The organism is Pannonibacter indicus (assembly GCF_001418225.1).
GTDB lineage: Bacteria > Pseudomonadota > Alphaproteobacteria > Rhizobiales > Stappiaceae > Pannonibacter > Pannonibacter indicus.
In genome coordinates this window covers 57672-113979 of record NZ_LIPT01000004.1, presented here as the reverse complement: position 1 = coordinate 113979, position 56308 = coordinate 57672, and the positions used below count along the sequence as shown (strand labels likewise).

Annotated in this window: 53 protein-coding genes and 2 pseudogenes (2 of these 55 only partly in view); 20 read left to right on the top strand and 35 right to left on the bottom strand. The window is 63.3% G+C overall.

Annotated elements, in window-relative coordinates; all coding sequences use genetic code 11:
- The 3 genes from uvrA to ASC48_RS19295 all read left to right on the top strand — a co-directional run.
- Nucleotides 1-1495, top strand: the 3' portion of a protein-coding gene (uvrA, locus tag ASC48_RS08825; RefSeq protein WP_055455513.1) for an excinuclease ABC subunit UvrA. It extends 1415 nt beyond the left edge of the window; the window shows 1495 of its 2910 coding nt (coding positions 1416-2910); its start codon lies beyond the left edge, outside the window; it ends in the stop codon at nucleotides 1493-1495.
- Between the two features lie 693 nt (nucleotides 1496-2188).
- The gene (locus ASC48_RS19300) at nucleotides 2189-2338 is read left to right on the top strand and encodes a DUF1127 domain-containing protein (RefSeq protein WP_019966089.1); all 150 of its coding nucleotides are present in this window, start codon (nucleotides 2189-2191) and stop codon (nucleotides 2336-2338) included.
- Between the two features lie 504 nt (nucleotides 2339-2842).
- Nucleotides 2843-2992: a DUF1127 domain-containing protein gene (locus tag ASC48_RS19295; RefSeq protein WP_019966090.1), complete on the top strand. Its 150-nt coding sequence runs from the start codon at nucleotides 2843-2845 to the stop codon at nucleotides 2990-2992.
- Nucleotides 2993-3273: 281 nt separating this feature from the next.
- Here the strand turns inward: ASC48_RS19295 and ASC48_RS08820 are convergent, their stop codons facing one another.
- Nucleotides 3274-3924, bottom strand: coding sequence for a hypothetical protein (locus ASC48_RS08820; RefSeq protein WP_055455391.1), 651 nt, complete (start codon nucleotides 3922-3924; stop codon nucleotides 3274-3276).
- 224 nt (nucleotides 3925-4148) lie between these two features.
- Here ASC48_RS08820 and trmFO point away from each other — a divergent pair, with 224 nt between their 5' ends.
- Nucleotides 4149-5609, top strand: a complete 1461-nt coding sequence (trmFO, locus tag ASC48_RS08815; RefSeq protein ID WP_055455390.1) for a methylenetetrahydrofolate--tRNA-(uracil(54)-C(5))-methyltransferase (FADH(2)-oxidizing) TrmFO — start codon at nucleotides 4149-4151, stop codon at nucleotides 5607-5609.
- Nucleotides 5610-5768: 159 nt separating this feature from the next.
- Here the strand turns inward: trmFO and gmk are convergent, their stop codons facing one another.
- The 7 genes from gmk to fabD form a co-directional block, all read right to left on the bottom strand.
- Nucleotides 5769-6494, bottom strand: a complete 726-nt coding sequence (gene gmk / locus ASC48_RS08810) for a guanylate kinase (RefSeq protein WP_082440050.1) — start codon at nucleotides 6492-6494, stop codon at nucleotides 5769-5771.
- A 3-nt stretch (nucleotides 6495-6497) separates the two neighbouring features.
- Complete coding sequence (locus tag ASC48_RS08805) at nucleotides 6498-7388, bottom strand: YicC/YloC family endoribonuclease (RefSeq protein ID WP_055455389.1); 891 nt, start codon at nucleotides 7386-7388, stop codon at nucleotides 6498-6500.
- An 86-nt stretch (nucleotides 7389-7474) separates the two neighbouring features.
- Nucleotides 7475-8641, bottom strand: a complete 1167-nt coding sequence (mltG, locus tag ASC48_RS08800) for an endolytic transglycosylase MltG (RefSeq protein ID WP_055455388.1) — start codon at nucleotides 8639-8641, stop codon at nucleotides 7475-7477.
- A gap of 242 nt (nucleotides 8642-8883) precedes the next feature.
- Nucleotides 8884-10146, bottom strand: a complete 1263-nt coding sequence (gene fabF / locus ASC48_RS08795; RefSeq protein ID WP_055455387.1) for a beta-ketoacyl-ACP synthase II — start codon at nucleotides 10144-10146, stop codon at nucleotides 8884-8886.
- 64 nt (nucleotides 10147-10210) lie between these two features.
- Nucleotides 10211-10447 carry an acyl carrier protein gene (locus ASC48_RS08790; protein ID WP_050473278.1) on the bottom strand — a complete coding sequence of 79 codons (237 nt, stop codon included), beginning with the start codon at nucleotides 10445-10447 and terminating at the stop codon, nucleotides 10211-10213.
- A 249-nt stretch (nucleotides 10448-10696) separates the two neighbouring features.
- Nucleotides 10697-11434 carry a 3-oxoacyl-[acyl-carrier-protein] reductase gene (gene fabG, locus ASC48_RS08785; protein ID WP_055455386.1) on the bottom strand — a complete coding sequence of 246 codons (738 nt, stop codon included), beginning with the start codon at nucleotides 11432-11434 and terminating at the stop codon, nucleotides 10697-10699.
- 77 nt (nucleotides 11435-11511) lie between these two features.
- Entirely contained in the window at nucleotides 11512-12459 is a 948-nt protein-coding gene (gene fabD, locus ASC48_RS08780; RefSeq protein ID WP_055455385.1) for an ACP S-malonyltransferase, read from the bottom strand.
- Between the two features lie 525 nt (nucleotides 12460-12984).
- Here fabD and rpsF point away from each other — a divergent pair.
- The 9 genes from rpsF to ASC48_RS08735 all read left to right on the top strand — a co-directional run bounded on the left by rpsF (nucleotide 12985) and on the right by ASC48_RS08735 (nucleotide 21874).
- A complete protein-coding gene (gene rpsF / locus ASC48_RS08775) occupies nucleotides 12985-13416 on the top strand; it encodes a 30S ribosomal protein S6 (RefSeq protein ID WP_055455384.1) in 432 nt (143 codons plus the stop codon).
- Nucleotides 13417-13421: 5 nt separating this feature from the next.
- A complete protein-coding gene (rpsR, locus tag ASC48_RS08770; RefSeq protein WP_019966101.1) occupies nucleotides 13422-13670 on the top strand; it encodes a 30S ribosomal protein S18 in 249 nt (82 codons plus the stop codon).
- 162 nt (nucleotides 13671-13832) lie between these two features.
- Nucleotides 13833-14396: a 50S ribosomal protein L9 gene (rplI, locus tag ASC48_RS08765; RefSeq protein WP_055455383.1), complete on the top strand. Its 564-nt coding sequence runs from the start codon at nucleotides 13833-13835 to the stop codon at nucleotides 14394-14396.
- 286 nt (nucleotides 14397-14682) lie between these two features.
- Entirely contained in the window at nucleotides 14683-16167 is a 1485-nt protein-coding gene (locus ASC48_RS08760) for a replicative DNA helicase (protein ID WP_055455382.1), read from the top strand.
- A 123-nt stretch (nucleotides 16168-16290) separates the two neighbouring features.
- The gene (gene alr / locus ASC48_RS08755; protein WP_208975625.1) at nucleotides 16291-17448 is read left to right on the top strand and encodes an alanine racemase; all 1158 of its coding nucleotides are present in this window, start codon (nucleotides 16291-16293) and stop codon (nucleotides 17446-17448) included.
- 1 nt (nucleotide 17449) lies between these two features.
- Complete coding sequence (radA, locus tag ASC48_RS08750) at nucleotides 17450-18868, top strand: DNA repair protein RadA (RefSeq protein ID WP_055455380.1); 1419 nt, start codon at nucleotides 17450-17452, stop codon at nucleotides 18866-18868.
- Nucleotides 18869-18928: 60 nt separating this feature from the next.
- A complete protein-coding gene (locus tag ASC48_RS08745) occupies nucleotides 18929-19570 on the top strand; it encodes a CvpA family protein (protein WP_050473270.1) in 642 nt (213 codons plus the stop codon).
- Nucleotides 19571-19618: 48 nt separating this feature from the next.
- Complete coding sequence (gene purF / locus ASC48_RS08740; RefSeq protein WP_055455379.1) at nucleotides 19619-21121, top strand: amidophosphoribosyltransferase; 1503 nt, start codon at nucleotides 19619-19621, stop codon at nucleotides 21119-21121.
- A 6-nt stretch (nucleotides 21122-21127) separates the two neighbouring features.
- Nucleotides 21128-21874, top strand: coding sequence for an SDR family NAD(P)-dependent oxidoreductase (locus ASC48_RS08735; protein WP_055455378.1), 747 nt, complete (start codon nucleotides 21128-21130; stop codon nucleotides 21872-21874).
- Between the two features lie 118 nt (nucleotides 21875-21992).
- Here ASC48_RS08735 and ASC48_RS08730 read toward each other — a convergent pair whose 3' ends face one another.
- From ASC48_RS08730 to ASC48_RS08715, 4 genes are all read right to left on the bottom strand, one after another.
- Entirely contained in the window at nucleotides 21993-22793 is an 801-nt protein-coding gene (locus ASC48_RS08730; RefSeq protein ID WP_055455377.1) for an inositol monophosphatase family protein, read from the bottom strand.
- Between the two features lie 122 nt (nucleotides 22794-22915).
- A complete protein-coding gene (der, locus tag ASC48_RS08725) occupies nucleotides 22916-24343 on the bottom strand; it encodes a ribosome biogenesis GTPase Der (protein ID WP_055455376.1) in 1428 nt (475 codons plus the stop codon).
- Between the two features lie 40 nt (nucleotides 24344-24383).
- Complete coding sequence (locus ASC48_RS08720; RefSeq protein ID WP_244270030.1) at nucleotides 24384-25733, bottom strand: outer membrane protein assembly factor BamB family protein; 1350 nt, start codon at nucleotides 25731-25733, stop codon at nucleotides 24384-24386.
- The gene (locus tag ASC48_RS08715; RefSeq protein ID WP_055455374.1) at nucleotides 25733-26410 is read right to left on the bottom strand and encodes a tetratricopeptide repeat protein; all 678 of its coding nucleotides are present in this window, start codon (nucleotides 26408-26410) and stop codon (nucleotides 25733-25735) included. Before ASC48_RS08715 ends, ASC48_RS08720 begins: the two co-directional genes overlap by 1 nt.
- A gap of 403 nt (nucleotides 26411-26813) precedes the next feature.
- Here ASC48_RS08715 and ASC48_RS08710 point away from each other — a divergent pair, with 403 nt between their 5' ends.
- Nucleotides 26814-27089 carry a PilZ domain-containing protein gene (locus tag ASC48_RS08710; RefSeq protein WP_055455373.1) on the top strand — a complete coding sequence of 92 codons (276 nt, stop codon included), beginning with the start codon at nucleotides 26814-26816 and terminating at the stop codon, nucleotides 27087-27089.
- Between the two features lie 135 nt (nucleotides 27090-27224).
- On the top strand, nucleotides 27225-27857 hold the full coding sequence (locus ASC48_RS08705; protein WP_055455372.1) for an NAD(P)H-dependent oxidoreductase: 633 nt from the start codon (nucleotides 27225-27227) through the stop codon (nucleotides 27855-27857).
- Between the two features lie 116 nt (nucleotides 27858-27973).
- Here ASC48_RS08705 and ASC48_RS08700 read toward each other — a convergent pair whose 3' ends face one another.
- Nucleotides 27974-28537: an isochorismatase family protein gene (locus ASC48_RS08700; protein WP_141658908.1), complete on the bottom strand. Its 564-nt coding sequence runs from the start codon at nucleotides 28535-28537 to the stop codon at nucleotides 27974-27976.
- A 134-nt stretch (nucleotides 28538-28671) separates the two neighbouring features.
- On the opposite strand from ASC48_RS08700, the gene ASC48_RS08695 reads away from it, so the two are divergent.
- The gene (locus ASC48_RS08695) at nucleotides 28672-29094 is read left to right on the top strand and encodes an Lrp/AsnC family transcriptional regulator (RefSeq protein ID WP_055455510.1); all 423 of its coding nucleotides are present in this window, start codon (nucleotides 28672-28674) and stop codon (nucleotides 29092-29094) included.
- Between the two features lie 23 nt (nucleotides 29095-29117).
- On the opposite strand, the gene ASC48_RS08690 is transcribed toward ASC48_RS08695, so the two are convergent.
- From ASC48_RS08690 to ASC48_RS08665, 6 genes are all read right to left on the bottom strand, one after another.
- Nucleotides 29118-30965, bottom strand: a complete 1848-nt coding sequence (locus tag ASC48_RS08690; RefSeq protein ID WP_244270029.1) for an alpha/beta hydrolase domain-containing protein — start codon at nucleotides 30963-30965, stop codon at nucleotides 29118-29120.
- 181 nt (nucleotides 30966-31146) lie between these two features.
- The gene (locus ASC48_RS08685) at nucleotides 31147-32658 is read right to left on the bottom strand and encodes a malonate--CoA ligase (RefSeq protein WP_055455370.1); all 1512 of its coding nucleotides are present in this window, start codon (nucleotides 32656-32658) and stop codon (nucleotides 31147-31149) included.
- Nucleotides 32655-34076 (bottom strand): malonyl-CoA decarboxylase, encoded by a 1422-nt coding sequence (locus ASC48_RS08680; protein WP_055455369.1) that lies wholly within the window; start codon nucleotides 34074-34076, stop codon nucleotides 32655-32657. Before ASC48_RS08680 ends, ASC48_RS08685 begins: the two co-directional genes overlap by 4 nt.
- The gene (locus ASC48_RS08675) at nucleotides 34076-35389 is read right to left on the bottom strand and encodes a TRAP transporter large permease (protein ID WP_055455368.1); all 1314 of its coding nucleotides are present in this window, start codon (nucleotides 35387-35389) and stop codon (nucleotides 34076-34078) included. Before ASC48_RS08675 ends, ASC48_RS08680 begins: the two co-directional genes overlap by 1 nt.
- Nucleotides 35386-35919 (bottom strand): TRAP transporter small permease subunit, encoded by a 534-nt coding sequence (locus tag ASC48_RS08670; protein WP_055455367.1) that lies wholly within the window; start codon nucleotides 35917-35919, stop codon nucleotides 35386-35388. Before ASC48_RS08670 ends, ASC48_RS08675 begins: the two co-directional genes overlap by 4 nt.
- A 79-nt stretch (nucleotides 35920-35998) precedes the next feature.
- Nucleotides 35999-36985 carry a TRAP transporter substrate-binding protein gene (locus ASC48_RS08665; RefSeq protein ID WP_141658916.1) on the bottom strand — a complete coding sequence of 329 codons (987 nt, stop codon included), beginning with the start codon at nucleotides 36983-36985 and terminating at the stop codon, nucleotides 35999-36001.
- A gap of 139 nt (nucleotides 36986-37124) precedes the next feature.
- Here ASC48_RS08665 and ASC48_RS08660 point away from each other — a divergent pair, with 139 nt between their 5' ends.
- A complete protein-coding gene (locus tag ASC48_RS08660; RefSeq protein ID WP_055455365.1) occupies nucleotides 37125-37799 on the top strand; it encodes a GntR family transcriptional regulator in 675 nt (224 codons plus the stop codon).
- A gap of 18 nt (nucleotides 37800-37817) precedes the next feature.
- Here ASC48_RS08660 and ASC48_RS20095 read toward each other — a convergent pair whose 3' ends face one another.
- From ASC48_RS20095 to ASC48_RS08650, 4 genes and pseudogenes are all read right to left on the bottom strand, one after another.
- Nucleotides 37818-38072 carry a LysR substrate-binding domain-containing protein gene (locus tag ASC48_RS20095; RefSeq protein WP_279626039.1) on the bottom strand — a complete coding sequence of 85 codons (255 nt, stop codon included), beginning with the start codon at nucleotides 38070-38072 and terminating at the stop codon, nucleotides 37818-37820.
- Nucleotides 38073-38188: 116 nt separating this feature from the next.
- Nucleotides 38189-38404 (bottom strand): annotated as a pseudogene (locus tag ASC48_RS20090) (LysR substrate-binding domain-containing protein); the annotation flags it as partial.
- 88 nt (nucleotides 38405-38492) lie between these two features.
- Nucleotides 38493-38723: a helix-turn-helix domain-containing protein gene (locus ASC48_RS19765; protein ID WP_208975623.1), complete on the bottom strand. Its 231-nt coding sequence runs from the start codon at nucleotides 38721-38723 to the stop codon at nucleotides 38493-38495.
- A 570-nt stretch (nucleotides 38724-39293) separates the two neighbouring features.
- The gene (locus ASC48_RS08650) at nucleotides 39294-39734 is read right to left on the bottom strand and encodes a YybH family protein (RefSeq protein ID WP_482809926.1); all 441 of its coding nucleotides are present in this window, start codon (nucleotides 39732-39734) and stop codon (nucleotides 39294-39296) included.
- 369 nt (nucleotides 39735-40103) lie between these two features.
- Between ASC48_RS08650 and ASC48_RS19930 the strand changes: the two genes are divergently transcribed.
- Nucleotides 40104-40892 carry a flavin reductase gene (locus ASC48_RS19930; RefSeq protein ID WP_244270027.1) on the top strand — a complete coding sequence of 263 codons (789 nt, stop codon included), beginning with the start codon at nucleotides 40104-40106 and terminating at the stop codon, nucleotides 40890-40892.
- 147 nt (nucleotides 40893-41039) lie between these two features.
- Here the strand turns inward: ASC48_RS19930 and ASC48_RS08635 are convergent, their stop codons facing one another.
- The 12 genes and pseudogenes from ASC48_RS08635 to ASC48_RS08585 form a co-directional block, all read right to left on the bottom strand.
- Nucleotides 41040-41540: a MarR family winged helix-turn-helix transcriptional regulator gene (locus ASC48_RS08635; RefSeq protein WP_082440048.1), complete on the bottom strand. Its 501-nt coding sequence runs from the start codon at nucleotides 41538-41540 to the stop codon at nucleotides 41040-41042.
- A gap of 312 nt (nucleotides 41541-41852) precedes the next feature.
- Nucleotides 41853-41990: pseudogene (locus ASC48_RS19530) on the bottom strand (IS5/IS1182 family transposase); the annotation flags it as partial.
- 446 nt (nucleotides 41991-42436) lie between these two features.
- Nucleotides 42437-42655 carry a hypothetical protein gene (locus ASC48_RS08630; protein ID WP_208975622.1) on the bottom strand — a complete coding sequence of 73 codons (219 nt, stop codon included), beginning with the start codon at nucleotides 42653-42655 and terminating at the stop codon, nucleotides 42437-42439.
- A 54-nt stretch (nucleotides 42656-42709) separates the two neighbouring features.
- Nucleotides 42710-44413: an ABC transporter ATP-binding protein gene (locus ASC48_RS08625; protein ID WP_055455364.1), complete on the bottom strand. Its 1704-nt coding sequence runs from the start codon at nucleotides 44411-44413 to the stop codon at nucleotides 42710-42712.
- 13 nt (nucleotides 44414-44426) lie between these two features.
- The gene (locus tag ASC48_RS08620; RefSeq protein WP_055455363.1) at nucleotides 44427-45359 is read right to left on the bottom strand and encodes an ABC transporter permease; all 933 of its coding nucleotides are present in this window, start codon (nucleotides 45357-45359) and stop codon (nucleotides 44427-44429) included.
- Nucleotides 45360-45369: 10 nt separating this feature from the next.
- Complete coding sequence (locus tag ASC48_RS08615; protein WP_055455362.1) at nucleotides 45370-46341, bottom strand: ABC transporter permease; 972 nt, start codon at nucleotides 46339-46341, stop codon at nucleotides 45370-45372.
- Between the two features lie 169 nt (nucleotides 46342-46510).
- A complete protein-coding gene (locus ASC48_RS08610; protein ID WP_055455361.1) occupies nucleotides 46511-48142 on the bottom strand; it encodes an ABC transporter substrate-binding protein in 1632 nt (543 codons plus the stop codon).
- A gap of 133 nt (nucleotides 48143-48275) precedes the next feature.
- Entirely contained in the window at nucleotides 48276-49268 is a 993-nt protein-coding gene (locus tag ASC48_RS08605) for a sugar-binding transcriptional regulator (RefSeq protein ID WP_208975621.1), read from the bottom strand.
- Between the two features lie 40 nt (nucleotides 49269-49308).
- On the bottom strand, nucleotides 49309-50628 hold the full coding sequence (locus ASC48_RS08600; RefSeq protein WP_055455359.1) for an acetoin dehydrogenase dihydrolipoyllysine-residue acetyltransferase subunit: 1320 nt from the start codon (nucleotides 50626-50628) through the stop codon (nucleotides 49309-49311).
- Nucleotides 50628-51638: an alpha-ketoacid dehydrogenase subunit beta gene (locus ASC48_RS08595; protein WP_055455358.1), complete on the bottom strand. Its 1011-nt coding sequence runs from the start codon at nucleotides 51636-51638 to the stop codon at nucleotides 50628-50630. The genes ASC48_RS08600 and ASC48_RS08595 overlap by 1 nt, the downstream gene beginning before the upstream one ends.
- Nucleotides 51635-52678, bottom strand: coding sequence for a thiamine pyrophosphate-dependent dehydrogenase E1 component subunit alpha (locus ASC48_RS08590; RefSeq protein ID WP_055455507.1), 1044 nt, complete (start codon nucleotides 52676-52678; stop codon nucleotides 51635-51637). The genes ASC48_RS08595 and ASC48_RS08590 overlap by 4 nt, the downstream gene beginning before the upstream one ends.
- A 10-nt stretch (nucleotides 52679-52688) precedes the next feature.
- Complete coding sequence (locus ASC48_RS08585; RefSeq protein ID WP_055455506.1) at nucleotides 52689-54023, bottom strand: NAD(P)H-dependent oxidoreductase; 1335 nt, start codon at nucleotides 54021-54023, stop codon at nucleotides 52689-52691.
- 312 nt (nucleotides 54024-54335) lie between these two features.
- Here ASC48_RS08585 and ASC48_RS08580 point away from each other — a divergent pair, with 312 nt between their 5' ends.
- Both ASC48_RS08580 and ASC48_RS08575 read left to right on the top strand, forming a co-directional pair.
- Nucleotides 54336-55892: an ABC transporter substrate-binding protein gene (locus tag ASC48_RS08580; RefSeq protein ID WP_055455357.1), complete on the top strand. Its 1557-nt coding sequence runs from the start codon at nucleotides 54336-54338 to the stop codon at nucleotides 55890-55892.
- Between the two features lie 9 nt (nucleotides 55893-55901).
- Nucleotides 55902-56308: the start of a carbohydrate ABC transporter permease gene (locus ASC48_RS08575; RefSeq protein ID WP_055455356.1), read on the top strand. It continues 535 nt past the right edge of the window; 407 of the gene's 942 nt are visible here — the first part of the coding sequence; its start codon is at nucleotides 55902-55904; its stop codon lies off the right edge, out of view.

Here is a 56308-nt window from a genome sequence, read left to right as displayed (position 1 = left end):
AATTGCCGCAAGGATTCTCAAGGAGATCCGCGAGCGGCTGAAATTCCTCAATGATGTGGGGCTGGATTATCTGTCGCTGTCGCGCAATTCCGGCACACTGTCGGGCGGCGAAAGCCAGCGGATCCGTCTCGCCTCGCAGATCGGCTCCGGCCTGACGGGCGTTCTTTATGTGCTGGACGAGCCGTCGATCGGCCTGCATCAGCGCGACAATGCAAGGCTTCTCGACACGCTGCGCCACCTGCGCGATCTCGGCAACACCGTGATCGTCGTGGAGCATGACGAGGATGCGGTGCTGACGGCCGATTATGTGGTGGATGTGGGGCCGGGCGCGGGCGTCCACGGCGGCCAGATCGTTGCGAAGGGCACACCGGCGCAGATCATGGCAGACCCGAATTCGCTCACAGGGCAATATCTGAGCGGAACGCGCGGCATCGCCTTGCCCGCAGAGCGGCGCAAGATCAACAAGAAGCGGCAGATCAAGGTCATCGGCGCGCGCGGCAACAATCTGAAGAATGTCACGGCGGAAATTCCGCTTGGCACCTTCACCTGCATCACCGGCGTCTCGGGGAGCGGCAAGTCCACCTTCCTCATCGACACCCTGTACCGGTCGGCCGCGCGGCGGCTCAACGGCGCGCGCGAGAACCCTGCTCCGCATGACCGGATCGAGGGGCTGGAGCATCTCGACAAGGTGATCGACATCGACCAGTCGCCCATCGGCCGGACCCCGCGCTCCAATCCTGCGACCTACACGGGGGCCTTCACACCGATTCGGGAATGGTTCGCCAGCATGCCGGAATCAAAGGCGCGCGGCTATCAGCCCGGACGCTTCTCCTTCAACGTCAAGGGCGGCCGCTGCGAAGCCTGTCAGGGCGATGGCGTCATCAAGATCGAGATGCACTTCCTGCCCGACATCTATGTCACCTGTGATGTCTGCAAGGGCAAGCGCTACAACCGCGAGACGCTTGAAGTGCAGTTCAAGGGCAAGTCGATCGCCGATGTGCTCGACATGACCGTTGAAGAGGCGGCGGGCTTCTTCTCGGCCGTTCCGGCGGTGCGCGAAAAGATGGAAACCCTGGCACAGGTGGGCCTTGGCTACATCAAGGTGGGCCAGCAGGCGACGACCCTCTCCGGCGGTGAGGCACAGCGTGTGAAGCTGGCCAAGGAACTGTCACGCCGGTCCACCGGCCGCACACTCTATATCCTCGACGAGCCGACGACTGGCCTGCATTTCCATGATGTGGCCAAGCTGCTGGAGGTGCTGCACGAGCTGGTCGAGCAAGGCAATTCGGTGCTGGTGATCGAGCACAATCTCGAGGTCATCAAGACGGCGGACTGGCTGATCGACTTCGGTCCTGAGGGCGGCGATGGCGGCGGCACGGTGGTGGCTGAAGGCCGTCCGGAGGATGTGGCAGCGAATCCCGCAAGCCATACCGGGCAGTTCCTCAAGGAATTGCTGGAGCGCCGCCCGCAGAAACGGACAGCCGCAGCCGAGTGACACGGAAGCGGCACTTCTGATCGGGTGCCCCGCCCTCTCCGGGAGCGGACGCCGGAGGCTGAGAACGCTCAGACGCGCCGCATATCGGCCTCCGGCCGCCTTGAGCGAAGCGGAGATCCGGGGCCAGCTCGCAGCGGGAGGTCTCCGGTGGAACAGCATGACGGGCGGTATAGGCGCGAGGCCTGCCGGGTGCCGTTTCGGGCTGTTTTCAGCAGTTTCCGGCATCTCTTCTGGCGAGCAAGCAGGTTGCCCGCGGGCCGCAGCGGCGGCCCGGGAGGACTTCAAGGCTGCAGATTCTGGCTATGAACCCCTTGTGGCAGCTTCTGAAATGTGGCTAGCGCCATGCACCCGGCGCATGGGGCAAGCGCGAATCCGGCCATTGCTGCATTGCAACACAAGCCTTGCGGAGCCACGCAATCGGGACACAACCGGAGGCATCCTGCATATTTCCTGCTGCAGCGCGAATTTCTGCGTTTTTATCGGTTTAAATGTCCTTCATCTCGCCTGACAATCGCTCATCATCGTTTATTTTTCCGCCTTGCATAATTCGCATGACTGACATGCCAAACTTCCACTTCTCGCAAATGCGAAAACGGACTATCTCTTGGACATCGGAACGGCGCTGCACCGCACAATAGCCTAACCGGCCGCGGGCCGACAGCTGACGCTCCAGACGGTTCAAGGAACACGAAAATGATCGACACTGTTGTTCGCAAGTACAATTCCTGGGTCAACTACCGCCGCACGGTGGACGAGCTGTCCCGTCTGTCCAATCGCGAACTCAGCGACTTGGGCATTGGCCGCGGCGATATCCGCTTCATTGCACGCCGCGCCAGCATGTAATCGAGATCGCGGTCACAGGCCCTCCTCCTCCCAAGCCTTGTGACTGTGTGCCGGCAGGGTTCTTCTCCTCCCAAACCCTGCCTGCTGAAACAGCGCCCGCCAGTACCTCCTCCCACTGGCGGGCGTTCGTTTGTCTGGCGTTCGATACGTCTTTAAAATCAAATCGCTAGACCTCATGCCAGGCTGCCGCAGATTTGCCGGCGGCCTTTTTTTCTGTCCACTCAGCCCTCGCCTTCGCTCACCACTATCCCTCCGGCAAAGCAACTCTACGGCAGGTGCGCAGCCGTGATTCCGCTGCGTCGCGGAGCGCTTCGCCACAATCCGGCCACATGCCCTTCATCTGTGCAAATGCACATTAATCATGCATTGCATTGCCTGCAGAGCAGGCATGTGGAAGCCCCCATAGCTGAAACCGGCGAACAGGCCTAGATAAGGGTCACAAGACGCAACGCCAACAAGAGCGCTGCTAAAGCTTCAAGAGCAAGTAAAAGAACGGATAAAATCATGCTGCACGACATCGTCTCCAAGTATCGCTCGTGGAAGAAGTACCGCGCCACCTATGAAGAGCTGGCCCGCATGTCCTCGCGTGAGCTGAGCGACATCGGCATCTCCCGCGCGGACATCGCCTCCGTCGCCCGCGGGGCCATGCGCTGAGACGCAGCCCCAGCCCTGTTTTTCGCTGCTTTGCAGCATAAGCAGGCCAGCCATGCAGAATTGTGCATGGCGGTATCGCCCGGCCCGCGGTACAACATAACCAACAACGGGGCACCAAACGGCGCCTCAGTTCTCCCGGACCGAAGGACTCCTCCTCCCACCTGCGGTCCGGAACAAGCCGGTTCTCCTCCTCCCGAACCGGCTCTGGAAAGAGCGCTCGCCGAACTCCTCCTCCCATCGGCGGGCGCTTTTCCCGTTTTAAGCATCCCTGCAAATTTTCATCACCAGACACCTGATGCGGCAAACCAGCTTTCGAGCGGCTGCACCACAGGTGGCTCCGCATTGGCGCGCAACCAGCTGTCGATGGCATAAGCCTGGCCGCCCGCGCTTTCCCGCAGAACCGCCGTGGCATGCGGATAGCGCCCGTCCAGCAGGAAGCCGCGCGCCACCGGCGATGCAACGCGGTGGTGGCGCAGCAGCCCCGCGCGTTCTGCATAAAGAAGCAGGCTGGTGGTGTTGCTGGCCTCGTCGATACAATCCATCTGACCCGGCACTCCGGCATTGCGCATGTCGAGGCCGCCAATATCCGGCGCGGTTCCAAGCGCTGCCGTCACACGAGCCTCCTGCCACTGGACGGCCCTGGACAAGGCCCTGCGCTCTGCCGCAGGCGATTCCTTGCCTGTGGCGAGAATTGATGCAAGCTTCCGCCTGTCCGCAATGGAAAAATCCACTGGCGCCGTGTAGGTGCAGCCGAATCCGTGACAGATGTAGAGCCTGTTCTCCCGGGGAAGCAGCGCTTTGTGGTCGCGATACCATGTCTCCGGCCCCAGCTCCGCCTGCGCCGCGCAGCCCGCCAGCGTTGCGGCTGCCGGCAGCATCTGAAGCGCGCGTCCTGCCTTGCTGAGGCGCAGGTGCCTTGCCTTGGTCTGCATGTGCCGCCTTCCCTTTAAGCCGGAGCCCTGCCCGTCTGCGCCTGTCTCCAAACCTCTCTCTGCCCAGCCTACGGCAAATGCCCCCGTCCCGCCAAACGCCAGACCGCCCCGGGTCAGGTTCAACGGCGGCTTTCCGTTGCATCGCCCCGGTCATGCGGGTATCAGGGGCTTGAGATGCAGGACCGCAGCGCGGACTGGCGCCGCAGGACCGGCCGCCGGGACATATGTCCGGTCCAGCCCCTTTTCAGCACAAGCACAGGCAGAGCCACGTGACGAAACCCATTCATGTGATCGGAGGCGGTCTCGCCGGTTCGGAAGCAAGCTGGCAGATCGCCCGCGCCGGCGTTCCGGTTGTTCTTCATGAAATGCGCCCGGTGCGGGCAACGGATGCCCACAAGACAGACGGGCTGGCCGAGCTGGTCTGTTCCAACTCGTTCCGCTCCGACGATGCGGATTACAATGCCGTCGGCCTGCTGCACTGGGAGCTGCGTCAGGCAGGCTCGCTGATCATGCAGGCGGCAGATGCCCATCAGGTGCCTGCCGGCAGCGCGCTGGCGGTGGACCGGGACGGTTTTTCGGAAGCGGTGACTCAGATGCTCACCTCGCACCCGCTCATCACCATCGAGCGCGGCGAGCTGACCAGCCTGCCGCCGCAGGACTGGGGCAATGTCATCATTGCCACCGGCCCCCTCACCTCTCCGGCCCTGTCGGAAGCGATCCTGGCGCGCACGGGTGAAGATTCGCTCGCCTTCTTCGACGCCATTGCCCCGATCGTGCATTTTGATTCGATCAACATGGATGTGGCCTGGTTCCAGTCCCGCTATGACAAGGTGGGTCCCGGCGGCACGGGCAGGGATTACATCAACTGCCCTTTGGACAAGGCCCAGTACGAGGCCTTCATCGATGCGCTGATCGCAGGTGAGAAGACCGAGTTCAAGGAATGGGAGGCCAACACCCCCTATTTCGACGGCTGCCTGCCCATCGAGGTGATGGCGGAGCGCGGCCGCGAAACCCTGCGCCATGGGCCGATGAAGCCGATGGGCCTCACCAACGCCCATAACCCCACCGTCAAGGCCTATGGCGTGGTGCAGCTGCGCCAGGATAATGCGCTCGGCACGCTCTACAACATGGTCGGCTTCCAGACGAAGCTGAAATATGGCGCACAGGCCGAGATCTTCCGCATGATCCCGGGGCTGGAGAATGCCGTCTTTGCCCGTCTGGGCGGCTTGCACCGCAACACCTTCCTCAATTCGCCGAAACTGCTGGATGGCACGCTGCGGCTGAAAGCTGATCCGCGCCTGCGCTTTGCCGGCCAGATCACCGGCTGCGAAGGCTATGTGGAATCGGCCTCCGTCGGCTGCATGGCCGGGCTGTTCGCCGCAGCAGCTGCCCAAGGACGCGAGCTTACGCCGCCGCCCGCCACCACGGCCATGGGCGCGCTGCTGGCGCATATCACCGGCGGCCACCTGGTGCATGAGGAAGAAGGCGCGCCGCGTTCGTTCCAGCCGATGAATGTCAATTTCGGCCTGTTCCCGCCGGTGGATGCCCCGAACAAGGGCGAAGACGGCAAGCGCCTGCGCGGGGCGGAAAAGGCCAAGGCCCGCAAGCTCGCCATGACCCAGCGGGCCCGCAGCGATTTTTGCAGCTGGATGCAGGAAATCAGCCTGCCGCAGATGGCGGGCTGAGTGTGGCAGGTTGAAGACGCCTTTGACAGGGCGCCCCCCTGCGCCGCTGTCAGATCCCGGCACAAGGCCTGGCCAGCGCGGAGGAAAGTCACTTCATTTCTTTCAAAACAAACAGGTCTCCGGATACGGAGCCCTGTTTCGTTTCAAATGAAGAAAAAATCAGCCTTCGGCATCGCTCACGCCGGCCTCGCCCAACTCGCGGCGCAGGTCATCCACCATGCCGTCGATGAAGGGCCCGATGGCGGCAGAACGGGAGCGGCGGTGGCGCTCGGCGCGCAGGATGGACTGCACCGCCAGGAAGGCGCGGCTGAGATCGTCATTGACAACCACATAGTCATATTCGCTCCAGTGGCGCATCTCGCCGACAGCGGTCTTTAGCCGCCTCAGAATCACGTCATCGGCATCTTCCGCCCGCCGGTGCAGGCGGGATTTCATCTCGGCGATGGATGGCGGCAGGATGAAGATGGACACCACATCCTCACGCATCCGCTCATAAAGCTGGAAGGTGCCCTGGATATCGATGTCGAACAGCACGTCCCGGCCGCTGCGCAGCGCCTGCTCCACCGGATCGCGCGGCGTGCCATAGTAGTTGCCATGCACCTCGGCCCATTCCAGCAGCTCTTCCCGGTCGCGCATCAGCTCGAATTTTTCACGGGAAATGAAATGATAGTGCACGCCATCAATCTCGCTGGTGCGGCGCGGGCGCGTCGTCACGGAAATCGACAGGGACAGGCTTGTCTCCTGCCCCAGCAGATTGCGGGCAATCGTCGACTTGCCCGCGCCCGAAGGCGAGGACAGAACGAGCATGAGGCCGCGGCGGTGTGCCTCGGCCTCATCAGCGGTAACGGATGTCCCGGCGGGACGGGCGGACTTGCTGCCGGCCATTGATCACTCCAGATTCTGGATCTGCTCACGCATCTGGTCGATGACGGATTTCAGCTCAAGGCCAATGGCCGTCAGCCCCACGTCATTGGATTTCGAGCAGAGCGTATTCGCTTCCCGGTTAAATTCCTGTGCGAGGAAATCGAGCTTGCGGCCCACAGGCCCACCATCGGCCAGAAGCTTGCGGGCGGCAGTCACATGGGCGGCCAGCCGGTCCAGCTCCTCGCGGATGTCGGCGCGGGTCGCCAGCAGCACCGCCTCCTGATGCAGCCGCTGCGGCTCCAGCGCGGGTGCTGCCTCCAGCAAGGCCGAAACCTGGGCGGCAAGCCTGTCGCGGATCGCCTCCGCCGTGCGTGCAGGATGCTTTTCGGCTGCATCCGTTGCAGCGGCAATGGCGGCCAGCTGGCCGTCCAGCACGGCGCCGATGGCCGCGCCTTCCGCCTTGCGCATGGCAGCAAGCGCCTTCAGCGCCTCATCGAAGGATGCGGCGAGCGCTGCAATCAAAGCCGCCCGTGCCTCTTCGTCTTCCACTGGCTCGCGCAGCTCCAGCACGCCCTTGTGGGCAAGAATGCCATCAAGGCTCGGCGGCACGGCTTCGGGCAGGCGCCGCTTCAGCAGCTGCACCGCATGCAGAACAGCCTCGAGCGCCGCCTCGTTGATGGTAAGCACGGCATCGCCCTGCTCACGCTGGACAGACAGGGAAATGGACACATTGCCTCTGGCCAGAACCTTGCCGCAGCGCTCGCGCAGCTGCGCTTCCAGATCTTCCATGCCAGGCGGCAGACGGAAGCGCAGATCAAGGCTCTTGCCATTGACGGAGCGCAGCTCCCAGTGCCAGCGCACCGCGCCATGAGATCCTTCAACCCGGGCAAAGCCGGTCATGCTGGACAAAGCCATGTCCTGATCCTTCCCCCCGGAACCGGATCAGGAGACATTCGCCGGGCCTGAACATGATGCAGGCCTGACGTCTGCCTCCTGCCGGTTCAGTTCTGTGTTGCCGGAGCAGCCTCTTCCGCGGCGGGCGCCTCGGGAGCGGCCTCGCTGGCGGCGGCACCGTCGCCACCGGCCTGCTGTGCCCGGCGTGTGCGTTCGATCTCGCGCCACTTGCGCACATTGGCCTGATGCTGCTCGTAGGTTTCAGCAAAGACATGGCCACCCGTGCCGTCGGCAACGAAATAGAGATCCTTCGTCCGGGACGGGTTGGACACCGCTTCCATGGCCGCACGGCCCGGATTGCCGATCGGGCCCGGCGGCAGCGCGCGGATCTGATAGGTGTTGTATTCGGTCTTCTTGTCGAGATCGGCGCGGGTGATGGCACTGCGGTCCGTGGTCCAAGCCTCTCCACCATAAAGCCCGTAGAGAATGGTCGGGTCAGACTGCAGCGGCATCGACTTGTTCAGCCGGTTGACGAAGACGCCGGCAACGCGCGGACGCTCATCGGCACGGGCCGTCTCCTTCTCGACGATCGACGCCAGAATGACCAGCTCATCGGGCGTCTGCACCGGCAGGCCTTCGACCCTGCGCGCCCAGATTTCCGCCAGAAGCTTGGTCTGAGCCGCCCGCATCTGGTTGAGGATCTGCTGACGCGAGGCACCGCGGGTGAATGTGTAGGTCTCAGGCAGCAGCGCGCCTTCCGGCGGGATGTCGGTGATCTCGCCGGTGAGAATCTCGTTCTCGCGCAGACGCCGGATCACCTGCGCCGTGGACCAGCCCTCGGGGATGGTGATGGAGTAGACCACCGCCTTGCCCTCCACCAGGTCCGTCATCACGTCGCGCATGCTGGAGCCGGCCTTGAACTCGTATTCACCGGCCTTCAACCGGGCCGCATTCTTGTAGGCCCGCACACCAAGATTGAACACCAGACCATCGGTGATCACGCCATTGCGCTCAAGGATATCAGCAATGCCGCCGAGACCCTGACCGGAGGGAATGATGACGGTCTTGTCTTCTGTCAGAGGACCAGCCGCATCGAATTCCTGCTTGCCCCAGTAGATGCCTGCACCAATGGCAAGAATCAGGATGACGGCGCTGGAAAGCACAAGATTGATCAGGATGACAATGGGATTGCGCGCATGGCGCGACCGCTGGGGCGGTTCTGGCGCCCGGTCGGGCTGGATGGCCTCGCGTGGGCTCTTTGGCTTGACACGCATGGTCGCTCGCTCCTTCGGATCCTGCCGCCCCCGGCGCCCCGCAAAGAGGGCCCGCAGCAGATTGTCAAGGGTGTGAGGGAGACCCGCACGGCACGGCCGTCAGCCCCTCCCCTCTCGTTCAACTGCGGCCAGATGGCCGGAAGCACTCCGGCCCGGTTCTGTGACACCGCCCGGCTCCGCCGCAGATCAAGGGATTAACCTTGTCAATGCGGCGAAACGAGGAAATCGTGACAGGAGGGCTGTCAGCCCTCAACGCGCCGCAGGATCAGCGAAGCATTGGTGCCGCCAAAGCCGAAGGAATTCGACAGGGCAACATCAATCTGCTTCTTGCGCGGCTGATGCGGCACCAGATCGATCCGGCTCTCGACAGACGGATTGTCGAGATTGATCGTCGGCGGCGCAATGTTGTCGCGGATGGCGAGGACAGAGAAGATCGCCTCGACCGCACCGGCTGCCCCCAGAAGGTGGCCGATGGAGGATTTCGTGGAAGACATGGAGATCTTGTCCGCCGCATCACCCACCAGACGCTCGACAGCGCCCAGCTCGATGGTGTCAGCCATCGTCGAGGTGCCGTGGGCGTTGATGTAGTCGATATCGGCTGCCGTAATGCCGGCACGCTTCATCGCTGCGCTCATGCAGCGGTAAGCCCCGTCACCATCTTCGGACGGAGCCGTGATGTGATAGGCATCGCCCGACAGGCCATAGCCGATGACTTCGGCATAGATGGTCGCGCCGCGGCGCTTGGCGTGCTCGTATTCTTCAAGCACGACCACACCTGCACCCTCGCCCATGACGAAGCCGTCACGGTCCTTGTCGTAGGGGCGCGAAGCCTTTTCCGGTGTGTCGTTGTAGATGGTCGACAGCGCGCGGCAGGCGGCAAAGCCTGCCAGAGCAAGGCGGCATACCGGAGATTCGGTGCCACCGGCCACCATGACATCGGCGTCATCAAGCGCGATGAGGCGGGCTGCGTCGCCGATCGCATGCGCGCCGGTGGAGCAGGCCGTCACGACGGCATGGTTCGGCCCCTTGAGGCCGTGGCGGATGGAAACCTGACCGCCGGCCAGGTTGATCAGACGTCCGGGAATGAAGAACGGGCTGAGGCGGCGCGGCCCCTTGTCCCGCAGCACATGGGCTGCCTCCTCGATGCCCTGCAGGCCGCCGATGCCGGAGCCGATCAGCACGCCGGAGCGGATCTGCTCCTCGTATGTCACGGGCTTCCAGTTTGCATCGGCGAGCGCCTGGTCGGCAGCAGCCATGGCATAGACGATGAAATCGTCGACCTTGCGCTGCTCCTTGGGGTCCATCCAGTCGTCGGGATTGAAGGCCCCTTCGACTGACGGATCGCGCGGGATCTGACAGGCAATTTTACAGGCGAGGTCCTCGACTTCGAAGCTGCTGACGCGCTGCGCAGCACTCTTGCCCTCAAGGATCTTCTTCCACGTCACGTCAACGCCGCTACCATGCGGCGTCACCATGCCCATACCGGTAATAACTACTCGTCTCATCAGCCCGCACATGTTCCGGGTGGAAGCGTCGCCGCTTCCCCCACAGGTCACGAATAACCGGAGATTAACCGGCGTTCTTTTCGAGGAACTTGACCGCGTCGCCGACGGTCAGGATCGTCTCGGCTGCATCGTCGGGGATCTCGACGCCGAATTCTTCTTCGAAGGCCATCACCAGCTCGACGGTGTCAAGGCTGTCCGCGCCGAGGTCGTCGATGAAGCTTGCAGCTTCGACGACCTTGTCGGCGTCGACGCCCAGGTGCTCGATAACGATCTTCTTAACTCGTTCCGCGATATCGCTCATTTTATTTACCTCGGTGGTTTTTACGAACCGGACACACGCTGCAGGATGAACCGGACCTCGGTCTTCGCACAGCCTGCTTACGGGCGCTACCCGGACAAGAGCAACGGAAGGCCCATGAAATCAAGCCATTCCGTCAATCTTTCCAGAATAATCGGCGGCTAGGTATCACACTTTATCAGGCTTGACCAGCCGCCGCCCCTGGAGTGGACCCGTGTTTTCCGCCAATGGCGTAAGACACGGATTCCAAAGTCAAATCATGGCCATGCCGCCATTCACATGCAGCGTCTGGCCGGTCATGTAGGCTGCCTCGTCGCTGGCAAGATACACAGCTGCACCGGCAATTTCCGCAGCCGTGCCCAGACGGCCTGCCGGAACCGATCCGAGAATCGTTTCCTTCTGCTTGTCGTTCAGCACGTCCGTCATCGCGGTTTCGATGAAACCGGGCGCGATCGTGTTGACCGTGACATTGCGGCTGGCGATCTCGCGGGCGATGGACTTGTACATGCCGATCATGCCGGCCTTGGCCGCTGCGTAGTTGGCCTGGCCCGGGTTGCCGGTGACGCCGACCACGGAGGCAATGCCGATGATGCGGCCATGGCGGCGCTTCATCATGCCCTTGATCGCCGAACGGCAGATGTGGAAGTTGGAGGTGAGGTTCACTTCCAGCACCTGATCCCACTCTTCATCCTTCATGCGCATGAAGATGTTGTCGCGGGTGATGCCGGCGTTGTTCACCAGAATGTCGATCCGCCCCATGGCCGCTTCCGCTGCCGGAACCAGCGCTTCCACGGCGGCGCGGTCGGACAGGTTTGCGGGGACGACATGCACCCGCTCCTTCAGATCGGCGGCCAGCGCCTCCAGCTTTTCAGCGCGCGTGCCGGACAGGGTGACGGTGGCGCCCTGTGCGTGCAGCGCGCGGGCAATGGCCTCGCCGATGCCGCCGGTGGCACCGGTGACGAGAGCCGTCCTGTTGGTCAAGCTGAACATCGTGATGTTTCCTTCCAGTTTCCTGTCAGCGGTGCGGCCCGGCCAAAGGCCACGGCAGCACCGCATATGATCCGCTGTCAGCCGTTCAGGCGCTCCAGCACGGCATCCACATCGCCCGGCATGTTGACGGCAAGGCCGCCCGCATCCTTGGCAATGCGCTTGATCATGCCGGTCAGCACCTTGCCGGCACCGATCTCGACAAAGGTATCGATCCCCTCGCCTGCCAGCCACTCGATGGATTCGCGCCAGCGTACGGTGCCCGTCACCTGCTCGACCAGACGGTGGCGGATTTCGGCCGGATCCGTCACCGGGCGCGCCAGCACATTGGCAACCAGCGGCACCTTCGGCGCATGAATTGTCACGCCCGCCAGCGCTTCAGCCATGGCGTCAGCTGCCGGCTGCATCAAGGAACAATGGAAGGGCGCGGACACCGGCAGAAGCACGGCGCGGCGGCCGCCCTTGGTCTTGGCAATCTCAAGCGCACGCTCGACGGCCGCCTTGTGACCGGAGACCACAACCTGGCCCGGCGCATTGTCGTTGGCCGCTTCACAGACCTCGCCCGGAGCGCTGGCTTCCGCCGCAACTTCACGGGCAACGTCGAAATCAAGGCCGAGCAGCGCCGCCATGGCGCCAACGCCCACCGGCACGGCAGCCTGCATGGACTGGCCGCGCAGGCGCAGCAGACGGGCCGCATCACCGATGGACAGGCTCCCGGCAGCCGCAAGGGCGGAATATTCGCCGAGCGAATGACCGGCGACATAAGACGCAGAGGCCTTGAGGCCGATGCCGCGCGCTTCCATCACGCGCAGCGCCGCAAGGCTGACGGCCATCAGCGCGGGCTGGGCATTGGCCGTGAGGGTCAGCTGGTCCTCGGGGCCATTCCACATGAGTTCGGAGAGCTTCTCGCCGAGCGCCTCATCCACTTCTGCAAAGACGGCACGTGCCTCGGCGGAACCTTCCGCCAGTTCCTTGCCCATGCCCACGGCCTGGCTGCCCTGACCGGGGAAAATGAATGCAACGCCCATGATGCGCGGCCTCCGTCGCTTGGCACCGGCTCTGGAGCGGCCGGCTGTTCTCAACTCATGATGCAAGGGGCTGGCCGGGCATTAAGGGCGGTCAATCCCGCCATTCGATATGTCCCCGCCGCCCTCTTGCGGCAAAATGATCCGCCGCTATGGTCTGGCAGACAGGTCCATGTCAAGAGCATATGCCCCCCGCACCGCAGCGAAAGCGGCCAAAGTCCGTGGGAAACTGCCCGCCGCATGGGGCTGAAACGCTGAAGACAGACCGGCCGGCGCCCTGCGCCGCTCCGTTCGCCGGCTGCGGTTTGATGCAGTCTGCGCTTGCATTTGCGGGCGCCTTCTATATACAGCGCCACTATCCGGAACCTTGGCTGGTGGCTGAACGGAAGGATGCACAAGCATCAGGGGCGTCAAACTCCCGTCTTCCCGTGTCTCCGCTCTCGTAGGACTTTACGTACCTTTCCGTAGGCACGTTGAGGCTTTGCGCCAGGTTTTCCCGGATAGACGCTAGAGAAAGGCAAGACACACATGCCGCTTTATGAGCACGTGTTCCTGGCGCGCCAGGACATCTCGACCCAGCAGGTCGAGCAACTCGTTGAACAGTACAAGGGTCTGATCGAAGCCAACGGTGGCAAGGTCGGCAAGATCGAGAACTGGGGCCTGCGCGCGCTGGCTTACCGGGTCAAGAAGAACCGCAAGGCCCACTACACCCTGATGAACATCGAAGCTCCGCATGCTGCGGTTGCCGAAATGGAGCGTCAGATGGGCATCAACGAAGACATCCTTCGTTTCATGACCCTGAAGGTCGAATCCCACGATGACGAGCCGTCTGCCATGATGCAGAAGCGCGACCGTGATGACCGCCGCCGCCGCGACGACAAGTTCGGCAGCGACCGCCCGGCCCGTGAGCCCCGTAGTGAGCGGAGCGAACGCGCTCCCCGCCGTGCAGAAGCGGAGTAATTGACATGCCTGAAATCGCACAGATCCCGGCCCGCCGCCCCTTCTTCCGCCGCCGCAAGACCTGCCCGTTCTCGGGCGAGGGTGCTCCGGTCATCGACTACAAGGACATCCGTCTGCTGCAGCGCTACATTTCCGAGCGTGGCAAGATCGTTCCGAGCCGCATCACTGCGGTCTCCGCGAAGAAGCAGCGTGAGCTGGCCCGTGCCATCAAGCGCGCCCGCATCCTCTCGCTGCTGCCCTTCGTCATCAGCTGAGATCACGGCTCACGCCTGATCTGATCAAGACGCGGCCCGCCGGCTTCATGCTACGGGCCGCACCGGACTCTTGAGGGTCCGGCATCCCGGATTGGGGCCGGCGGGTTTGTGGACCGGCTTCTAACCGCCCGAGAGGCGGGACAGACCGACTGGAGAAATCCCATGGAAGTCATTCTTCTGGAACGCGTGGCCAAGCTTGGCCAGATGGGCGACAAGGTGCGTGTGCGCGATGGTTACGCCCGTAACTTCCTGCTGCCGCAGGGCAAGGCGCTGCGCGCCAACAAGGCAAACCTTGCCAAGTTCGAAGCCGAGCGCGCTCAGCTGGAAGCCCGCAACCTGGAGCGCCGCAAGGAGGCCGAGGTCGTTGGTGAAAAGCTGGCAGGCCAGAGCTTCATCGTGATCCGTTCGGCTGCCGAAACCGGCCAGCTCTACGGTTCCGTTTCCACCCGCGACATCGCCTCCGTGGCGACCGCTGGCGGCTTCAGCGTTTCCCGCGGCCAGGTTCACCTGTCCGAGCCGATCAAGACGATCGGCCTGCACACGGTCGCCATCGCCCTGCACCCGGAAGTCGAAGTCTCCATCACCATCAACGTTGCCCGTTCCGCTGACGAAGCCGAGCGTCAGGCAGCCGGTGAGAACCTGACCCTGCGCGAGCAGGACAGCTTTGAGTTCGAGGAAGACGAAGAAGCCGAAGAAGGTGAAGTCGAGGCCGAAGACGAGGAATAATCCTCGTCCGGCCCGGTTTGCCCGGCGCAAGATCAGGCGGTGCCCTCCGGGGTGCCGCCTTTTTCTTTGCCTGTTTTATGGGCGCACTGACGCCGCTTCCGGCCAATATGTCGCAGGATATCCACAGCCAGCCCCCAGCCCTTGTCCACATGCACCAGTCAAGGCGCGAGATGACTTGTCCCCGTTGATCTTGCGCAGGCTGAGGATAATTGCCTCCCCTGAACTGCGGCCTTTTCCTGCGCCCTTAACACCGGTAAACGAAATATTTCCGCGACCGGGGGACCACATGAAGGGCACTATCCAGAAGATCGAAACGGCAAGCGAGACCGTGCGCGTCGCTCCGCATAACGCGGAGGCTGAGCGCCAGCTGCTGGGAGCGATTCTGGTCAACAACGAGACCTATTACCGCGTCTCCGACTTTCTGGAGCCGCACCATTTTTTCCTGCCGCCGCACAAGGACATTTACGAGAAGACCGGCCAGCTGATCCGCGCAGGCAAGACCGCCTCGCCCATCACGCTCAAGACCTTCTATCCCGCCGACATCAAGATCGCGGATCTGAGCGCGACGCAGTACCTGCTGCGCCTTGCCGCCGACGCCGCCTCGATCATCAACGCGGAAGATTATGGCCGCATCATCTATGACCTTGCCGTCCGGCGGAACCTGATCCGCATCGGCGAGGACATGGTCAACATCGCCTATGACGCGCCCATCGACATGCCGCCGAGCCAGCAGATCGATGACGCCGAGCGGCGCCTGTTTGAGCTGGCGGAAACCGGCCGCAGCGAAGGCGGTTTCATCAGCTTTGGCGATGCGCTGACCGAAACGATCCACATGGCCCACGCTGCCTATAACCGCGAAGGCGCCCTGTCGGGCATTTCCTCAGGGCTTACCGACCTTGACCGGCTGATGGGCGGCTTGCAGCACTCGGACCTGATCGTGCTCGCCGGCCGTCCCGCCATGGGCAAGACCTCGCTCGCCACCAACATCGCCTATAACGTCGCGCAGGCCTATCAAGCTGAAGAACAGCCAGATGGCTCGCTGAAGACGGTAAATGGCGGTGTCGTCGGCTTCTTCTCGCTGGAAATGTCGGCCGAACAGCTGGCCACCCGTATCATTTCCGAGCAGACCGAGATTTCCTCCTCGAAGATCCGCCGCGGCGACATTTCCGAGGCCGATTTCGAGAAACTGGCCGCCGCTGCCCAGCACATGCAGACCGTGCCGCTTTATGTGGACCAGACCGGTGGCATCTCGATCGCCTCACTGGTGGCCCGTGCCCGCCGCCTCAAGCGCCAGCGCGGCCTCGACCTGCTCATCGTCGACTATATCCAGCTGCTGTCCGGCTCGTCCAAGAACAGCGGCAACCGCGTGCAGGAAATCACCGAAATCACCACGGGCCTCAAGGCGCTGGCGAAGGAGCTGAACGTTCCCATCATCGCCCTGTCCCAGCTGTCCCGTCAGGTGGAATCGCGTGAAGACAAGCGCCCGCAGCTGTCGGATCTGCGCGAATCGGGCTCCATCGAGCAGGACGCCGACGTGGTGCTCTTCGTGTTCCGCGAAGAATATTACCTGTCCAAGACCATGCCCGAGGAAGGCACGCCCGAATACGAGGCCTGGGTGGACAAGTTCGAGCGCGTCAAGGGCAAGGCCGAAGTCATCATCGCCAAGCAGCGTCACGGCCCCACCGGCACGGCACAGCTGCACTTCCAGGGCGAATTCACCCGCTTCTCGGATCTGGCGCAGGAAGACTATATGCCCGAGCGGATGGAGTAACCCGTCCGGACCGGTCTATGATGGCCGCAGATATGGGCAAGGTGCCGATTCGCCGCTCCGCGTGGAAACCGCTGCGGAGGGCCTTGCTTTGCTTTTGGCTTCATGACACAGGACCCGCAGAGCATGACAAGCTCCAGCCACGGGCAAACCGTCATCCCGGCCGGCAGCCGTCTGACGATCGATCCGCTCGCCATCGCGCGCAACTGGCGCCGCGTGAAGGACCAGCTCACGCCCGGCACCCAGTGCGCCGCCGCCGTGAAAGCCGATGCCTATGGCTGCGGCCTTGCCGTCACGGTGAAGCATCTGGCGGAAGCCGGCTGCTCCATCTTCTTCGTGGCTGCGCCGCAGGAAGGCGTCATTGCCCGTCAGGCAGCGCCCAATGCCATCATCTACATCCTCAACGGCCTGTTCCCGGGCGCGGCTCCCCTGCTGGCTGAGGCAAGGCTGCGGCCGGTGCTGGGATCCCTGCCGGAAATCGAGGAATGGGCGCTGTTCTGCCGCGAGCGCAAGGTGAAGCTGGAAGCAGCCATCCACATCAACACCGGCATGAACCGGCTCGGCCTCAACGCTCCAGAATGCGAGCGGCTGGCGGTGGATGGCACGCTGCTGGAAGCTTTCACCGCGTCGCTGCTGATGAGCCATCTGGCCTGCGCAGCCGAGCCCGCCCATCCGATGAACAAGGCGCAGCTTGCCGCTTTCAAGGCGATGAGCGCGCATTTCCCAGGCGTGCCGCGCTCGCTTGCCAATTCTGCGGGCGTGTTTCTGGGGCCGGAGTTCCATTTCGATCTGGTGCGCCCCGGCATTGCGCTCTACGGCGGCCAGATCATCGACCATCCGCCCCTGAGGCTTGAACCGGTGATCCGGCTGGAGGCCCGTGTGCTGCAAGTGCGCAAGGTCCCGGCCGGCGAAGGCGTCGGCTACGGCCTTGCGCGAACGGCAGAGCGCGACAGCCGCATTGCCATGCTATCCTGCGGCTATGGCGACGGTTTCCTCAGGGGCGCAGGCAGCGCGGACGGCAAGCCGGGCGCATCGGCCTGGATTGACGGTCACCACTTGCCTCTCTTTGGCCGGATCTCCATGGACATGCTGGCTGTGGATGCTACCGATGTTCCGGCAGACAAGCTGCGCCGGGGCACCTATGTGGAGCTTCTGGGCCCCAACGCCAGCCTTCAGGCGGCGGCATCGGCGGCCGGAACGATTGATTATGAACTGCTGACGGGCCTTGGAAGCCGCCACGCGCGCATCTACGGGCCGCTGGACGGCGGGACGACCGGAGACTGACATGGCCCGCCGCAGCTCTTCCTTTGTATGCCAGGCCTGTGGCGCGATCACGGGCAAATGGACTGGCCGCTGCGAATCCTGCGGCGAATGGAACACCATTGTCGAGGAGGCCGAAGGCAGCGGCGTCGGCGGCGGTCCATCCAAGGGCAAGGTCACCCGTGGCCGCGTCGTGCCGCTGGTCGGCCTTTCGGGCGAGGCGAAGGAAGCCCCGCGCTTCCAGAGCGGCATCAAGGAACTGGACCGGGTGACCGGCGGCGGCTTCGTCAAGGGCTCGGCCCTGCTGGTGGGCGGAGATCCGGGCATCGGAAAGTCCACCCTGCTGATCCAGGCCTCGGCAGCACTCGCCAACAAGGGCCTGCGCTCGATCTATATCTCGGGCGAAGAGGCGATCGATCAGGTCCGGCTGCGCGCCGAACGCCTCGGCCTTGCCAATGCGCCCGTAGCGCTCGCCTCCGAAACCAGTGTCGAAGACATTCTGGCGACGCTGGAGGCCAGTCCTCCCCCTGCCCTGCTGATCCTCGATTCCGTGCAGACCCTGTGGACGGAGCTGGCGGATTCGCCTCCCGGCACGGTGACGCAGGTGCGCGCCTCGGCGCAGGCCATGGTCCGCTATGCCAAGAAATCCGGCACCGCCATGGTGCTCGTCGGCCATGTCACCAAGGACGGCCAGATCGCAGGCCCCCGTGTGGTGGAGCACATGGTCGACGCGGTGCTCTATTTCGAAGGCGACGGCGCGCATCAATACCGCATCCTGCGTTCGGTAAAGAACCGCTTCGGCGCGACGGACGAAATCGGTGTCTTCGAAATGACCGGGGCCGGCTTGCAGGAAGTGGCCAATCCTTCAGCGCTTTTCCTCGGCGAACGCTCGTCGAATGCTCCGGGTTCGGTGGTTTTTGCCGGGCTTGAGGGCTCACGCCCGCTGCTGATTGAAATTCAGGCGCTCGTCGCCCCCTCGCCGCTCGGAACACCCCGCCGTGCCGTGATCGGCTGGGACAGCGCCCGCCTGTCGATGATCCTTGCGGTGCTGGAAGCGCGCTGCGGGGTTCGCTTTTCGCAGCACGATGTCTATCTGAATGTAGCCGGCGGCCTCAGGATCAACGAGCCGGGTGCAGACCTTGCCGTGGCCGCAGCACTGGTCTCTTCACTCAGCGGGCTTGCCCTGCCGGTCAATTGCGTCTATTTCGGCGAGGTCAGCCTCTCGGGCGCGGTCAGACCGGTGGCCCAGGGACAGGCAAGACTGAAGGAAGCGCAGAAACTCGGCTTTGACCGCGCCATCTGCCCGGCCGGAAACATCAAGGATGGGACCGGGCCGGAGCTGAGCGCGGAAGGAATACAGGACCTGAGCGCCTTCATCGCCAAGATTGCTGCCAAGGGCAGCGGGCGGGCCGGCGGCGGGCCCCGGGATGTGCGGAACGACTGACAGCAGCATGGCGCCGCAAGCGGCAGCCGGGACTGCGGGCTACAAGGGTAAAACCGGACGATGCCAATCACGCTCCTCGACGGAATTCTTCTCGTCATCATGCTGATTTCCGCCGTTCTGGCGATGGTGCGCGGCTTTGTCCGTGAAGTTCTCTCCATTGGCTCATGGGTAGCGGCAGCCGTCGCGGCCTATATGCTCTATGGATATGTGCTTCCCTACGCAAAGCAGTACATCAGCAATGACTATGTCGCCCTCGGCGCTGCCATTGCGGGCGTATTCCTGCTGACGCTGATCATCGTCAGCTACATCACCATGCGCATTTCCGATTTCGTGCTCGACAGCCGCATCGGCGCGCTGGACCGCACACTCGGCTTCGTTTTCGGCGCCGCACGCGGTATGCTGCTCGTTGTCGTCGGCCTTGCCTTCTTCAACTGGTTCGTGCCAGCGGAGCGCCAGCCCCAGTGGGTGGTTCAGGCCAAGTCCCGTGACCTGCTGACCTCCATCGGCCAGCAGCTGCAGGCCGCCCTTCCGGAGGATCCGGAAAAGACGATCCAGGAGTTCAACCGCTCCAGCCGCCGCAATGCCGATGAGCCCCAAGGCCAAGCTCAGGGCCAACCTCAGGGCGGCAACGAGAATACCGGCTACAGCGCCGCAGAACGTCAGGGCATCGACCAACTGACGACCAGCGGCACCGGAAACTGATCTTTTTGCCAGCAAGGCTGGCCGCACAACCTCTCAAGGAGCTTCGCCATGTCCGGTCTGACCGACTTCCAGGGCGCAGGGAAACAGTTCCGTTCCGATGATACGGACGACATCTACGGGGACACGCTGCGTGAAGAATGCGGCGTGTTCGGCGTTTTGGGGCATGAAGATGCCGCCGCGCTGACCGCCCTTGGCCTGCACGCCCTGCAGCATCGCGGACAGGAAGCGGCCGGCATCGTCACCTATGACGATAACGAGCAGTTCCGCTCCGAGCGCCATCTTGGCCTCGTCGCCGATCACTTCTCCAGCGCCGAGACGATCAAGCGCCTCGCAGGCTCTGCCGCTGTCGGCCATGTGCGCTATTCAACCACCGGCGAACCGGCCCTGCGCAACGTGCAGCCGCTGTTTGCGGAGCTGGATGGCGGTGGCTTTGCCATCTGCCACAACGGCAACTTCACCAATGGCCTGACGCTGCGCCGCCAGCTGATCCGCGACGGGGCCATCTGCCAGTCCACGTCGGATTCCGAAGTGGTGCTGCAGCTCGTCGCCCGAAGCCGCCAGCCGAAGATCGTCGACCGCTTCATCGAGGCGATCAAGCAGATGGAAGGCGCCTATTCGCTGGTCGCCCTCACCCGCAAGAAGCTGATCGGCGCCCGCGACCCGCTGGGCATCCGCCCGCTGGTGCTGGGCGACCTCAACGGTGCCCCGATCCTTGCCTCCGAAACCTGCGCGCTCGACATCATCGGCGCAAAGTTCATCCGCGAGGTCGAGAACGGCGAGGTGATCGTCTGTACCTCCGGCGGCATCGAGAGCTACTTCCCCTTCGGCCGCCGCCCGGCGCGCCCCTGCATCTTCGAATATGTCTATTTCGCCCGGCCCGACTCCATCGTTGGCGGCCGTTCGGTCTATGACGTGCGCCGCCAGATGGGAGCACAGCTGGCCCGCGAGAGCCACGTGGACGCTGATGTGGTGGTTCCGGTGCCGGACAGCGGCGTTCCGGCCGCCATCGGCTACAGCCAGGAATCGGGCGTTCCCTTCGAGCTTGGCATCATCCGCAACCACTATGTCGGCCGCACCTTCATCGAACCCACCCAGTCGATTCGCACCCTCGGCGTCAAGCTGAAGCATTCGGCCAACCGGGCGCAGATCGAGGGCAAGCGCGTCATACTCATCGATGACAGCCTGGTGCGTGGCACCACCTCACTGAAGATCGTCCAGATGATCCGCGATGCCGGCGCGCGCGAAGTGCATTTCCGCCTCGCCAGCCCGCCGATCCGCTACTCCGACTATTACGGCATCGACACGCCGGTGCGCGAAAAGCTGCTCGCCGCCCGTTACAATCTGGAAGAGATGCGCGCCTTCATCGGCGCCGACAGCCTCGCCTTCCTCTCGATCGAAGGCATCTACAAGGCCATGGGGCTTGAAGGCCGCGACAACGAGAACCCGCAGTTCACCGACCATTGCTTCACCGGCGACTATCCGACGCCGCTGACCGACCTGTCGGAAGACGTGGAGTTCCGCAAGCCGCCGCGTCTGGTGGAAGTTGGATAAGGCACAATGACCGACAAGATCCTCGACGGCCGCATTGCGGTCGTGACCGGTGCCTCACGCGGCATCGGCTATTTCATCGCCCGGGAGCTTGGCCGCCTCGGCGCCCATGTCATCGCTGTCGCCCGCACCGTGGGCGGCCTCGAAGAGCTGGACGACGAGATCAAGGCCGCAGGCGGCCAGACCACGCTCGTGCCCCTCGACGTCACAGACTATGACGCGCTGGACCGTTTGGGCGCCGCCATTTTCGAGCGCTGGAAGAAGCTGGACATTCTGGTGGGCAATGCAGGCGTGCTCGGCACCCTGTCGCCGCTCGGCCATGTGGATATCAAGACCTGGGACAAGGTGATGGCGGCCAATGTCACCGCCAACTGGCGCCTGATCCGTTCGCTCGACCCGCTGCTGCGCCAGTCCGACGCCGGGCGCGCCGTGTTCCTGTCCTCGGGCGCGGCCCACAAGTGCAAGGCTTATTGGGGCCCGTATTCGGTCTCCAAGGCTGCACTGGAAGCTCTGGTGCGCACCTATACCGCCGAGACACGCCTGACACCGCTGCAGATCAGCCTCGTCAATCCAGGCCCGGTTCGCACCTCTATGCGCGCACAGGCCATGCCCGGCGAAGATCCGGCGACCCTGCCGCATCCCGAAGACGTGGCCAAGGCGATCATCCCGCTGACGCTGCCCACCTTCACGGACGGCGGCCGCCTCTACGACCACCCCTCGCGCAGCTTCAAGGATTTTGTGCAGGTCGCATCGTAAGGGATTGGAACGGAGGGTCTTCTGCTTCTTGCCTTACCCCTTCCTCCGTCCTGCATGACGAATGCGGATGGGTCTTTCAGGCCGGAGCATCGCTCCGGCCTTTTTGCATTCAGGCGCTTCAGTGGGCTGCCAGCGGCGGAAAGACCGCTTCGCACATGCCGGACCATTCGTCATAGACACCCGGGCAAGCGGTGATGACGCGCACGCCTGTGGCGATGGACGCGTCCACGTCAAAGCCGGTGACCTTGCCGCCGCCTTCCTCGATCATCAGGAGACCGGCAAGGCAGTCCCAGACGTTCATCTTGGATTCGCCATAGGCGATGAGCCGGCCGGCGGCCACATAGGCCAGCATCAGCCCGCCGGAGGCATTGCGGAAGAAGACGCCGCCCCGGTCCACCAGCGCATCGATCAGCTGCACGGCGCCGCAGACCTTGTTGCGGCCGCTGAAGCCGACACCGGCAGAGCCGGTCTTGAGGCTGGTGCTGGCGGAGACCCGCGCCGGGCGGCCATTGACCGTCAGCCCCTTGCCGCGTTCAGCGGCGAACATTTCGCCCGACACCGGATCATGGATGACCCCGATGACGGTTTCCCCATTGTGAACGCAGGCAATGATGAAGCACCACTGCGGGATACCGGCAACGAAATTCGCCGTGCCGTCTATCGGATCGATCACCCAGGTGTAGCCGGACGAGCCTTCCACGCGGCCATGCTCCTCGCCGACGATGCCATCGCCCGGGAAGACGGCTGCGATCTCGTCGCGCACCAGCGTTTCCACGTTGCGGTCGGCTTCCGTCACAAGGTCCTGATGGCCCTTGTTGATGATGGTCAGCGTTTCCAGCTTGCGGAAATAGTCAAGGCCAAGCGCGCCTGCGCGGCGGGCGAGGCCAACGGCAAACTCCATGCGTTGCGTCGTCGTCATCGCGGTCCCCTTGTCATTCGGTTGCAGATGGTGTGCGGGGCCGAGGCGCCCCGATGGGAGAGGAAAGGTCACAGAAAAGGCCGGAGCGGATGCCCCGGCCTCGCAAGGGCCCTTGCCGGGGCCTAACGGGTTTTCTTTTTCTTGCCCGCATAGGGATTTTCGCCCTTGCGGTAGCTGAGACGGATCGGCGTGCCCGGCATGTCGAAGGTCTGGCGCAGGCCGTTGACGAGATACCGGGTGTAGCTTTCCGGCAGCTCTTCGGGGCGCGAGCAGAACACGACGAAATGCGGCGGACGGGTTTTCGCCTGGGTCATGTAGCGCAGCTTGACGCGGCGTCCCTGCACCGCCGGGGGCGGATGGTGGGTGAGGATCTTCAGGAGCCAGCGGTTGAGGCGCGAGGTCGAAACGCGGGTGTTCCAGACCTCGTAGGCGTTGAACACCGCTTCCATCAGCCGGTCGATGCCCTGCCCCTGCAGGCCGGACATGGTGACGATCTGGACGTTGCGGATCTGGTTGAGATAGCGGTCCTGAGCGTCCTTGATGGCGGCCCAGGCCGCCTCCCGGTCCTCGATCAGATCCCACTTGTTGATGGCGATCACCAGCGCGCGGCCTTCACGGGCCACCAGATCGATGATCTGCAGATCCTGCTTCTCGAAGGAATTGGTCGCGTCCAGCGCCACGACAACCACTTCGGCAAATTTGATGGCGCGCAGAGCGTCGGCAACGGAGAGCTTTTCCAGCTTTTCCTGCACACGCGCCTTGCGGCGGATACCGGCGGTGTCGAACAGCTTCAGATGGCGCTCGCGCCACAGCCAGTCGACGGAGATGGAATCGCGCGTGATGCCAGCTTCAGGCCCGGTCAGCATGCGCTCTTCGCCCAGCATGCGGTTGATCAGCGTCGACTTGCCCGCATTCGGACGCCCGACGATGGCTACCCGCAGCGGGCGCTCGCTGGTGCCCGCGGGAGCTGCTTCCGGCAAAAGCGGATTGCCGTCCTCGTCCAGCTCAACGGAAAAGTCTGCCTCGTCCTTGGCCGCCTGCTCTTCTTCCTCGACCCGCTCCACGTAAGGCAACAGCGCCTCGTAGAGACCGGCCAGACCCTCGCCATGCTCGGCGGAGATGGCCACCGGCTCACCCAGACCCAGCGAGAATGCCTCATAGAGACCACCCTCGCCTGCCCGGCCTTCTGCCTTGTTGGCCAGCAGGATCACCGGTTTTTCGCTCTTGCGGGCAACGGCAGCAAAATGCGCATCAAGCGGCGTTACGCCCGCACGGGCGTCGATGACGAACAGAACGGCATCGGCTTCCGCGATGGCCTCTTCGGTCTGGGCGCGCATGCGGCCTTCAAGGCTCGTTGCATCCGCATCCTCCAGGCCTGCGGTGTCGATGATGGTGAAGCGCAGGTCGCCCAGGCGCGCCTCGCCCGGCCGCCGGTCGCGGGTGACGCCCGGCGTGTCATCGACAAGCGCCAGGCGCTTGCCGACCAGCCGGTTGAACAGCGTCGATTTGCCCACATTCGGACGGCCAATAATGGCTACGGTAGCGCCCAAGCCCCTTACTCCTCAGGCCGCAATCCCTGCGGCCCATCTATCAGTTGAATCCGGCGATGCCGCTGTCACCTTCCAGCACCACGATCCTGCCGCCCGCAACAATCGGGGTCACGAAGACCTTGGCCGAAATGTCACGCACGCTCTGGATCTGGCCGCTGGCTGCGTCCACAAGGGCGATGCGGCCATCGTTGGAGAAGGCCACCAAGGTGCCGTTCGCCAGCACCGGGCCCGCCCAGTTGCGCCGCTTCTTCTTGTTGTCAAGCTGCGGCAGGTCTGCCCGCCATAGAGCGTCACCGGTCTTGCGGTCAAGAGCAACCATCTTGTCATCCAGCGTTACCATGAAAATGGCATTACCGGAAACGACCGGCGTGTGCACCGAACCTACGTTCTGCTCCCACTGGCGCTCACCCGTCCTGAGCGAGGCAGCGACGATCTTGCCGCCGACGCCCGTGGCATAAACCGTGCCGCCGGAAACGACCGGGCTCGCGGCAACATCTGTCAGCGTGGACACCGCCAGGGTCCGGAAGGCACGCGAAACGCCTTCAGCCCAGACCGGTTCACCCTTCTTGATATCGAAGGCCATGATCTCGCCGGAGGAGAAGGGCACAACCACAGTTCCGCCGGAAATGGCCGGGGACGCGGCCGTCAGCAGACCAGCGTTTTCCTGAACACCCGAATAGGTCCAGGCCACGGTGCCATCGTCCTGCTTGACCGCATAGACCTCGTTAGTCTGCGTCACGACGAAAACATGGCCAGCGCCAACCGCCGGGGCGCCACGCGCCGGGGCGCTGAGCTCGACGGACCACAATTCCTGACCCGACCCGGCGTCCAGCGCTGCAAGCGTGCGGTAGCCGGTTGCGGCGAAGACACGGTTGCCGGAAACGGCAACACCGCCGCCGGAGGCAATGCCGTTCTCGTCGGCCGGACGCAGGTTCTTCGTCCAGGCTCGGGCGCCGCCCGTGCTCATGGCAATCACCTCACCCGTGGGCTTGTAGACGAACAGACGCCCGCCGGAGGCCACAGGCCTTGCAGCCGTGCGCATGCCTGAAGACGTCAGGCCGCCGCCGGAACTGCCGATCGAGGCGCGCCAAGCCTGCTGGCCGCTGAAGGACACGGCAACATTGCCCGGATCATTGCTTTCATTGCCCCCAGCCTGCGGCCAATCCTGACCGCCTGTGGCAGAGCCGATGCTGGCAGACCGGTTCGTGGTCTGCTCCAACGGATCAGCGCCCTGAAACAGGGGCTGGCGTTCGCCGGGAAGAATCTTCTGCTTGGTCGCAAAGGGATTGATGGCATCGGTATATTCAGACACCGAGGAGCAGCCCGCCAGAAGCGTGGCAGCCAGAAAAACACTGGCAAGCTGCCGGGAGGGCTTGGTCATACGCAACATCAGTTCGTCTCTCCCTTGTCGGCAATGCTGGGCTGTGAGCCTCGGATCACCTTGGTGAGAATGGAAACCCGCGCCCCAATTTCGCGCGGCGCAGCGGCATCTTCCGTAATCTGGCTGGCATATTCGGTTGCAGCATCCATGTCGCCAGCGCTCCAGGCCGCGAAGGCAAGGATTTCACGGGCAGCAAACCGCCAGGAATTGTTTTCGGCCGTCAGGGGCTCCAGCCGTGCCTTCAGCGCCGCAAAATCAACCGTATCGAGGGCAATATAGCCGGCACGCACCGCAGCTAGGCCGCGCAGAACCGCTTCAACGGACGAATCGGCGGCCAGCGCGTCATAGGCCGCCACGGCTTCATCCGCCTTGCCGGATGCGGCAAGGCTTTCCGCGAGGCGGAACTTTGCAAGGACAGGATAGCCGCCGGTGGCAGATCCCATGGCGGCGAAGGCAGCTTCCGCCTCCTCGGCCTTGCCCTCCTGCGCCAGGCGCACAGCCGCGATATAGGCATCACCAGCCTTCATTGACTGCTGGCCCTGCCAGTACAGCCAGCCGCGGTATCCGGCCGTTCCGGCCACAATCGCAACTGCCAGGATGATCACCCAAACGCCGAGACGGTCCCAAAGGCGACGGAATTTTTCGTGACGGATATCTTCGTCGACTTCCCGGAAAATGTCGGACATGCGTTCGAGCTTCCTGCAAACATCTGGACTTGTGTGTGAGGCCTTACACCCCGCGCAAGGCGGCGCCACATTACAGTGTCACCGGCCCTGTGGCAAACGCCTGTATCCGGCTCTTTTCAATGGCTTGATGGCGCAAGTGAGGCGAGATCTGGCCAATCCGGCTTTTTGAAGGGCAGCGTATCCGGAATCACGCTCTCTTTTGGCCGGCTGACGAGGCAGAGCTCAATCCAAGGTGAAACACGCGCAAAACGCACACTTCAGAAATTCACCAGCGCTTTTCTCTCCCTAGGTCATTCATCAAATTCGCAGACTGTCCTTTGCAATATGAAGCGAATGAAATATTCTTTAAATATAACAAGCAGATACACGCACCCAACAAAGGGCATTGGCTGGGAGCACCCGCATGAACGAGGAAAAGCGCAGCAGCCCGCGGCGGCGGGCGCTCAAATCGGCCAGATTGGTCTTCGGCAATCTTGACCGGGTTTTCGACGCTACGATCCGCAATCTGTCCGAGGGAGGTGTGATGGTGAAGGTCGATAACACCCATCTCATCCCGGACGAGCTGCTGCTCTATATCGACAGCGAGAATATCCGCCGGCCTGTGCGCGTTGTCTGGCGCACGGATACGGAACTCGGGCTGGAATTTTCCGGCCCACCCGAGCCGCTGGCCAAACGCTGACAGAAAACGGAGCGCAGGCAACCGGAGCCTTGAAGCAGCGATAAGAAGGTTTATGTAGCTGCAGACAGTTGTCTTGACGCGGCCAGCCCCTTTCCCCTCCCTTGGCCGCGGCTTTCCAGCCCGAAAGGCCATAGAATGCTGATTGAAAAGCTGAACTGGCGTTATGCGACCAAGAAGATGGACCCGTCGAAGACGGTTCCGGAAGACAAGGTCGAGCGCATTCTGGAGGCCGCCCGCCTTGCCCCCACCTCCAGCGGCCTGCAGCCGTTCGAGGTTATCGCCGTCACCAATCCGGAAGTCCGCGCCAGAATCCAGGAGATCGCCTGGAACCAGGCGCAGGTGACCGAAGGATCGCACCTGCTGGTGTTTGCCGCCTGGGACAACTACACGGCAGACCGCATCAACATGATGTTCGACCTCGTCAACAAGGAACGCGGCTTCACCAGCGAAGGCTGGGAAAACTACCGGCAGATGCTGCTGAACACCTATGTGCCGCGTGATGCCGAGACCAACTATCAGCACGCCGCCCGTCAGGCCTACATTGCCTTCGGCATCGCCCTGGCCGCAGCGGCCTTCGAAGGTGTCGACTCCACCCCGATGGAAGGTTTTGACCCGGACAAGCTCGACGAGATTCTGGGCCTGCGCGCCAAGGGTCTGCGGTCCGTCACCATTCTGCCGCTCGGCTACCGCGATGAAGCCAAAGACTGGCTGGTCAGCCTGAAAAAGGTGCGCCGCCCGCGCGATCAGTTCGTCACCGAAGTGAAGTAAACAAAGAAAAATGCGCATCACCGGATCGGCTGGCGGACCGGTGATGCGCTTGCAGCCAGAAGCAACGGGTGGGCTATCGGCTTCCGGTCCGCAATTGGAGGATCGCGCCCCCCGGCTCAGCTGACAGAGGCAAGAAGCTCCGCCGTTTTCACGACCTTGCAGAACTCAAAGCCAAGTGTGGCTCTGTGCACCTCGTGGACAGTACGTGCGGGGATGACCGTCCCGCCCTCTCCCGGCAAATCGAAACAGTCACAGGCATCTTCGGCCAGCGTCATGCGCCACCCGAAATTCGCTCCCGTGCGGATCGTCGTGGAAACGCACATGTCCGTGGAAATGCCGAAGACAACCACATCCTCAGCCCCGAGGCGGCGCAGGCGCAGATCCAGATCCGTGCCGATGAAGGCCGAATTGACGCTCTTCACCACCAGCTGCTCGCCGTTCTGTGGCTCAAAGCCGCGGCGGAAGCGGTTGCCGGGCTGCCCGGACCGGAGCGTCGAGCCGGGCTCGGCAGAATCATGCCGCACGTGGATGATGGGCAGGCCCAGCCTGCGCCACAGACCCAGCAGCGCCAGCCCGTTGCGGTCGATATCCGCGTTCCAGCGCGGCGGCCAGGGCGCCCCGTCGAAGGCGGCCTGCATGTCGACCGGCAGCAGCACGGTCTTTTCGTTGAGTGGCAGCATGGCCGGGGGATCTCCGTCAGGAACCTCAGAAGTGTTGCCGCTTCTATCGCCCGCAGCGCTGCCGGTTGCACCCTGGCAAGACGCCGGATATGACCGGCATTATGCCGGTCGGGGTGCGGAGGATGGTGAAGGCCATGGATGAGAAGGATCAGCTGCTTCTGGCGGCACTCCGGCGCGATGCCCGCCGCCCGCTTGTGGCACTGGCACGGGACATCGGCCTGTCGCGCAGCGCCACTCAGGACCGGCTGAACCGTCTGCTGCGCAGCGGCGCCATCAGTGGCTTCACAACGGTGGAACCGGCCGGGAGCACAGGCAGGGTCGCAGCCCATTTCCTTGTCACCCATGCGCCGGGCGGCAGCTGCGCCAAGCTGATGCCGCATCTGGAAAAGATCCCGGGCATCCGCAGGATCCATGCTCTGGCCGGTCCCATCGACCTCGTCATCTTCGCCGAGGCTGCGGATATGGCCGGGATCGAAGCCATCCGCGCCGCCATCGACGCCCTGCCCCTCGTCTCAGGCCTCACCACCCACATGGTTCTGGAACGGCATATGGGGTAGGTGCGGCGAGTGCCGGGCACGGCTCAAGGCAATGCTGCAGCGTCTTCCTTGGCTCTTTCGACCACCAGCCCCATGTCGGCCTCCAGCATGTAGCCGGCCTTGATCAAGTCCTTCGCGGCCCCTTCGACAGCCGCCAGATAGGCCTGTTTGGTCTCGTAGCGCTGAGCAAAAGGTTTGCGGCCATCTTCGGCCAGATTGCTGCGGGGCAAGGGAATATAGGACCCGGCAAGGCCGCAGAGCGCGCCCTCCGCATAGCCCTTGCGCCGCAGGTTCCAGCCCAGATAGGTGGCGGCAGGCGCCGCTACGGCCGGGAGGCGGATACCGCCCGTTTCCAGGCCGTCCTGATCCACCGCCGGGACAAAGGCCGGATAGGCCGCCCCATGCAGCGGGGGAACGGCCGTGTGGTTTTCCACCCGGACCACATTATAGGGCGGCTTCAGATGCACCCCGCCGATCAGCGGCATGGTGAATCCGTCGTGGGGCACCAGCGTGCCGTCCGCGAGGCTCGGGAACCGGCTTTCCGGCGGCAGCCCGCTGCCCTCGACCCATTTTGCCATGGCATCATAGAGGGCCCGCATCACCGGCGCGGGGCTCAGGGGATTGAAGGCAAACAGGCAGCTGGCGTTCTCCGCCGGCCGCGCCGTCCAGGTGTTGAGATGCGGCACGCTGGCAAGACCGTAGAGCCGGACATTCTCCGGCATGGTCAAGGGCGCGCCATCGGGGCCAAGGGTAATCAGCGCTGAACGTGCCTGCCAGAACTCCGTGGAACTGTCGGAATGCATCAGCTTGGGGCAGGTGCTGCTGGCCTCGCAGCGCGCCAGCACCGAATCGGTGCGGTTCGTCAGCGGGTCCGAGCTCATTGCATAGCTGAAGGGGAACTGGTCGCCCGGATAATCATGCTCCTCGTGCTGACGGGAATAGCGGCCCGGCTGCGAGAAGGGATAGTTCAGGAAGAGCTTGCGCGATCCGGCCACATGCACCATCGCCCCGTCGAAGACCTTGCGGCCAAGGCCATCGGCATTGAAGCCGAGGTAGAGGAAGTCCCGCAGGAACCGGCCCGACTGGGAAATGCCCATGACGACCGTGTGGCGGATGTTCTTCAACGGCGGCATTGCCTCATGCCCAGGCAACCCGCGCAGGAAGGAATTGAGGTCGCTGACGGCGGCAAAACCAAGCCCCGCCGGGACCGGATTTTTCGCGGTATAGACCACCTCATGGATGGCGCCCGCATCATGGTCCTTGCTGCGGGTGATGGTGATCTGGCTCTCGTTGTCGATCACAAAGGCCAGCGGCACGGCCGGCGCATCGGGCGCAGCCTGTACGGTAACGCGCACGCTTGCGGGATCCAGCACCGCCAGCGGATAGCTGAGCTTCAGCGTGTTCGTTTCTTCCAGCCGGTCAAAGACAAACTGCTCACGCGCCAGCCCGGTCTTGCCCTCAAGCACCGGCAGATTGAGGCGGAAAAGATCGGGCGCAACGTCATGCTGCCAGCCAGACCAGACAATGGTGTCGCCGCGCGCCATCAGGAAGCCATCGCCTGCGTCAGCCGCCTTGTCCGGCACGGAAGCGCCCGGGGCAAGGTTCAGAAGGATCGGGCTGATGCTGCGGCCACGGTTGGCGATCTCATAGAACAGCAGCCCGGAGGCACGGGCAGGATCGGCAGGTTTCAGGATGGTAACGTTGGCGGAAAACTCCACATCGCCTTCCGCATTCACCGGCGCGTCATCGACACCCGCAATCGCATCAAGGCGCGGCTCGTCCGGATCGACGGCGAATTCGGCAATGGCATCGATGCGCTCATAGGCGCCCACTGCGCCAAAGGTCCGGCCCTCGAAGACCGGACGCTGGGAGATAACGGTGAAGCCCGTCACACGGGCCTGCGACTGATCTGCTGCGAAAGGAAATGCGAGACACGCTGCCATGGCGGCAGCAAGAAGCAAATGACTGGTCCGGCCCATCTACGTCCATCCATTGATACCGGGCAGCAATACCACGCCAGCCCCGGCCTCAGGCAAATCATCTTGAGGCCGGGGACAATCTCACGTCTTTGTGTCAGGACTGATAAAGCCCGGCATAGGTGTCGCGCAGCACGTTCTTCTGCACCTTGCCCATGGTGTTGCGCGGCAGTTCATCCACAAAAATCACCCGCTTGGGTTGCTTGTAGCGGGCAAGACGCTCCTTGAGGCTCGCCAGCACATCCGCTTCGCCCAGAGTCGCCCCCTTCTGGCGCACAACGATGGCGGTGACGCCTTCACCGAAATCCGGATGGGCCACGCCGATGACGGCGCTTTCCACCACACCGGCGAGCTGGTCGATCTCGGTCTCGACTTCCTTGGGATAGATATTGTAGCCACCGGAAATCACGAGATCCTTGCCGCGCCCGACGATGTGGACATAGCCGCGTTCATCGATCTTGCCGAGGTCACCGGTGATGAAGAAGCCATCCTCGCGGAACTCGGCTTTTGTCTTCTCCGGCATGCGCCAGTAGCCCTGGAACACGTTCGGCCCCTTCACCTCGATCATGCCGGTCTCGCCATCAGCCACAGGCGCGCCCGTCTCCGGATCTGTGACGCGCAGCGACACTCCCGGCAGCGGGAAGCCGACCGTTCCGGCCACACGCTCGCCCTCATAGGGGTTCGACGTGTTCATGTTCGTCTCGGTCATGCCGTAGCGTTCAAGGATGCGATGGCCGGTGGCTTCCTCGAACTGGCGGTGCGTATCGGCCAGAAGCGGCGCCGAACCGGAGATGAACAGCCGCATGCGCGCCGTTGCCTCCTTGGTTAGCCCCTCACTCTGCAACAGGCGGACATAGAAGGTCGGCACGCCCATCAGCACGCTGGCCGACTGCATCAACCGCAGTACCTCCTCCGGGTCGAACTTGCTGAGGAAATACATGGAAGCGCCCGACAGCATGATCACGTTGGAGGCAACGAAGAGGCCATGGGTGTGGAAGATTGGCAGCGCATGGATCAGCCGGTCAGCGCTGGTGAAGCGCCAGTATTCGCGCAAAGTCGCGGCGTTGGACAAAAGGTTGTCGTGGGAGAGCATCGCCCCCTTCGACCGGCCAGTGGTGCCGGAGGTGTAAAGAATGGCCGCCAGATCATCCGGACCGCGCAGGACATTGGCGAAATCCGCAGGTTTGCCGGCAGTCTTGTCCATCAGGCTGCCGCCGCCCGCCTCATCCAGTGTCTCGACACGGGCGCCATATTTCGCCGCCACCGGCTCAAGCCCTTCTCTTGCCTTCGGCGCGCAGACGACAAGGCGCGGCCCGGCATCGGAGATGAAATAGTCGAGCTCGGCCAGCGTATAGGCGGTGTTCAGCGGCAGATAGACTGCCCCGGCCCGCACGCAGGCAAGATAGAGTATCAGCGCTTCGGCGCTCTTTTCCACCTGCACCGCCACCCGGTCGCCCGGCTCGACACCAAGCTCAATCAGCACGCCCGCAAGCTTCCCCGACTGGTCCACCATGTCCTGATAGGTCCAGGACCGGCCATCGAGGGTTTCGATGAAGGGTGCAGCAGGATTTGCGGCGGCCCGGATTGCATCGAAAAGGTGATTGCTCATGCGGAGAACTCCTTGGTGGATTTTGTCTTTGTGCCGTCCTCGGACGGGCTGGAAGCAAGGGGAACGAGCTGGCGGGGCTGCCGGTCCGGCGGCAGCTGCTTGCGGACCTGAGACGAGGCCGCCACTTCGCCGCGCACGGCGAAGGCCTCGTGATTGGTTTCGATGTCGTCGAGCTTGTAGAGATAATTGACCATCAGCCCGTGCGACTGTTCGAGCGCACGGGGCGACAGGTCTCCCAGGAAATTCAGCCGTTCCAGCCTTGCGCCATTGCCCAGGTGGAACCGGGCGACCGGATCAACCACCTTTCCCTGCGGCGTGCGGGCCTTGAGGAAATACCAGGCGGCAGCCCCCATCAGCACGGGCCGGATGCGCCCGGAAAGCTCCTCATCCAGATGCCAGCCTTCCGTATCAAGCCCCTGCAGCACCTCCCGGTCCTGCGCACTCAGCACATCGGAGACCTCCGCCCGGCGCTCGCGCGCGAGCCATACGGCAAAGCCTGGGACTGGCGACAGGGTGACGAAGGTTTCCAGTTTCGGCAGCTCCCGCCGCAGATCCTCCACCACCTGCTTGATGAGGAAGTTGCCGAAGGAAATGCCACGCAAGCCGTCCTGACAGTTGGAGATGGAATAAAACACCGCCGCCGTCGCCTCTCCGGCGGCAATGGGCTCGCGCTCCTCACGCAGCACCTCGGCAATCGTGTCAGGCGTTGCGGTCGTCAGCGCCACTTCCACGAAGATCAGCGGATCATCGGCAAGCCGGGGATGGAAGAAGGCAAAGCAGCGCCGGTCCTCGGGCGCCAGCCGCAGGCGCAGCTCCTCCCAGCCGCCGATGTGATGAACCGCTTCATAACGGATGATCTTTTCCAGAATGTTCGCGGGCGTCGACCAGTTGATCGAGCGCAGGGTGAGAAAACCCCGGTTGAACCAGGAGGCAAAGAGATGGGCAAAATCCTGATCCACCGTCTCCAGCGCTCTGTCGGAAGCCTTCATCTTCAACAGCGCCTCACGCATGCGCACCAGCGTGGCGATGGCATCGGGCGCCAGATTGAGCCGGCGGATCAGCTCCTGCCGGCGCGGCTCGCTGGCCGTATGCAGAGCAGCCAGCGACACTGGCGAGGGGTCTTCCTGATAGGCCTTGATGGCCTTTTCCAGCCGTCCGGTGTTGGGGCCGAAGCGGTCCAGCAGCAGCCGGGCGAAGCCGAGTTTTCCGGCTTCGTCCAGCTGGTCCCAGCGGGTCAGCACATCCTTGGCCAGCGCCATGCCGGAGGCCTCGCCCTGACTGGACAGCAGAGTGTCGCAGCGCTGTTCAAGGATGGCGAGCGGATCGTCATCCCCGGTCTGGGGCGAAATGGACAGGAGGCGGCGCCCCCTTTCCGTAATGGCCTGCAGCATTTCACTGAAGAAGGATGTGGTGTTCATCAGACCGCTCCGAGCATTTGGTTGGGTAACCAGGTTGCGATCCCCGGGAAGAGGCACAGGATGAAGATCGCAAGGAACATCACCAGCACATAGGGCAGCGCCCCCCAGAGGATATCCTTCGCCGGTATCTTTGGCGCAATGGCGTTGATGACGAAGAGATTGAGCCCGATGGGCGGTGTGATCAGCCCCACTTCCATGTTGATCGTCAGCACAATTGCGAACCAGTAGGGATCGAAGCCCGCCTGGGTGACGATGGGGAACAGCATCGGCGCCGTCATCACGATCACCGCCACTGGCGGCAGGAACATGCCGCAGACGAGCAGGAAGACGTTGATGACGAGCATCAGCACCCAGGGGTTCAGATCCATCCCGGCAATGGCCGTTGCAACCGTCTGCGTGATGAACAGCGACGACAGGGCGAAGGCGAAAAGTTCTGCCGCCGCCATGATCATCATGATCATCACACTCTCGCGCATGGCTGAGCCGAAGATCTGTGACACGGGCTTGAAGCGGAAAAGCCGGTAGGCGAGAACCACGACCACAAGCGTCAGAAATGCCCCTGCCCCGGCTGCTTCGGAAGGCGTTGCCACACCGCCGTACAGCACATAGAGCGTCCCGGCGATGATCAGCAGGAACGGCAGGATGCGCGGCAGCTGCTCCAGCTTCTGCTTCAACGTGAAGGTGATGCCCCGGCCGCTGAGGTCATAGCCCTTGCGTCGGCAGTCGATCAGCGCCCAGATCATGAACATGACCGTAAGCATGATGCCCGGAAGCACTCCGGCCATGAACAGGCGGCCAATCGAGGTTTCCGTGGCAATGCCATAGACGATGAGCGTCACCGAAGGCGGGATCAGGATGCCGAGCGTGCCGCCCGCCGCGATGGAACCTGCCGCAACGGAGTTGGGGTAACCCCGGCTCTGCATTTCCGGAATGCCCATCTTGCCGATGGCCGCACAGGTGGCGGGCGATGAGCCGGTCATGCCGGAAAAGATGGCGCAGGCACCGATATTGGACAGAACCAGCCCGCCCGGCACCCGGTTGAGCCAGCGGTCCAGCGAAGTGTAGAGATCGGAGCCCGCAGGCGAGGAGGCCACCGCCGCGCCCATGAGCACGAACATGGGGATCGACACATAGGCCAGGTTGGCGATACCGGCGAACATGGTTTCGCCGAGCACATAGACAATGCCAGGACCGATCTGAAGGAACAGAGCGGCGACGGCGGCAAGGCCGAGGGCGAAGGCAATCGGCATGCCCGTGCCCAGAAGGACAAAGAGCGCACCGATGAGGAGAAGACCGGAAGCCATTGGGCTCATAAGTGTCCCTCCCCAGCAAGCACCGTGCGGCCTTTATCCGCAGGGGCGGAGCCGGTCAGGAGCTGCAGGATCTGCGCCACATATTGCAGGCACAGCATGGCAAAGCTGAGCGGCAGCGCCAACAGGGGGATCCACAGCGGCGGCGCCCACATGCTGGCATGTTTCCAGTTGCCGGCCCAGGCTTCGTGGAACTGGATCCACACAGCCCAGAGCATGATGGCGCAGAAGGTGAGCCCCAGCAGGCTGCCGACGATCTTGAGGCCGTGGCGGGTGCGTGGCCCCACCATCATCTCCACCACGTCAACGCCTACATGCCCCCCCTTCATCAGCACATAGGGCGCGCCGAGGAACATGGCCGCTGTTGCGGAGAAAACCACAAAGTCCGTCTGCCAGATCGTTGGAAATGTAAAGACATAGCGCATCAGGATCATCTGGCAGACGACTAGCATCGCCGCGATGATGAGCAGTGTGGCAATCACGGCCAAAGCCCGCGAAAGATGCCCGACTGCCCGGATATAGGCCCCGATCATTTCAAACCTCTCAGTTTGACCGTCCACATGCGGCCCGGCCCTGTCCGTCCGGCAGGTCCGGGCCGTGCGAGGGCCGGAATCACTCGACCGCAAGGGCCTTTTCGATCAGGGCGCCGCCGTTCGGCACCTTGGCGGCAAAGTTCTTGTAGGCAGACTCCTGAGCCACCGCGAGCCAGGCGTCATAATCCTCCTTCGACATTTCAACGACCTCGACCCCGGCCTTCTTGTAGGTGTCGATCATCAGCTGATCGCCCTTGCGCACCTCGGCGTCGAAATAGGCTTCGGCCTTCTTGCCAGCCTCCAGAACCGCTGCCTGCTGCTCCGGCGTCAGGCGCTCGAACACCTGCTTGGAAAAGAGCACCGGCTCATACATGAACCACAGCGCATTCTCGCCCGGCGCCGTCAGGCACTTGGCCTGTTCGAACAGGCGGTAGGACACGAAGCTGGCCGACGAGGTGTTCGCCGCATCCAGAACACCCGTCTGCATGCCGGTGTAGATTTCCGATGACGGCATGGAGGCAATCGAGGCACCGGCTGCGGCCAGCATTTCCTCAAACGCCGGGCCTGCGGCGCGGATCACCTGCCCCTTCATCGTATCGGGCGAGGTGATGCAGCCCTTCTTGGAGGCAAAGGCGCCCGACAGCCAGGCATCGGCAATGACGATGGCACCATTGTCCTCGATGATCTTCTTGATATCCTGCATGAATTCGGACTGATTGAGCCGGTTGGCGCGGTCGAAATTGCCGACAAGCCCCGGCATCAGCGTGACCGAAAACTCCGGATGACGGCCGGAGGCATAGTCGAGCGGAAAGGATGTCATCTCCAGCAGCCCGCGGGTCAGCGCGTTCCACTGCTCATTCGGCTTGAACAGCGAGGAGCCGGGGAAGACCTGCACGGTCAGCCCCACATTCGCCGCCTCGATTTCACGCGCAATGACCTGCACCATCTCGTCGCGGATATCGCCCTTGCCGCCGGGAAACTGATGCGAGGCCTTGAGCACGGTCTGGGCGCTGGCAGACCCTGCCGCCGCTGCCATGCCTGCAAGGAGCACACCTGCCTTCAACATGCGAGTGAGTTTCTTCATCGTTCTTCCTCCCAGAAATCCGGCCTCCCTGCCGGATGAGAGCAAATGATGCGTTGGCCTTGCACGCGATGTCAATAATCTTGTATACAAGAATTTTCACGGCGTACGCGAGGGCGGAGCGATGTCAGAGAATACTTTCCAGAAGCTTCGGGACGAGATCGAGAACGGCATCGTCACAGGCGAATTCGAGCCGGGCCAGCGGCTGGACGAAACGCAGCTTGCGGCGCGCTACGGCGTATCACGCACGCCGATCCGCGAAGCCCTGATGCAGCTGAGCGCCATCGGCCTCGTCGAGATCCGCCCCAGGCGCGGTGCGGTGATCGTGGATCCGGGCCCGCACTATGTGCTGGAAATGTTTGACGTGATGGCGGAGCTCGAAGGCATGGCCGGAGCGCTGGCCGCCCGCCGCCACACGGCCGGGGACAGAACCACGCTCGAAGCCGCGCACGCCGCCTGCGAGGCCGCCGCCGCACGCGATGACACCGACGCCTATTATTATGAGAACGAGCAGTTCCACCACGCGATCTACTCCGCCAGCCAGAGCGCCTTCCTCAAGGAGCAGTGCATCGCCCTGCACCGGCGCCTCAGGCCCTACCGCCGCCTGCAGCTCAGGGTGCGCAACCGTATGAAAGTGTCCCTGCAGGAACACGCCGGCATCGTTGCGGCAATCCTTGACGGCAATGAGGACAGCGCCCGCCGCCTGCTGCGCGACCATATCGCCGTGCAGGGTGACCGGTTCTCGGACCTTGTGGCGAACATGGAACGCCTGCGCAGCCGCACGGCAGGACAGGGATAAGCCCCGCCCGGTGCCTGCCTACCACAGCGCCTCGAAGTTGTTGCGCCGGAAATACTCGGCCAGCGCATCGATGAAGAGCCGGGTGCGGGCGGGCATACGGGCGCGGGAGGGAAAGGCAAGGTTCATGCTGAGGCGCGGCAGATGCCAGCCTTCCAGAACCTTGACGAGGCGGCCCGACTGAAGATCGTCATGCAGCACATAGGACGGCTGCACGACAATGCCGAGCCCGTCCCTTGCGGCCTGACGCAGCAGCAGCCCGTCATTGCACACCATGGTGCCGCTGACCGGAAGCCGCATGCTTCGTTGCCGCGGGTGAAGGTCAGGTTCTCCCAGTCATCGGCAAGGCTGTAGAGCAGCAGGTCGTGGTCCGCCAGATCATGCGGATGGACAGGCGCACCCCGCGCGGCGATGTAGTCCGGCGAGGCGGCGAGCGTGCGCTGGGTCTCCGCCAGCTTGCGGATGGTGATCGAGCTGTCCGCCTCGCCCCGCCGGGTGCGGATGGCAAGGTCGAGACCATTCTCGATCATGTCATAATAGCGGTTGGAGGCCTGCAGCTCGATGTTGACCAGCGGATAGCGCGCGCGGAATTCGCGGATCACCGGCATCAGATGCAGTTTGGCAAAGGCAAGCGAGGCACCGGCACGGATGGTCCCGCGCGGTTCGGCCGAAACCGCACTGACGCTGGTTTCCGCCTCATTGAGGCTGGAGAGGATTTCCCGGGCGCTGGCGGCGAACCGCCCCCTCCCCGGTCAGGAACAGCTGCCGCGTGGTCCGCTGCACCAGCCGCATGCCCAGCCGGTTTTCCAGGCTGGCCAGATGCCGGCTGACGCCGGAGACAGACAGGCCGAGCGCATCGGCCGCCCGCGTCAGGCTGCCTGCATCGGCGATCTGGGTGAATACCCCAAGCTCTGCCAACCGGTCCATTCTTGCCCCTCCTGCAAGATTTTTACGGTATTATTACCGTATAACTACATATCTTGCAATTGTTCTGCCGCATGCCCGGCGGACGCTTTGATTTTTGCGCGCCGGGCAAGAAACATTTCCATATTACGGGATCTATCACCTAATTTGCCAGTGCAACTCTGATGCCACGTGAAGAGGCCTGCAGGATTGAGGAGGAGCCAGATCCAATACAGAAGGGTCGCAGATCAGGGCGGCCTTTGAAAAGCGGCACAGGCAGAAACATGGAATACCCAGTCTGCTGACCTGCATCTGTGTGACCTGCATCGATCAAGCCTGCTGTGTGGCGCAATTTGGCAGGCTTGAAAGCGCCGAAGCGCTCATGGCTTATGCAGAACCACCGGCAAACCTGCACATTCGTAATGCACCGGAGCGCCTGAGGCTCAGGCACTGTCAGGTGGACTATCGCGCCAACGGGGAAACAATCTGATGCAGGCGGGGTGAAGCTGAGGCCAGAATCCATACCAAAACCTGAAGCCCCGGCGGTGACCGGGGCTTCAGTGCTTATGCCGGTTTCCGGAAGGAGCAGCCCGCTCAGGGCCGCATCAGCACGGACTTTGACGGATAGTCCGAGGCCCAGGTGGACGGAAGCGGGGCAACGAAGACGTTTTCCGTGCGGGTGCGGGTGATCTTCCACACCCCGTCCGGCTCCTTGCGGAAGGTGTTGTTGAGGCGCGAGGAGCGCAGCAGCGCCTTGCCGTCGGAGAAGAGCCACGGCTGCATATGCACCCACTGCCCGTCTGCCGTTGTCCCGCCCTCATGCACGTGGATCTGCTCGGAGGTGAGATAGTGGCAGTTGAGGATCAGGGCCGGATCGGTCTTGCCGCCCCAGAAGCCCACGAAATGCTTGCGGATGGCCGCCGCCCCCACGGCCCGGCCGAACTGGTTGCCGTAATATTCGCCAACGCCTTCCCACACCGCATCTTCCGTGTAGAGCGCCATGATCAGGCCGATGCGCTCCGCATCGCTGGTCACGCCAAACTCCGGTATGGGCGTGTCGCACAGGAACATGTAACGGGCCTGAATGGGCCGGATAGCGGCCTACGCTCCCAGCACCTCGATCCGCCGCACCAGTGCGTCCAGCCTTGTGGTCTCAGTCATGACTTCCTCTCTTTTCGTTGCAGATGAACAGGCGCATGAGCCGTCAGATGAACCGGCACACGCCTGCGCGCTGGCGCAAGGCTTGCGCCGTCCGCCTCAGGCTAGAGCGGTAATACTCACGTAACTCGGTACAAAAGATGAGTTTCCAACACAGGATTACTCACTGCCGCGTGCAAAACACCTTCAAAACCAAGACCTCTTGCAAAGGCCACAAGGGCAAGCGCTGCAGCAGACATCACCGGCGTGGACCCCGGCCCCGCCGAAGCGCTGGCGCAGGAGCTTGAGCTGACCGTCACCGGGCGGATCGAGGAACCGGACAACATCATCCGCCTGCGGCTGGCAAGTCCGGACGGGGAGCCCCTGCCCCCGTTCACCGCCGGCGCCCATCTCGACATCCACCTTCAGGACGGCGGCCTCGACCTGTGGCGGCAGTACTCGCTCTGCTCGGACCCTGCCACGAATACGGCTTACGAAATCGGCGTGCTGAAGGACCCGAAGAGCCGTGACGGCTCGGAAGCGGTCCACCGGCTGGCAACACCCGGCACGCGCTTCCGGATCGAGGGCCCGCGCAATCACTTTCCGCTGGAGAAAAGCGCCACCCGCACGGTGCTGTTCGGCGGCGGCATCGGCATCACGCCGATGCTGGCCATGACCGAACCCCCAATTCCCCCGGAAATCATAGCCTTCCGTGAAGGCATGAGCCGCCTGGGGGCAGCCGTCAATCTGGTGACAACCGATGGCCCCGCCGGGCGCCATGGCATGATCGTCTCGGCCGTCTGTTCGGTGACGGACAGCCCGCCCATGCTGCTGGCCTGCATCAACCAGAACGCCTATGCCCATGACGCCTTTCTGGCCAACGGCACGCTCTGCGTGAATGTGCTGCGGCCCGGGCACCGGGATCTGTCGCGCGCCTTTACCAAATGGACGGGCGAAGACCGCTTCTCGCAGGCCGGCTGGGACACGCTGGAGACGGGCGCCCCCGTTCTTCAGGGTGCAGCCGCCGCCTTCGACTGCCGGATCATCGACCGTTAGCAGAAGGGCACCCATTCCGTGCTCTTCTGTGAGGCGGCCGCAACCCGGCTGTGGTCCGGTACACCGGAAGGGCTAATCTGGTTCAGCCGCGCCTTCCACCAGCTTGAAGCCGCGGCGGGGTAAGCGATGGCAGGACCGGCAGCGCGCTCAGATCTCTCCCAGACGGTCGAAGACCTTCTCCAGAAGGCCGTTGAGTGCTGCCAGCTCCTCGCTGGAGATATTGATGAAGGACGCGGCGAGGATCTTGTCCGCTTCCATCAGGGCGCGGCGGCGCATTTCGTCGCCCCTCGGCGTCAGGGTCACTTCGGTGACGCGGCCATCCGTCGGACGGACACGGGTGGTGACCAGACCATCGGCCAGCATGCGCTGCACGATCTTCGTGGCGGTGTTGAGCTTGAGCACGCAGTAGTCGGCAATCTCGGAGACACTGAGGTAGCCGTCCTCGTGCAGCGACATCAGCACGCGCCAGCGCGGCATGTCGAGATCTATGGGCTTCAGGCGGCGCTCCAGCACCTGCACGTAACGCCCGTTCACACGGGAAATCCAGTAAAACGGCCAGTTCCGCTTCATCCGCTTCACAGCCTGCTCGCCCTCGTCGAGGGCGGCCTCTGCGGCCTGAGAGACGTGAGCGGTGCCGGATGCAGTCATGGCCAGTCTTTCCAAGGTTTCGAGGGGCACAAAGCCTCCGAACAGCGGCGGTCGCAATCAGCCAATTGCCGGTTGCATACACAACAATACACCAGAGGGGAATTAGATGAAAATGAACGTGATCACAAGTCTTGCTCTTGCCGGCGCTACGGCACTTGGCCTGATGACGGGCGCAGTTGGACAGCTCGAAGAACCGTCTGATACCGGCATGATTTCGACGCGATGGCGCGCGAGGGCGCGGTGGGGCTCCGTTTCAGCCTCCTGATCTGCTGACTTTCGGGTGATGGGCGGCCGGAAGGCCGACTTTCGGCGTCATGCGTGCACAGTACGCCCCTCGAGCCAGGCGAGGCGCTGGAAGTTACAGGCCAGGTTCGCCATGCCGGTCTTGATGCGGGCGCGGGCGATGCCGATGGTGCGCACGGCAAGTCCCATGCGGTGTTTCTGCTGGCCGGCATGGTCAGGGGCCAGGCGCTCTGCAGATTCAGAGAAACGGTATCAGCCTGCGCTGGTGCTGCTGCCACAAGTGCCGATGTGAATGCAAGGGCCGCCAGACGCGGCAGAGAACGGGTGAATTTCATGATAAACCTCTGGGCATGGGGCCAGCATCGGGAGAAAATTACTTTTTTCCCGCGTGGATCTTGTTGCTTGGCGATTGGATCACCTGCCGGTGAAACATGCTGCAGGGTCAGGCTTGCATTTTGATCTTCCGGAATAAATCGCACTTGCGGAAAACTCTTTTGCAGCCAGCGCAAGAAAGCAGCGCCTGCGCCACAACGCGCCCGCAAAGATAAACCGGACGGCGGAAGCGGACGCCCAAGCCAGATGCAGAAGGCCGCCTTCACGCGCATGAAGACGGCCCCAGGATTTCATCTCACATCCAACGAAACTAATTTCCCTCACGCCATCCGCAGCACGGGCTTGATGGCCACACCGGTTTCAGAGGCATGGATGGCGGCGTTGATTTCGTCGAACTCATAGAAGGTGATGAGCTTGTCGAAGGGGAACAGCCCCTTCTTGTAGAGTTCGGCCAGATGCGAAATGAACTCATCCGGATCGCTCTCGCCCGCCGCCTTGGGCTGACACGGGCACGGCAGCAATACCGTCTGCGCAAGCACGGGCTGATCTGAGGGCACTTATGCCAAGGCCCGGATGCCCTTCGCGGTCTGGAGTTACAGGCTCGGCATCAGGTCAAGCAGGTGCCGGGCATAGGGGCTGGCGGGGGCGGTAAAGAGCTGCTCGGTCTCCGCTTCCTCGACGATCAGCCCCTCCTTCATCACGATCACCCGGTCGCACATCTGGCGCACCACCGGCAGGTCGTGGCTGATGAACAGCACCGTGAGATCCAGCGCGTCACGCAGATCCTTCAAAAGGTTCAGGATCTGCGCCTGAATGGACACATCCAGCGCCGAGGTCGGCTCGTCGCAGATGAGGAACCGGGGCCGCGTGGCGAGAGCCCTGGCAATGGCGATGCGCTGGCGCTGGCCGCCGGAGAACTCATGCGGATACTTGTCCGCCGCAGCCGCCCCAAGCCCCACCGCCTCCAGCAGATCCGCCACGATCCTGCGCCGCTCGGCAGATGACGTGGCAAGGCCGTAGTGGGTCAGCGGCTCGGCAATGATCCGGCCTGTGCTCATGCGCGGGTTGAGCGAGGAATACGGGTCCTGGAAGATCATCTGCATCTGCTGGCGCAGGGCCCTGTCTTCCGCCCGGCTCGCCGCCCCGCCCACGGTCTTGCCATCAAAACTGATGGTGCCGGAGGTTGGCCGGTAGATCTGCACCAGCATGCGGGCGAGCGAGGACTTGCCGCAACCGGATTCCCCCACAAGCCCCAGCACCTCGCCCTGCCGGATATTAAGGCTGACGCCGCGCACGGCTTCGAAGTAACGGCGGTTGGACGGCAGCAGCGCCGCCTTCGTCTGAAAGCGCAGCCGCACATCGCGCACCTCGATGAGGGGCTTGGCGTCAGCCGCCTTCACGCAGGCCTCCCGCCCTTCCGTCAGCCACTTCAGTGCCAGGCTGCGGTCTGTGCTGAGCGGTGCGTCCTCCGCCTGCGGCGGATAGGTCAGGCGCGGAAAGCGGTCCAGCTTGCGGTCACCGCGCGGCACCGCGCCGATAAGGCTACGGGTATAGGGATGGGCGGGCGCATCGATGATCTGCCGCACCGGCCCGCTTTCCACCACCTCGCCCTGGTACATCACCACCACCCGGTCTGCCGTGCCGGAGATGACGCCCATGTCGTGGGTGACGAGAATGACGCCGATGCCCCGCTCCTTCACCAGCTTGCGGATGAGATCGAGGATCTGCGCCTGCACGGACACGTCCAGCGCCGTCGTCGGTTCATCTGCAATGATCAGGTCAGGGTCAGAGCACAGCGCCAGCGCAATCACCACACGCTGGCGCATGCCGCCGGAAAACTGATGCGGATAGGCCGCAATGCGCTCTGCCGGACTGGCGATGCCAACTTGCTCAAGCAGGCCGATGGCCTTCTCCCGCGCTTCTGCCTCGCTCATGGGTTGGTGAATGCGGATGGTTTCGATCAGCTGGGCGCCCACCGTCATCAGAGGATTGAGACTGGTGAGCGGGTCCTGAAAGATCATCGAGATGCGCTTGCCGCGCAGGTGCCGCATGGTCTTTTCGCTGGCCGGATCGATGGCCTCGCCGTCAAAGCGGATTTCGCCAGCCGTCACCCGGCCAGGCGCTTCCAGCAGGCCCATCACGGCGCTGCCGATGGTGGACTTGCCCGCCCCAGACTCGCCAACGATACCGACGATCTCGCCGCGCCCAACCTTGAGGCTGACATTCTGCACGGCCACAAAGGTGCCTAGGGGCTGCGGGTATTCCACCCTCATGCCGGAAATGGAGAGCAAGGACATGGAAGGCCTCCGGTCAGCGCAGCTTGGGGTCGAGGACATCGCGCAGCCAGTCCCCCACGAGGTTGACCGACAGCACCAGCAGCGCCAGCGTCATGCCCGGAAACACCACCAGCCAGCGCTCGCCGGAGAACAGGAAGTTGTTGCCGATACGGATCAGGGTGCCGAGCGAGGGCTCGGAGGCCGGAATGCCGACGCCGAGGAAGCTCAGCGTCGCCTCACCCAGCACGGCAACGCCGAGGTTGATGGTTGCAATCACCAGCACAGGGCCCATGACATTGGGCAGGATGTGGCGGATGAGGATCAGCGGCGCGGAAATGCCGGTCACTTGCGCGGCCAGCACATAGTCCTTGTTACGCTGAACCAGCGTCGAGGCGCGCACCGTGCGGGCGACCTGCGGCCAGATCGACAGGCTGAGCGCAAAGATGATGACGAAGACGGCGAGCCGGTCATGCTGATCCGGCGGCAGGATGCCCCGGCTGACGCCATCCACCAGCAGCGCCACCATGATGGCCGGAAAGGTCATCTGGATATCAACGGCACGCATGACGATGGCATCCGTCAGCCCGCCGAAATAACCGGCGAGCAGCCCGAATACGAGGCCGGAGAGAACAGCCGCCAGAACCGACACCCCGCCCACCATCAGCGAGGTGCGGGTGCCGTAAAGCAGCGCGGAAAAGAGGTCGCGGCCCTGATCATCGGTTCCCAGCAGGAACTCGGGGCTGCCGCCCTCATGCCAGACCGGCGGCAGCAGCGAGTTGAGCAGGTCGAGCGAGGCAATGTCGAAGGGATTGTGCGGGGCAATCAGCGGCACGGCGATGGCGGCAAGGATCATGACCGAGCCGATGAACGCAGCCAGAACCGTCAGCGGTGAAGCCAGAAAGCGGTAGAGCACAGGGCGCCGGGCGATCCACAGGCGCAGACCGGATGGCGTGGCAGAAGCAGGCATCCGTTCCTCCTCAGCTGGCGCTGGCGCGCAGGCGCGGATCAACCGCGTAGTAAAGCAGGTCCACCACCAGGTTGACCGTCACGAAAATCACCGCCACCAGCAGCAGATAGGTGGAGATCACAGGGATATCGACCGTCGAAATCGCCTGCAGGAACAGAAGCCCGATGCCCGGCCACTGGAACACGCTTTCGGTGATGATGCCGAAGGCGATGATCGAGCCGAACTGAAGCCCGGCAATGGTCATCACCGGCACCAGCGTGTTCTTCAGCGCATGGCGGAAGTGGATGTGCCGCGCAGGCAGGCCGCGCGCCTTTGCAAAGCGGATGAAGTCCATGCGCATCACCTCCAGCATTTCCGCCCGCACGAGGCGCATGATGAAGGTGAGCTGGAAAAGGCCCAGTGTGAAGGCCGGAAGGATGATGGAAAGCCAGCCGGAGCGGGTCAGAAGCCCCGTTGTCCAGAAACCGAGATCCACCGTTTCGCCCCGGCCAAAGGTCGGCAAAAGGTTCAGCTCCACGCCGAAATAGACCATCAGCATCAGCCCGACGAAAAAGGTGGGCATGGAAATCCCGGCGAGCGAAAAGATCATGATCGCCCGCGCCAGCCAGCTGTCCGGCTTCAGCCCTGCCAGCACGCCAAGCGGAATGCCCAGCGCCAGCGCCAGAGAGAAGGCAATGACGCTGAGTTCGATGGAGGCCGGAAGCCGGTCGGCAATGAGGCTGCCCACCGGCTGGCCCATCTGATAGGACAGGCCGAACTCGCCCTGCACCACCCGGCCAATGAAATGGCCGAACTGCACCAGCACCGGATCATTCAGCCCCAGAGCCTCGCGCAGCGCCGCCCGGTCGGCAAGGCTCGTTTCCTCGCTGACCAGCTGCGACACCGGATCGCCCAGGTAGCGGAACATGAAGAAGGCCACCAGCGCCACGACCAGCAGCACGATACCCGCCTGAATCAGGCGGCGGAGCATGTAGAAGATCATTGCGCCGAGCCCCCCAGTTACGCCACGGCATCCGGTAGCCGGATGCCGCAGCTATTGACAGCAAGCTCATACCAATTCTCGATGAGCTTGCTTCTTCGAGAATTGGTTAAGCCCGTGCGGCACTTGAGCAATTTCAAGGCGTGATGCGTCAGCATCGAAAACCTTGATATTATTGCCCGATGGTCACGTGGCGCCAGTCGAAGACGTTGTCGGCGCGGCGCTCCAGCTTCACGTTCTTGCCCGCGCCCCATGCGGCCCAGGTCTGGTGCAGCGGCACATAGGCCACATCCTTCGTGGTGAGGGTCCAGGCCTCGCGGATCAGCGCATTGCGCTTGTTCTGGTCGGCTTCCTTCAGAATCTCACCTGCCAGCCGGTCCACTTCCGGATTGCAATACCCGCCGAAGTTGGACTTGCCCGCGACGATCTTCGTCAGGTCGTCCTTGTCCCACAGGGGCCGGTCCGGCGAAACGCGAGGGCACATGTGCAGGGAGTAGAGCGCAATGTGGCTGTCAAGGCTGGCCGGTGTCGTGCCCAGCATCGCAAGTCCGAAGTCCATGTTCGGCGCAGTGATGGATTCCAGATACTTGGCACGCGGCTGCACGTTCGGCTTGGCCTTGATGCCTACTTTCGCCAGCATGGAGGAAATGGCAAGGCAGGTCGCCTCGTCATTCACATACATGTCGTTGGAGCACTGGTAGGTCATGGCGAAGCCATCCGGATAACCGGCTTCCGCCAGCAGCGACTTGGCCTTTTCCGGATCATAATCCAGCCGCTTGATCTCGTCCGTGTAGCCGTTGACGCCCGGCGCCACCATCAGGGCGGCAGGCGTGGTCTGGCCGCGCATGATCTTGTCGCGGATGGTGTTGATATCGATGGCCCGGTAGATGGCCTCACGCACGCGCACGTCCTTCAGCGGATTGACACCCTCAAGGCCGGAGCCCGGCAGCGTGTCCTTCCACTGGTTCATTGACAGATACATGGTGCGCACTTCCGGGCCGGCTGCAACCTGCGTATTGGGAGCAGCCTCAAGGCGCGGAATGTCCTGCACCGGAATGGGGAACACCACATCCAGCTGACCGGCCAGAAGCCCGGCCACACGTGTCGCCGGGTTCGGCACTGGTGTATAGGTCACCTTGTCGACGTTGCCTGTCTTTGCGGCCGCACCCCACCACTGCGGATAAGCCTCAAGCACGGTGCGCACGCCCGGCTCACGCGCCACCAGCTTGTAGGGGCCGGTGCCGTTCTCATGCAGGGTCGCGTAATTCTCCGTGTCCCCGCCCTTCTGCGGCGGCGCCACCTTGTTCGCCTCGGACCAGGCCTTCGGCATGATGTACCAGTTGGCCCAGGTGAAGTTCAGGATCGGGTTCGGTTCCTTTGTAATGAAATCAACCGTGTGATCATCCACCTTGACGATCTCGACACCAGCCGGAAGGCGGTTCTTGAAGTCGGAAGAACCGGAACGTACGCGCTCGGCGGAGTAAATCACGTCATCCGCCGTAAAGGGGCTGCCGTCATGGAAGGTCACGCCCTTGCGCAGATGGAAGCGCCACTGGGTGGGCGACAGCATTTCCCAGCTTTCGGCCAGCGCCGGTTCAAGCTTCAGGTCCGGCGTGCGGCGCACGAGACCTTCATAGACGTTGCCAAGGAAGCCGGAGGTGAAGACCTCTTCGACCGCATAGGGGTCCATGGACACCAGATCGCCCTGCGAGGCAAAGCGAAGCTCCGCCGCCTGCGCAGACGCGGCAAAGGCAAATAAAACGGAAGAGGAAAGCAGCAACGCTGCGCGTTTCGCCTGTGTCATGGCCGAACCCGTCTGATTGAGCTGCCCTGAGGCAACAAAGGAAGGAAGTTTATCAGTCCCAGAGGCTCCAAGGCCTGTCAAGGCATGCTGCCGCCGGAAATGCCCGCAAGAAAAATAAAGCAGTGAACTTGGCTTATGCCTCAAGCTGGCCGAGCAGGCGTTGCGCCGTCAGTTCATCCGTAATGACAACATCCATGTCCAGCGCCTTGAGGGTCGCACGCATCATCTGCGTCTTCTCGCGCCCGCCGGAAATCAGCACCTTGGACTTCACCCGGTCAAGCCGGTCCAGCGGGATGGAGATGGAGCGCTCGTTCACCGGATGCGGCACGGTTCGCCCTTCGGCATCGAGGAAATGGTAGAGCACATCGCCCACAGCCCCCGCAGCCACAAGGGACTGGCGCTCGGCTTCCGACACCTGCCCCAGCCGGTAGGAGGTGGTGAGTGTCGAGATGCCGCCGCAGGAAAGCAGCGCCACGTCGCAGGTCTCGGCCATCTGCAACACCTGATCAAGGCCGCAATGCTCCAGCAGCGCGTGGCGGGTCTGGACGGAATCCACCAGCGCCGGAGCGGGCACGAGGAAACCTTCGGCGTCAAAGAGTTCGGCAAACTGCCAGGCGAATTCCGCCGGGTTGAATCGCTTGGCCTGCGAGATACCGCCCAGCAGCGAGATGACGCGCACCCCTTCCAGCTGCCGCCCCTCGATGAAGGGCAGCATCTGATGCAGCGTGCGGCCCCAGCCCACGCCCACGGTCATGCGATTGGCCATGATGCCGGAGACATAGGTGCCCGCCGCCGAGGCAATCGCCCGGGTCGGGTCGCCGTCGGGATCGGAGAAAGGCGCGACAATGGCCTGACGCAGGCCGAAGCGCTCTTCCAGCTGGCGCTGCAGCTCCACCAGCGGGGCGATGTCCGACTTGATGCGAATGATCACCTCGCCCCGCTTGCGGGCATCGGACAGAAGCCGCGTGATGAGAATGCGGTTCACGTCCAGCTTCTTGGCAACTTCCGACTGGGTCAGCCCCTCGACATAATAGAGCCAGGCAGCGCGGATGCGGAGCTGGCCGTGCTGGTCGGCAGGGCCGCGCTCCCGCGCTCCGTTCGTCTGGCTGCTCTGGCTGTCGGACATGGGCATTTCCCGTTATCGATGAGGAATCCGTGGTCCCCCATCATAGGTGCTGCCGCAGGATTTTTCCAATCTGATCCGGGACTTCCACCTGCGGCATATGCCCGGCGCCCTCGATGAGGTGCAAGGCCACCTGACCGCTGGCGCGCAGGGCATGCTGCCAGGGGATGATCCCGTCCTGCCGGCCCCAGATGATCCGCGCCGGAACATCGAGACGGCCCAGCGCCGCGCGCAGATCAAAGCCCTGCGTACCATCGGGGAACAGCACATCGGCCAGCGCCGTTTGCGCCGCCCTGAGGGCCGCATCCTTGCGCCCGGCCATAGCGGCCTTGGCATAGCCATCGGTTATCATGTCCGGATTGGCAACGAGGCAGCGCAGCCAGGGCGCAAGGCTTTCGGCCCGATGCGCCCGGCAGATGCCGGAGAGAACCTGACCGTTGATGTCCGGCCCGAGGCCTGCAGGCGCGATCAGCGTCAGGCTTTCCACCTGCCGGGGCCGGGTATCAGCCAGCGCCAGCGCCAGCGCGCCGCCAAGACTGTGGCCGATCAGATGAACCTTCTCCTCGCCCATCTGCTCCAGCGCCCGGCGCAGCTCGGCAGCGAGCGAAGCAAAGTCGGGAATGCGCAGGCGCGGCGACTTGCCATGCGAGGGCAGTTCGATGCGGATCAGCGGACGGTGCTTGAGATAGGCCTCCAGCGGCGCCCAGCTTGCCCCGTCGCTGGCAAAGCCATGGATAAGCACAACGGGTATCCCGGTGCCGCCCTTGCTGCGGATGATGGAAAGCGGGCCGGTCTGCCACTCGGGAGAAGATGGCAGCGCAGAAGCCGGAAGGACCGCTTCCGCTGTCGCATCCGCCCTGCCTGCCTCAAGCGCCCTGCGCACATCCTCCCCCTGCACGCGCCCCTGAGGGCCGGAGCCAGAGATGGCACCAAGATCAACGCCGCCCTCGCGGGCAAGGCTTCGGGCCAGTGGCGTGGCGCGCAGGCCCTGGCCCACGCCTGCTGTTTCGCCCGCAGGCGCGGCAACGGCTGCAGCGGCGGGAGCAACCGCGGCAGGTTCCGGCGAATCGGCAGGCGTTTCAACAGCAGGCGCGGCGGATTGGTTAGGCGGCTCACCAACAGCTTCATCCTTGCCATAGAGCCAGGCGACCGTTGATCCAATCGGCACATCCGTTCCTTCTGCAATGACATGATGCAGGAAGCCGGAAGCAGGCGCCTCCACCTCCATGGCGGCCTTGTCGGTTTCGATGTCGAAAAGCGGCGCGCCCTTCTCCACCCAGTCACCGGGTGCAACATGCCAGGTAGCAAGCTTGCCGCTCGCCATATCCATGTCCACCTTCGGCATGATCACTTCATTGGGCATCACACACGCCCCTTCGCCAGCTTGCGGGCCGCATCCAGAATGTCCGGCACCTGCGGCACAACAGCCTTTTCCAGCTCGGGATTATAAGGGATCGGGCTTTCGGCCCCGCCCAGGCGGATGATCGGTGCGTCAAGGAAGTCAAACGCATCGCTTTCGGCCACCATGGCGCTGACCTCGGCGCCAACGCCCAGCGTCTTCACCCCTTCATAGACACAGACAAGCCGGCCCGTCTTGCGTACCGAAGCCAGAACCGTTTCGCGGTCCATCGGCCGCACGGTGCGCAGGTCGATCACTTCGGCGCTGATGCCTTCGCCTTCCAGCGTGGCGGCTGCTTCCAGTGCCTTGTGCACCATGATGGCGGTGGCGACGATGGTGAGGTCCTTGCCCGGACGGCGGATCGCGGCCTTGCCGATCGGCGTGGTGTAATGGCCCTCCGGCACATGCCCCTTCATCTTGTAGAGGATCTTGTGCTCGAAGATCATCACCGGGTCCGGATCCTCCAGCGCCGCCAGCAGCAGGCCTTTGGCATCTTCCGGCGTGGAAGGCTGCACCACCTTCAGGCCCGGCACATGACCCAGCCACGCCTCAAGGCTCTGGGAGTGCTGCGCCGCTGCGCCCGTGCCGGAGCCAGCCGGAAAGCGCATGACCAGCGGCACGGAAACGGCACCGCCCAGCATGTAACGCAGCTTGGCCGCCTGATTGACGATCTGCTCCATGGCGAGGGCGGCAAAGTCGGAGAACTGGAACTCGAAGATGGGCCGCAGACCAGTCAGCGCCGCGCCAACGGCGACACCGGCACCGCCCAGTTCCGAGATGGGCGTATCCATCACCCGGTCTGTGCCGTACTTGTGCACGAGGTCGCCGGTCACCTGAAAAGCGCCGCCGTAGACGCCGATGTCCTCGCCCATGAGAACGACGCGGGGGTCTGAGCCCAGCGCCAGATCCATGGCTTCGCGGATGGCCTCGGCATAGGAGAGTTCGCGGAGGGGGCTCGCCGGATGCGCATTCATGCTGCGGTCTCTTCAGTGTAAACGAAACGGGTGGCATCAGAGGCCTTTGGCGATGGGCTCGCGGCGGCAAAGGCGATGGCATCGGCAATCTGCTGGGCCACACTGGCCTCCAGTGCCTCGATGCCGTCCTGCGTCAGGATGCCGTGATCAACCAGCATGGCGGCCATGCGCTTGATCGGGTCGCGGTCCATCCATTCGGCGATTTCTTCCTTGGTGCGGTAGCGGTTGCGGTCAGACTTGGAATGGCCGCGCCAGCGGTAGGTAACGTTCTCGACAAGGCTCGGCCCCTCGCCTGCCCGCGCCCTTGCCACCGCCGCATCCACGGCTTCGGCAACGGCGGAGAAGTCATTCCCGTCCACGGTCACGCCCGGCATGCTGTAGGCGGCGGCGCGCTCGGAAATGTGCTTCACCGCCGTGGAACGCTCCACCGAAGTGGACATGCCGTATTTGTTGTTCTCGCAGACGAAAACCACCGGCAGCTTCCAGACTGAAGCCATGTTCAGCGCCTCGTGGAAAGCGCCCTCGTTGTTGGCACCATCGCCGAAGAAGCAGACCGTCACAGCGCCCGTGCCCAGCCGCTTGGCAGCAAGAGCAGCGCCCACGGCAATCGGCAGGCCGCCGCCGACGATGCCATTGGCACCGAGATTGCCCTTGGCCACGTCGGCGATGTGCATGGAACCGCCACGGCCCCGGCAGTAGCCGGTTTCCTTGCCGAAGAACTCGGCAAACATCCGCCCCAGATCCGCGCCCTTGGCAACGCAGTGGCCATGGCCGCGGTGGTTGGAGGTGATCTTGTCGTCATCCGTAAGCGACATGGACGAGCCCACGGCAGAGGCTTCCTGGCCGATGGACAGGTGCATGGTGCCGTGGATGAGGCCGCGCATGTAGCTGTCTTCCGCGCCTTCCTCGAACTTGCGGATCAGCATCATCTTGCGCAGCGCTTCCGTCAGCGCCTCGGGCGAGTAGGTGCGCAGCGCATAGGGAAGATTGGCATCGGCCGCGGGCGCAGCGCCCTTTGCCTTTTCAGCGGTGTTGGCCATGGCTTTGTCCTCAGGCATGCGCAGGCTCTTGCCCGTACACCATCGCATCCTGGCGGCGGCGCAGCTCGGCAATGCGGGAATTGGCGGGAAGCGCGGTATTCTCGCTGGTGATCAGCTCACCCTTGCGGATCGGCTTGGTGACCTTGGCCCCCGTCAGCAGGCCAGCAGGAATGCCCTTGGCATTACGGGCGCGGGAGACTTCCATGATCCAGGCGCGGTAGGTGTATTCGCCGATCTGGTCCAGCGTCTCGCCCGGCTGAAGGTCGCGCTTCGCCACCGCGCAGACTTCCGCCACCGGCTTGTCGAGCGGGATCATGTCGGCCTTGCCGTAGAGAACGGCGCGGGCGCAGGTCAGCGGCACTTCCAGTGAAGTCAGGTGATAGGGCCGGATGAAGCTGAAATACGGGCCGTCGCCCATCTTCAGATCCTTCATCCGCTCCCAGACGCGCGGATGCTCGGCTTCGGCGACAACGAAAACGCCCGGCGCCAGCCCCTTGCCGACGGAAAAGTCCACACGGCCAATACCGGACAGCACGCCGCCATCCTTCTGCGGAATGAGGGTGGTTGCCAGTTCCTTCGGCCCGGCAGCGGGCCCATGCATGCCGTCACAGTCCGGAATCAGCCCCGTGGCATTGGCGATGGCAGCCATCTCCACCATGGTCTTGGAGCCATCAACGAATTCCACCAGCATACGCGCGTTCATATGGCGCGCCCTGGCTTCCGCCGCATAGGCATCCGGCGTTGCGTCAATGTTGAGCGGGTTGTTCTTGCCCTTGCCCGCGCAAACGATGCGGTGCCCCATGGCGGAGACAAACTCGATCAGCTCCATACAGGAAGACGGCTCATCGCCTGCCCCAAGGCTGTAGACGACACCCAGCCGGTCCGCCTCGCGCCGCAGATAGGCACCGATGGTGACGTCCGCCTCGACGTTCATCATGACCAGATGCTTGCCGCGCTCCATGGCATTGAGGCCGATTTCCGCGCCGACAGCCGGAACGCCCGTGGCATCGATCACCACGTCGATGAGACCCGATTCGAGAATGATGTCCGAAGACGCGGCAATCGCCGTGCGGCCGGATTCGATGGCGGCATTCAGCCTGTCCACCGTGCCGGCGTCCTGGCTGTGCCCTGGCTCCTGACGGGCAATCTCCACGGCCTTGTGCGCGGCCGCCGGATTGATGTCCGCAATTGCAGCCACTTCCACGCCATCCATCATGGATGCGCGGGTGACGATATCCGTGCCCATTTCACCGGAACCGATCAGTCCGATGCGGACCGGGCGGCCAGCCTGCGCCCTTGCAGCCAGATCGCGGGCAAGACCTGTAAGCGCGACGTTTGAAGCCATTTCATATGCCTTGGTGGGGTTGAGTTGCCGCAAGCATTGTGAACTTTCGTTCTTCTGTCAACGCACATGTTCATTCATTCGTCGCTGCAATCGCTCACAGCCATCACCGCACTGCACAACGGATCAAGCCATACTTTGCATCAAATCCGATTGACAAGCGGCAAAAGACGAACAATTGTTTTCTAGAACATTCAAATGTTCCGGCCCATATCCGCAGGCAAATGAACCGCCTGCCCAGCGCAACCTCTGCGCAACCCGGGCCGAGGAAATGCCCTTGGCAATCATGGCCATCGTCATCTGGGAGGAGACTTGATGGGTATCACCGGAAAACTTTCGCGCCGTTCGTTCCTGAAGGCGGGCACTGCTGCCGCCGGCGCATCACTGATCGGCACGTCTTGGAGCACGCGTCTTCTGGCGCAGAACGGCCTGCCAGATCCGCAGACCATTCTGGACGATATTTCCATCTCGAAATACGTCCGCGCCGACTACCAGAAGCTTTACGGCCTGACTGACAGCAAGCCGCTGTGGGACCCGGCAAAGGACTGGATCCGCACCTGCGACTGGGAGGCGGTGCGCAAGGAATTCGCCGGCACGACCGTGCGCTTTGCCATCGGTGCGGCCGATCAGGAATCCGCCGCTGAGGGGCTCGACCCATTCGAGGCCCTGTCTGGCATCAAGGTCGAGCTGGTTCCGATCCCCGATGACAGCTTCTATGACAAGGCCGTCGCCGAGTTCATCTCCGGCAATGCGTCCTTCGATGCGCTGCAGTTCTTCTCGCCCTGGCTGGGCGATTTTGCAGCCCCCGGCTTCCTCGCCCCGCTTGGCGACTATGCCGAGAAGTGGAAACTGCCGCTTGATGACTTCTATGATACCTACCGCCTGAACTACGGCTATTTCAACGGGACCATGTACGGCATCCCGTTCGACTGCGACATCCAGATGGTGCATCTGCGCAAGAAGATGGTCGAGGAGGTTCTGGGCGGCCCGATCGACAGGTGGACCTCCGTCCCGACCTATGACGAGCTGATCCGCCTGTCGGCAGAGCTGAACAACAAGACCAAGGGTGTTGCCGGCATCGGCATGCTGGGCGCGCGCGGTTTCTGGTCCACCTACACCTGGGAGCATGTGGCGGCGCAGGCCGGCATGATGCTCTTCGACGACAAGTGGGAGCCCATCTTCAACGGCGACGCGGGCAACAAGGGCATGGATATCATCCTTGCGCTGTCCAAGAACGCCATCGAAGGCTTTGCCGGTGCAGGCTGGGGCGAAAACCGCGCCGCATGGCTCGGCGGACAGGTCGCCACCAACATCAGCTGGCAGGATTCGGGCACGCAGGCCATGCGCCCTGACCAGTCGCAGATCGTCGATGATTTCGTCACCATCTACGAGCCGCGCATTGCCGGCGGTCATTTCGCACCGCCCAATATCGCAGGCTCGACCTCCTGCGTGGCGGCCAACAGCCAGAATGCGGAAGGCGCATTCCTGATGCTCGCCTTCCTCACCACCGCCTCGATCATGGCCATGAATGAGGCCAACGCCAATGGCGTGGCGCCGGGCTACCGCTCGGTTCTGACCAACCCGAACCTTCAGGTGGCCTCACAGCCGGCTGAAGTGTGGAGCAAGTCGCTCGACTATGCCTGGTGCGCCCCGCGCCTGCCCGGCATGTTCGAGATGGAACAGATCATGGGCAACGAGATCAACCGCGCCCTGACCGGCCAGATCTCCGGCAAGGAAGCCCTGGACAATGCGGCGGCTGCCGTCCGCAAGATCATGGACCGCAACGGCTTCTATGGCAGCAAGCCGCCGGTCGACTATGCCGCCGCCGCACCCGGCCTCTGGGTGGGCAAGGACAAGGCTCTGCCCTTCTGAGGACCTGCAATGACCGGCACCCACCTGCCGGCAGCCGGAGCGGCTTCTGCCGCTCCGGCTCTGCCCGGCCGTACCTTCAGGCGCCGCAATCCGCGCATGCGCCAGCTTTTCCCCTACCTGCTGGTGGCTCCGGCCGTCTGCTTCCTGCTGACGATCACGCTCTATCCGGGCGCCTATGCGATCTATCAGTCTCTCTTCTATGTGAAATTCAACACCTGGAACTTCGTCGGGCTGGAGAACTATCAGGATCTGATGAGCGACCGGGAGTTCTGGGCAGCGCTCGCCAATACCGCGATCATCGGCGGCATCGCCCTCATTGCCGAATGCCTGCTGGCGCTGCTGCTCGCCTTCCACGCCTACCGTGACCCGTGGATCAAGGGCTGGCGCATCATCTTCCTGGTACCGATGCTGTTCAT

Excerpts from the sequence above, each read along its gene's own strand:
- ASC48_RS19300 (WP_019966089.1), top strand. The coding sequence starts at position 2,189 with ATGATCGACACTGTTGTTCGCAAGTACAATTCCTGGGTCAACTACCGC.
- ASC48_RS19295 (WP_019966090.1), top strand. The coding sequence starts at position 2,843 with ATGCTGCACGACATCGTCTCCAAGTATCGCTCGTGGAAGAAGTACCGC.
- ASC48_RS08820 (WP_055455391.1), bottom strand. The coding sequence starts at position 3,924 with ATGCAGACCAAGGCAAGGCACCTGCGCCTCAGCAAGGCAGGACGCGCG.
- trmFO (WP_055455390.1), top strand. The coding sequence starts at position 4,149 with ATGTCCGGTCCAGCCCCTTTTCAGCACAAGCACAGGCAGAGCCACGTG.
- gmk (WP_082440050.1), bottom strand. The coding sequence starts at position 6,494 with ATGGCCGGCAGCAAGTCCGCCCGTCCCGCCGGGACATCCGTTACCGCT.
- ASC48_RS08805 (WP_055455389.1), bottom strand. The coding sequence starts at position 7,388 with ATGGCTTTGTCCAGCATGACCGGCTTTGCCCGGGTTGAAGGATCTCAT.
- mltG (WP_055455388.1), bottom strand. The coding sequence starts at position 8,641 with ATGCGTGTCAAGCCAAAGAGCCCACGCGAGGCCATCCAGCCCGACCGG.
- fabF (WP_055455387.1), bottom strand. The coding sequence starts at position 10,146 with ATGAGACGAGTAGTTATTACCGGTATGGGCATGGTGACGCCGCATGGT.
- ASC48_RS08790 (WP_050473278.1), bottom strand. The coding sequence starts at position 10,447 with ATGAGCGATATCGCGGAACGAGTTAAGAAGATCGTTATCGAGCACCTG.
- fabG (WP_055455386.1), bottom strand. The coding sequence starts at position 11,434 with ATGTTCAGCTTGACCAACAGGACGGCTCTCGTCACCGGTGCCACCGGC.
- fabD (WP_055455385.1), bottom strand. The coding sequence starts at position 12,459 with ATGGGCGTTGCATTCATTTTCCCCGGTCAGGGCAGCCAGGCCGTGGGC.
- rpsF (WP_055455384.1), top strand. The coding sequence starts at position 12,985 with ATGCCGCTTTATGAGCACGTGTTCCTGGCGCGCCAGGACATCTCGACC.
- rpsR (WP_019966101.1), top strand. The coding sequence starts at position 13,422 with ATGCCTGAAATCGCACAGATCCCGGCCCGCCGCCCCTTCTTCCGCCGC.
- rplI (WP_055455383.1), top strand. The coding sequence starts at position 13,833 with ATGGAAGTCATTCTTCTGGAACGCGTGGCCAAGCTTGGCCAGATGGGC.
- ASC48_RS08760 (WP_055455382.1), top strand. The coding sequence starts at position 14,683 with ATGAAGGGCACTATCCAGAAGATCGAAACGGCAAGCGAGACCGTGCGC.
- alr (WP_208975625.1), top strand. The coding sequence starts at position 16,291 with ATGACAAGCTCCAGCCACGGGCAAACCGTCATCCCGGCCGGCAGCCGT.
- radA (WP_055455380.1), top strand. The coding sequence starts at position 17,450 with ATGGCCCGCCGCAGCTCTTCCTTTGTATGCCAGGCCTGTGGCGCGATC.
- ASC48_RS08745 (WP_050473270.1), top strand. The coding sequence starts at position 18,929 with ATGCCAATCACGCTCCTCGACGGAATTCTTCTCGTCATCATGCTGATT.
- purF (WP_055455379.1), top strand. The coding sequence starts at position 19,619 with ATGTCCGGTCTGACCGACTTCCAGGGCGCAGGGAAACAGTTCCGTTCC.
- ASC48_RS08735 (WP_055455378.1), top strand. The coding sequence starts at position 21,128 with ATGACCGACAAGATCCTCGACGGCCGCATTGCGGTCGTGACCGGTGCC.
- ASC48_RS08730 (WP_055455377.1), bottom strand. The coding sequence starts at position 22,793 with ATGACGACGACGCAACGCATGGAGTTTGCCGTTGGCCTCGCCCGCCGC.
- ASC48_RS08720 (WP_244270030.1), bottom strand. The coding sequence starts at position 25,733 with ATGTTGCGTATGACCAAGCCCTCCCGGCAGCTTGCCAGTGTTTTTCTG.
- ASC48_RS08715 (WP_055455374.1), bottom strand. The coding sequence starts at position 26,410 with ATGTCCGACATTTTCCGGGAAGTCGACGAAGATATCCGTCACGAAAAA.
- ASC48_RS08710 (WP_055455373.1), top strand. The coding sequence starts at position 26,814 with ATGAACGAGGAAAAGCGCAGCAGCCCGCGGCGGCGGGCGCTCAAATCG.
- ASC48_RS08705 (WP_055455372.1), top strand. The coding sequence starts at position 27,225 with ATGCTGATTGAAAAGCTGAACTGGCGTTATGCGACCAAGAAGATGGAC.
- ASC48_RS08700 (WP_141658908.1), bottom strand. The coding sequence starts at position 28,537 with ATGCTGCCACTCAACGAAAAGACCGTGCTGCTGCCGGTCGACATGCAG.
- ASC48_RS08695 (WP_055455510.1), top strand. The coding sequence starts at position 28,672 with ATGGATGAGAAGGATCAGCTGCTTCTGGCGGCACTCCGGCGCGATGCC.
- ASC48_RS08685 (WP_055455370.1), bottom strand. The coding sequence starts at position 32,658 with ATGAGCAATCACCTTTTCGATGCAATCCGGGCCGCCGCAAATCCTGCT.
- ASC48_RS08680 (WP_055455369.1), bottom strand. The coding sequence starts at position 34,076 with ATGAACACCACATCCTTCTTCAGTGAAATGCTGCAGGCCATTACGGAA.
- ASC48_RS08675 (WP_055455368.1), bottom strand. The coding sequence starts at position 35,389 with ATGAGCCCAATGGCTTCCGGTCTTCTCCTCATCGGTGCGCTCTTTGTC.
- ASC48_RS08670 (WP_055455367.1), bottom strand. The coding sequence starts at position 35,919 with ATGATCGGGGCCTATATCCGGGCAGTCGGGCATCTTTCGCGGGCTTTG.
- ASC48_RS08665 (WP_141658916.1), bottom strand. The coding sequence starts at position 36,985 with ATGTTGAAGGCAGGTGTGCTCCTTGCAGGCATGGCAGCGGCGGCAGGG.
- ASC48_RS08660 (WP_055455365.1), top strand. The coding sequence starts at position 37,125 with ATGTCAGAGAATACTTTCCAGAAGCTTCGGGACGAGATCGAGAACGGC.
- ASC48_RS20095 (WP_279626039.1), bottom strand. The coding sequence starts at position 38,072 with ATGGTGTGCAATGACGGGCTGCTGCTGCGTCAGGCCGCAAGGGACGGG.
- ASC48_RS19765 (WP_208975623.1), bottom strand. The coding sequence starts at position 38,723 with ATGGACCGGTTGGCAGAGCTTGGGGTATTCACCCAGATCGCCGATGCA.
- ASC48_RS08635 (WP_082440048.1), bottom strand. The coding sequence starts at position 41,540 with ATGACTGCATCCGGCACCGCTCACGTCTCTCAGGCCGCAGAGGCCGCC.
- ASC48_RS08625 (WP_055455364.1), bottom strand. The coding sequence starts at position 44,413 with ATGTCCTTGCTCTCCATTTCCGGCATGAGGGTGGAATACCCGCAGCCC.
- ASC48_RS08620 (WP_055455363.1), bottom strand. The coding sequence starts at position 45,359 with ATGCCTGCTTCTGCCACGCCATCCGGTCTGCGCCTGTGGATCGCCCGG.
- ASC48_RS08615 (WP_055455362.1), bottom strand. The coding sequence starts at position 46,341 with ATGATCTTCTACATGCTCCGCCGCCTGATTCAGGCGGGTATCGTGCTG.
- ASC48_RS08610 (WP_055455361.1), bottom strand. The coding sequence starts at position 48,142 with ATGACACAGGCGAAACGCGCAGCGTTGCTGCTTTCCTCTTCCGTTTTA.
- ASC48_RS08605 (WP_208975621.1), bottom strand. The coding sequence starts at position 49,268 with ATGTCCGACAGCCAGAGCAGCCAGACGAACGGAGCGCGGGAGCGCGGC.
- ASC48_RS08600 (WP_055455359.1), bottom strand. The coding sequence starts at position 50,628 with ATGCCCAATGAAGTGATCATGCCGAAGGTGGACATGGATATGGCGAGC.
- ASC48_RS08595 (WP_055455358.1), bottom strand. The coding sequence starts at position 51,638 with ATGAATGCGCATCCGGCGAGCCCCCTCCGCGAACTCTCCTATGCCGAG.
- ASC48_RS08590 (WP_055455507.1), bottom strand. The coding sequence starts at position 52,678 with ATGGCCAACACCGCTGAAAAGGCAAAGGGCGCTGCGCCCGCGGCCGAT.
- ASC48_RS08585 (WP_055455506.1), bottom strand. The coding sequence starts at position 54,023 with ATGGCTTCAAACGTCGCGCTTACAGGTCTTGCCCGCGATCTGGCTGCA.
- ASC48_RS08580 (WP_055455357.1), top strand. The coding sequence starts at position 54,336 with ATGGGTATCACCGGAAAACTTTCGCGCCGTTCGTTCCTGAAGGCGGGC.